Here is a 55,834-nt window from a genome sequence, read left to right as displayed (position 1 = left end):
GGCAAGCAGCAGCTCAACGTTTTTGTCGGATTTGTTTGCCTGAGCCATTATTGTCTGAAGCTTGAGAAGCTTTCCTACGTCAAATCCGCCCTGAGAAGAGCCTTGAGGCTGGCTTTGTCCCGCGGCTCCGCTCAGTCCGGCAAGCAGCGATGACAGGTCAGGGGAGCCTGACGTATTCTGTGCCGGAGCTCTCTGATCAGGAGAAACAGAGGGCACATTGTTTTTTACAGCTTCTTCTCCGCCGGAAAACAATCCTCCCAGCTTTGACAGAAGATTTGAAAAATCAGGAGCGCCCTGAGTCTGCTGACCGGCTGCCGGGAGAGCCGCTTCGGGAGCGGGCGAGGCGGGCGGAGGATCGCGGTTTTCCTGCGCTTCATTAGAAAGCATACCTGCAAGCTCCTGAATCTGTTTCATGCTTTCCTCATCGTTAAGTACGTTCTGGAGCTTGCTTATCAAATCGTCCACATCGACACCTCCTCTGCTCCCGGGATCAGCCCTGATTCAGTTTTTTGTAAATTGCCTGAGCCTGCGGCGTTGACAGAATTTTTTCCGCCGTTTTCGGATTTGAAAGCGCCTGTCTTAATTTTGCGGCTTCGCTTCCCGGCATTGTACTGAGCGCTTTTTCAAAGGTTCCGTCCTGAAGCTGGCGCTGAAGCACCTCCGGAGAGGTTCCAAGCTTCTGGGAGGCTATGTTAAGTAACGCCTGAAGTCCTTTTGGATTAGGCTGATTTAAATTGCTCATAAAAAATTCTCCTTTTTTCTATTGTATTTATAAATAATTATGATAAAATATAAAATAATATTCTATAGCCATACGCGCATAATTGATATATTTTCCCAATTGACTGATATGGCAGATATTATTCAGGGGAGGGTCACGCTATGAGAGTAATAGCTTTTTCGGATACTCACGGAAACTTCCGCAGTATGCGCGAGATTTTCAGACGATGCGAAAACAGCGCCGACGCCTTTATTTTTCTGGGCGACGGGGAGCGCGACCTTGAAAGGATAAAAGCCTGCTGCCCCGATAAAACCATATTAAGCGTTGCCGGCAACTGCGATTATGCCTCGATGACCCCCGACAACGAAATTTTTAACGCGGGACCGGCTAAAATATTCTTTACCCACGGTCATAACTGGGGCGTAAAAAGCTCGGCTGACAGGCTGTTTTACAAGGCAAAGGAAATCGGAGCGGACGTCGTTCTTTTCGGTCATACCCATTGCCGCTATTATGAATACCGGGAGGGAATCCATATACTCAATCCGGGAAGCGCCGGCTGCCCCCGTGACGGAAAACCGCCCTCCTATGCGTTTATAGATATAACCAATTCCGGAATTTTCTGCAGTCATGTGGATCTGTAAACCGCTTTCTGTAATTATTCTATGCCGGCATACGCCGCAGTGTGAAAGCTGTTTTATCTGAACGGAGGCGATTTTTGTGACTAAAAAGGAAAAAGCTTACGTAGTTTGCAGCCGTCTTGAGGAAAAATATCCTGACGCGATATGCTCGCTCACTTATGAAAAGCCTCATGAGCTTATGATAGCCGGAAGGCTTTCCGCTCAGTGCACCGACGCCAGAGTAAATATCGTTACCAGAGAGCTGTTTGAAAAATACCGTTCCATAGACGATTTTGCCCGGGCGGATATAGGCGATATAGAGGAAATTATAAAGCCCTGCGGACTTTACAAAACAAAGGCTAAGTCTATAGTTGAAATGTGCCGCAGAATACGGGACGTATACGGAGGAGAAATTCCTTCTACTATAGAAGAGCTTACGACGCTTCCCGGGATAGGCAGAAAAACCGCTAACCTCATTATGGGCGACGTTTTTCATAAGCCGGCGGTCGTGACCGATACCCACTGCATTAGAATATGCGGCAGACTCGGTCTTGTCAGGAGCAGCGAGCCTGCGAAGGTCGAGGAAGAGCTGAGAAAGATTCTCCCTCCGGAAAAATCCTCTGATTTCTGTCACCGCCTTGTGCTTTTCGGCAGAGATGTGTGCAGGGCAAGGGGAGCAAAATGTACGGACTGTCCTTTGACAGACGTATGCTCAGATTACATAAAAGCCGGCAAATAACGATATGCCGGTATAGGAACAGGACCTGACCGCGGCGTGTCCGGGTCTTAAACATAAGCTGCTGAGGAGGCGGATTGATATGCGGATTTTCAATACATACGACAGTCCTGTCGGAAGAATGGTAATGTGCTGCGAAGACGGCGGAATAACTGATTTATGCTTTGAAAAGGATTTTCATGTTATAGGTCTAAAAAAAGGCGAAGCTGACGTCTTTGAGCTGTGCAGACGGGAGCTGGACGGCTATTTTGCAGGAAGTCTGAAAGAATTTACCGTGCCTTTGAATCTGAAAGGAACGGATTTTCAGCGTCGCGTGTGGGATCAGCTTATGAAAATTCCTTACGGGGAAACCGCTACATATCAGGATATTGCGGTACAAATAGGAAATCCCAAAGCCTTCAGAGCTGTGGGAAGCGCAAACAACGCAAACCGCGTGCTGATAATCGTACCATGTCACAGGGTCGTCGGCTTAAACGGCAGTCTGAAAGGCTACTCGGCAGGATTTGAATTAAAGCAGTATTTTATTGACCTGGAGCGCGGCGCTGAATCAAAAACGACCGTTTGACCGCTGCGAAGTATAAAAAATCAAGGCTTGTTTACCTGACAGATAAACAAGCCCTTTTTTATTGTCTGCTGACAAAAAAGCTTTATTCATTTTCAAACAGCGGAGTGGAAAAATACCGTTCCGCAGTATCCGGCAGAACCGTTACCACTGTTTTTCCCTTTCCCAGCTTTTCCGCGAGCTTTAAAGCGGCGGCTACGTTGGTCCCGCTGGATATGCCGCACATTATTCCCTCTTTTTTTGCAAGATCCTTCGCTGTAGATATCGCCTCTTCATCAGTTACCACATAAATACGGTCGTAGATATCAAGATTAAGATTTTTGGGAATAAGTCCGTCGCCTATGCCCATCTGCAAATGTGTTCCGATAGTTCCGCCCGCCAGAATAGCGGCGTTTTCCGGCTCCACCGCCCAGATTTCAATATTTGGATTCTGAGCCTTCAGCACCTCTCCTATCCCGCTTATGGTACCACCCGTTCCTATTCCCGAACAGAAGCCGTGAACAGGACCGCCTATCTGCTCCATTATCTCAAGCCCCGTATGGTGCTTATGGGCAAGCGGATTCGCGGGATTTTCAAACTGCTGGGGAACGTAAACGTTCGGGTCCTCCTCAGCCATTTTCAGCGCCGTTTTAAGACATTCGTCAATGCAGTCGCCGATATTTCCCGAATCGTGAATAAGCCTTACCTCAGCTCCGTAATGAGCCACCAGCTTTCTGCGCTCCTCGCTTACGGAATCAGGCATTATAATAACCGTTCTGTAGCCCTTTACGGCTCCTATCAGAGCAAGTCCGATCCCCTGATTTCCGCTGGTGGGTTCTACTATTACGGTATCCTTATGTATAAGTCCTTTTTCCTCAGCGTCCGAAATCATCTTATACGCGGTTCTGGTCTTTATCGAGCCGCCGACGTTAAGCCCCTCGAATTTAACCAGAACCTGCGCCGAGTTTTCACTGGTCATTCTGTTAAGCCTGATTATAGGCGTATGTCCGATTACCTCAAGAATGTTGTCATGTATCATAAAATTTCCTGCGCCTGAAAAGTACGCGCAGCTATGCCTCCGTTCCGCCGATCAATTTGTTACTAACATAATATTATAGCATATCAGCCCGTTTTATGCAACAGCTTTGCAGAGTTTTTCTCCGGATTTTAAGAGGCTTCTTAAACGGAGCAAAAAACGCGCTTCGCCGTCCGAAGCATATTTGAAAAAAGAAATCATATCTATAATTATTCGGCGGCCTATCTTCTTAAATATTTCTTACAATATACCGTACTTTCTTGACTTTTAATGTTATATAAGATATAATGTATTCATTATATGTCGAAAAAAGACTTTACGGCGCTGAACAGGCGTCATTTGAAAGGATATTTCCGATATGAAGAAAAACGGAGGCAACAACGCGGAGGTCTGGACCCGCAAGGGTATCAAGCGCGACGCTAAAGCCAATCTGAAAAAGAATTATATCGCCTGCTTTGCGGTTTGCTTCATCATGGTGTTTATCGCAGGTCAGTACGGCGGAACAACGCAGTTTATTTCCAGCTATGACAACGAAAACGTGGCAGATATACGCTACAGCGGGGATTTTAAAAGAGATATAGTCCAGGAGCTGAAAAAAACAGGGCTGAGCGCGGTTGAAATTTCCGAAAAATATCATATAAGCGATTCCGAAGCAGTCGGGCGCTGGGAAAAGATATATGACGAGCTCGGGCCCGAGGCTCTCAATTCAAAAGAAATTTCACTGTTTAATATGGGAGCGGAAAATTCCAACTGGAACATAGTGCATAAAGCGACCGGCTGGATCATTAAAACGGAAAACAATATCGACAAGGCGTTCGACGACGGAGTTGACAGGCTGATCCAAACCGCCGCCGATTCCTTCGACAGCGTAACAAAACAGCATTCGTCTAAATTTCAGGTCGTAAACGCTGTTATCGAGCTGTTTTCCAGAAGGTACACCTGGGAGATCGTAGTTACCTGCATCAGCGCATTTTTCAGTATGCTGTTCTCTATATTCGTAGCGAATGTTCTTATTGTAGGTGAAAAAAGATTTTTCCTTGAAAGCCGCACCTATCACGGAACAAAAATAGGCAGAATGGGCTTTTTGTATAAGGACAGAATATACAAGCCCGTCAAGACAATGCTTGTAAAGGACGTTTTTACCGTTCTCTGGACGCTTACTATTATCGGAGCGTTTATCAAACCCTTTGAATATATGATGATACCGTATATATTGGCGGAAAATCCCTCAATCGACACAAAGCACGCCTTCAGGCTTTCCCGTCAGATGATGAAAGGGAACAAGTGGAAGGCGGCTAAGCTCTGGCTGTCATATGTTCCGTGGTATATTGCCGCCTCTGTTCCCGCTTCGCTTATCGGACTTGTTTTTCTCGGCAATACCTCAGGTATTCACGCGAATGTTGTTATAAACGTATTTGTGGGAATCCTTTGTCTTATGTTTCTCAACCCGTATAAGACCGCTTCCGAGACCGAGCTTTACATTATACTGCGAAGAAAGGCTATTCGTGAAAGCTATCCTTACAGCGAGGAGCTTAACGACAGGTATCTTGACCTCGACCTGCTGGAGGAACAGCTTGGTGAGCAGGGAGGCGAAGGTCCGAACGCGCCGCAGGTCATAGAGATTCCATAGATAACCCCGCCTGCCGGAAAATGCAGAAACCGCTCCGCGCGCAGCAAAGCGGTCCTGGAAATTCAGCCGTTGAATTCTATATGAACGTCGCATATTTCGGCGTCTGTTCCGATACGCATAAACGGACCGTAAACTCCTACTCCGGAGGTCACTATGGAATACATATTATCCTTTTTTATCATTCCGCACGGGTTTTCCCACATAAGACCTGCGGTTAGGTTCAGGGGAAAAAGCTGGCCGTCGTGAGTATGACCGGAAAAATCTATGTCCGCTCCGGCGTCGGCGGTTTCCTGAAGCTCCGACGGTTCGTGATCTATAACGAATATAGGCTTGGTTTTATCAAGTCCCTCGGTAAGCTCTCCGATGGATTTCCGGCTTCCGTCCTCAGTTCCCGGCTTCTGGGCGTCGCGGCGTCCTACAAGATAAAAGCTGTTATCAATGAGAACTGATTCGTCCTGAAGCAGATTTATATTTGCCTTTTCAAGAAATTCAGTCATAGACGCGTCGTTTGACGGGCTTTCACCCCAACTGAAGGTAAAACCCATCAGGATACTTTCATTTATGTCGTGGTTGCCGTAACAAGCCCATACTCCGTATTTCGATTTGATAGACGACAGAATCTCAGCGAGCCTGTCAGGGTAGTCCAGACCGTCTATGCTGTTGTCGAAAATGTCGCCTGCGAATATAACTATATCAGGATCGCAGGAATTTATTTTTTCAACCATCTGTTCAATGTGATCGTATCCTACGGCGTAGCCCATATGAGTGTCCGCTATCAGCACCGCGTTAAGCTGAGACAGGCTGCCGCAGGATTTATCTACCGTAACCTTATATGAAACGGTTTTGATATCTCTGGCATGGAGAGAGCCGTAAAGACAGACGACCGCCGTACATACGGCAATTCCCGAGCCTACGGTGACGGTCCCTATACGCGAAAAAAGCCTTCTTTTCCTAAGGGGAGTCCGTCTGATAATCAGTCTTATCAGATCGCCGATAACAATAAACATAAGCGAATACAGCATAACGCCTGTCCAGTAGGTGGAAAAGCGCCGTATCATTATGGATAATCCGAATTTGGGCAGCAGAAAAGCAAGAATAGGAGAGAGCGCGCACAGAAAAAACACGATCCCTACCGGAATCATAAATCGCCGTTTATCCAGAATCGCCGTACAGTTTTTCGTCCAGTGGAAAATTCTCAGCAGCATATAAAAATTCGCTGCAAAATACAAGGGAACAAGAAACAGAAATATCATCCGACAGCCGTACCTTCCGTATATAAATAAAGTTTGCGGATTATTCTCTAATCGCCGTAATTATGAATTTATTATACAACAAAACGGTCGGCTTTGCAATATATTATATATAATAAAATATCAGCGTTTCCGAACGCATCGGCGATATGCAGCCGAACAAAACAGCAAAACGGCTTATTTCAGGCGGCTGAATAACGGACGGTCGTTTAAATAAAACGTAACGATAAAACCGCCGGACAAAAAGAGCGGCGGTTATCGGAAAGAACAATGAAAGGAATATGAGAAAATGGAGCTTAACTTAACATTGGAGGATCTGAGAGGTCTTGACCAGTACCCCGGAATCGCGCCGCAGCAGGCGCACATAGCCCTCGGCGGACAGCGTAAGATACTGCACCGGGATTATCACAGAAAATACGCTTTGACTTCTGTCATACTGATGTTTTTCATTTTTGCCCTCATAGGCTGGCTGTGGGAGGTAGCGATACACGTCGTAGAGGACGGAAAGCTTGTAAACCGCGGAGCCCTTCACGGTCCATGGCTTCCGATCTACGGAGCCGGCGGAGTTTTAGGCGTTATTCTTTTAAGAAAATTCGTAGACCGACCTGTTCTAACATTTTTTCTGGTTGTCACTGTCTGCTCGGTGGTAGAATATGTCACAAGCTGGTACCTTGAAACCTACAAGCATATTCGGTACTGGAATTACGACGGATATTTTATGAATCTCAACGGAAGGATCTGTCTTGAGGGAGCGCTTATATTCGGCTTTGCCGGATGCGCCGGAATATACATACTGGCTCCGTTTTTTGACGACCAGATAAAAAAGCTTCCTCCAAGAATAAGAATGTTTCTCTGTATTGTTCTTGTTACAGCTGTGGCTGCCGATTTTGCGTATTCAACAAAATACCCAAATAAGGGAGAGGGAATAACCGATTATGTATATGCTCCGTATTCCTCGGTATGCGGCGAGCTTTCTCCCCTGACTGATATAAACCTAAATTATATACAATATGCGTCCCGCCTCACAGGCGGCTGACCGTAAAGTCTGCCGAGCCGTACAGATATGTGCGGCTTTTTTACGTCAATATGCCCAAAAACAAAAGATAGAAACTGTTTCTTTTTCCGAAAATATTTTCGGCGGATTGACTTAGGGGAAAAATCTGATATAATTATTGTATACGATTTCATTGTCAATACAGTGCGTATTTTTACGCCATAAGACAACAGCGATGTTTCCGCTCAGGAGGATGATTATGATTATAAAAAAAGCTAAAAAAACTGCCTGCACCGTACTTTGCGCAGGTATTGCCCTTTCGGCGGCAGCCGGATCGTTCGCGGCGTCTGCCGAAACAGAGGAGAAGGCTCTGTCCGATATGACGACTATGGAAATTGTCAAGGATATGGGGCTGGGTATCAATCTCGGAAACACCTTTGAATCCTGCGGAAGCTGGATCAACGGTTCAAGCGTAACGAATTATGAAACGGCATGGGGAAGTCCGGTCATAACTAAGGAAATGATTCAGGGCTACGCTGACTCCGGCTTCGGCGTTATGAGACTCCCGGTGGCATGGTCCAATCTCATGGGCGACGATTATACTATCGACCCCGGATACATAAGCAGGGTCAAGGAGATCGTAGACTGGGCGTGTGACGCAGATCTGTACGTTATAATGAACATTCACTGGGACGGCGGCTGGTGGGAAAACTTCCCGACAGACAAGGAAACCTGTATGTATAAATACGAGCGTATCTGGACTCAGCTTTGCGAAGCCTTTAAGGATTATGACGAACAGCTTATGTTTGAATCCTTGAACGAGGAAGGCGGCTGGGACAGCTTGTGGAACCGTTACGGCGGTTCGACCTCCGGCAAAGCAGAATCCTTCGGTCTGCTCAACGAAATCAATCAGAAATTTGTTGATATAGTAAGAAACAGCGGAGGAAACAACTCATCGCGTCATCTTCTTATAGCCGGCTACAATACAGACGTTCAGCTTACCTGTGACGACCTGTATGAAATGCCGGACGATCCCGCAAACCGCTGCGCTGTATCCATTCACTATTATACCCCGTCTACCTTCTGTATTCTGGAGGAAGACGCGAGCTGGGGCAAGGCTGAAACCGAATGGGGCGACGCTGACGATCTTGCGGAGCTTGACCGCAATCTTAATATGCTGAAGGAAACCTTTATTGACAAAGGGGTTCCGGTCATTATGGGAGAATACGGCGTAGCCGCCGGAAACAAGACGCGTGAGCAGGTAAACAATTACCTTATTACCGTAGCGTCCGAAGCATACGCCAGAGATATCTGTCCGGTTCTGTGGGATACGACTAACGACCACAGCGTGTACAACAGATACACCTGTCAGATGAACGACAGCGAGCTTGAAGCCGCCTATAGAAACATCACAGGCAGCGCTGACGTTCCCGGAACGGACAGCAGCGAGGCAGAAAGCTCTCAGCCGGTATCCGATACCGAATCGGAAAGCTCATCAGAAAGCATAACCGACGTATCGTCCGCTGACGTATCCGAGCCGGAGGAAGCTTCATCGGAAGCGACGGCTTCAATTTCCGATGACGAAAGCTTACCGGCAGCTTCAGCAGTGACCTCGTCCTCTGTTTCATCGGCTGCTTCAGCGGCAACTGACACAAACCCGTCCACCGGCGGCGGAATCGCTCTTACCGGACTTGCTCTGCTGGGAGCGGCGGTTCTGACGGTCAAAAAGAAAAAATAAATAAGCTGAATTTATAATAACAAAAGACTGCTGCACCGTTTAAATTAAGTGCAGCAGCCTTTTTTGCTTATTTATACGAAAAGTCCGTTAAGACCAGCCCATCTCATTCTTTATAGCTTCCGCCAGCAGGTCGGAGGCTTTTTCATGAGTTGCCTCGGTCGGGTGGTAATCCGCCGCAAGACCGTCGGCCTGCTGCTGGTTTTCAAACTGTACGCAAACGATATTCTCATCGCCTGTTTCCTTCGTGTAATAATAAACAGCCTCTTCAATGCTTGGATACATGGTCTGACCCATTATTCCCAGAGTGCAGAATATTTTTGCGTCAGGATTATTTTTACGGACGGTTTTCAGAAACTCCTTGTATGAATCTCTGAAAGTATCCTTTTTCTCCGTCGTATTGCAATAGCTCGCGTCGTTTGTACCCAGATTTATAACTATGCAGTCGGGGGTAAACTTACCAAAGTCCCAGGCTATATCAGAGGGCTTTTCACCGTTGGCGTATGCGCTGTAGCAAAAGCCCAGCTTTTCATAATACGGCGGTATAGTCTGATTACCGCTGATCTTCTCAGGATCAGAGGTGTAGCCGGAAATAATTCCGTAGCCGCTTATTGATACAAGGCTGTAATCAGCGTCAAGCTTCTGCGCGGTTTTGTAAGCGTAAGCCTTTGTGCAGTCCTCAGTAGCTGTGCTGAAGCTGTGAGAGGGATCCTCGTCGTCAACTCCGTAGCCGCAGGTTATGGAATCGCCGATAAATTCAATTTTTCTCTCCTTTTCCTCAGCCGGCTTTATGCTTCCTCCGTTAAGGTCAATGTTTTTAATTCCCACATTGGACATGGCGCACTCGGAGAGCTTGACGATTTTTATATCGGCGCTTTCCTCCTTATCCGATTCAAAAAGCACTACGCTCTTTTCCTTTTCATCCATCATAAAGTCCAGAGTTCTTTCGCCGTTTACATATACCGCCATTCTTGCCTCGCCGTCGGAAGAACCGGCATTGGCGTCGCCAACAAACTGTGCCTCAAGCTTGCTTCCTGTATATGTAAACTCCGCCCCCGTACCGGAAAAGGCAAGATATAAGGTGTCGTCCGCAAGATGGGTCCTCCCCAGCAGCTTTACGTTTGAACTGTCCAAAACAGGATAACTCATTTGTTCATTCTCCTCTTCTTTCTGCCCTCCGCTTCCGCAGGCAGTAAAAACCAGTACGCCTGCAATTAAGGTCAGCAGCAGCGCCGATCTTTTCATAATAATCAGCTCCTTTCAGCTAATATTATATCAAATATTGGCGAAAAAAGCAACAGCCGCGATTAAAAAACACGTTTTTAAACGCAGCGTTTAAAACGTATAGACGAACGGCAAATCGTTATTTTATCCTTTAAGCATAAAACGGCGCGATCCGCAGACCGCGCCGTTTTAATTTGATATTATTATACCAACTGAATGATAGCCATTTCAGCAGCGTCGCCGCGGCGGGGACCGATCTTAACGATCTTTGTATAACCGCCGTTTCTTCCCTCATAGGAAGGAGCGATGTCGTCAAAAAGCTTCTTGGCAACGCTTTCCTTTGTTATATATGAAAGCGCCTGACGCTTTGAGTGAAGGTCGCCCGCTTTGCCCAAAGTAATCATCTTCTCGGTCATAGCGCTAACCTCTTTAGCTCTAGTTACAGTTGTTTCAATCTTACCGTTTTCAAGAAGGTATGTGACCATTGCTCTGAGCATTGCTTTTCTGTGGTCAGTAGCCCTTCCCAGCTTTCTTGTGCCTGGCATAGATATTCACTCCTTACATTATTTATCTTCTTCAGAACTGAGGTCGTAGCCCAAAGAATGGAGCTTTTCCTTAACCTCATCAAATGATTTCTTACCAAGGTTTCTAACCTTCATCATTTCTTCTGCCGACTTTTCAATCAAGTCGTTAACGGTGTTGATTCCCGCGCGCTTAAGACAGTTAAACGAACGCACGGATAAGTCAAGTTCCTCAATGGTCATCTCAAGGATTTTTTCCTTACCCTTGTCATCTTTTTCTACCATCATCTCAACAACATTTGTCTCCTCAGACAAATCTATAAAGAGATTCAGATGCTCGTTGAGGAGTTTGGCTGCCAATGACACAGCTTCCTTGGCGGAGATAGTACCGTCGGTCCATACCTCCAGAGTAAGCTTGTCATAATCGGTAATCTGACCTACACGGGTATTGTCAACCGTAAAGTTTACCTTCAATACCGGCGTATAAATACTGTCAACAGCAATCACACCGATCGGCGCGTTGTTCATAAGCGCCTTGTTCTTTTCTGCGGAAACGTAACCGCGGCCTCTGTCGATCACGATCTCCATATAAAGCTTAGCGCCTGCACCCAGCGTAGCAATATGCATATCAGGAACCAGAATATCAACCTCAGAGTCGGTTTTAATATCGCCTGCAGTAACGACGCACTCGCCCTCCGCCTCGATATAAATAGTCTTGGGACCCTCGCCGTACAGCTTCGCAGTCAGTCCCTTAAGGTTAAGGATTATTTCGGTAACGTCTTCCTTAACTCCGGGTATTGTAGATAGTTCGTGGTGTACGCCGTCTATCTTTACAGATGTGACAGCAACACCGGGCAAAGAGGAGAGCAGTACCCTTCTGAGAGAATTTCCCAGAGTAATACCGTAGCCGCGCTCTAATGGCTCGAGAATAAACTTACCGTAAGTTCCGTCGCTTTTAAGCTCGGCTGTTTCAATCTCAGGCTTTTCTATTTTTTCAAGCATTTAAAACCCTCCTGTTTTCAAACTCAAATAGTTTTGCACGAATAAATGGTTTTATAATTCCAGATAACCCGAATGCAGAAAACACTCTGCAATTTAGATTACTTAGAATACAACTCAACGATGAGATGCTCCTCGATTTCGTAATCCAAATCTTCCTTAACAGGCATACGAACAACCTTAGCGCTCTGCTGGTCCTTGTTTACGTCAAGCCATGTAGGAGTGAGCCTGCCGGCTGTTGTCTCGATGATCTGCTTGAATTTCTCGCTCTTCTTGCTGTTGTCCCTGAGAGAAATAACGTCGCCGGTCTTGATTCTGTAGGAAGGAATGTCTACTCTTCTGCCGTTTACATTGTAATGTCCGTGAACTACAAGCTGACGAGCCTCGCGTCTTGTAGTAGCAAGACCCATTCTGAACACAACGTTGTCAAGTCTTGACTCGCAAAGCGTGATCAGATTTGCACCGGCCTGACCTTCCATTTTCTGAGCGATTTCAAAATAGTGATAGAACTGCTTCTCAAGCATTCCGTATATGAATTTCAGCTTCTGCTTTTCCTTGAGCTGAAGTCCGTATTCGGATACCTTTTTTCTCTTGTTAGCGTTAGGATCGCGTTTTGTTTCCTTTGCAACGCCCATAACCATAGGGCTGATTCCGAGATATTTGCATCTCTTAAGAATCGGTTCTCTGCTTACTGCCATAGTAATAAACCTCCGTTTTCAATGTTGTATCGGGTCTTAAGGCAAATTCCTTTACCCGACTTTGAGTAAACTTAAAACTCAAATCGTTTCAATTATACGCGTCTTCTCTTAGGAGGACGGCATCCGTTGTGAGGGATAGGAGTAACGTCCTTGATCAGTCTTACTTCCAGATCCTCTGACTGCAAAGCTCTGATAGCGGCTTCTCTTCCCGCGCCCGGACCCTTTACGAAAACCTCAACGGTCTTGAGTCCGTGCTCCTTGGCTGCTCTTGCAGCTGTTTCAGCAGCAGTCTGCGCTGCGAACGGAGTAGATTTCTTGGAACCCCTGAAGCCGAGTCCGCCTGCGGAAGCCCATGAAATAGCGTTGCCCTGCATATCAGTAATAGTAACGATCGTGTTGTTGAAAGTTGACTGGATATGAACCTGTCCCTGTTCAATGTTCTTTCTCTCGCGGCGGCGGCGAATAGTAGTCTTCTTCTTAGGCTGAGCCATTGTTCACACCCTCCTTACTTCTTCTTGTTGGCGATTGTCTTAGCAGGTCCCTTGCGGGTTCTTGCGTTTGTCTTGGTTCTCTGTCCTCTTACAGGCAGACCTCTTCTGTGACGAACGCCTCTGTAGCAACCGATTTCAACAAGTCTTTTGATGTTAAGGGCAACATTTCTTCTGAGATCGCCCTCAACGATTAAATTCTTATCAATATATTCACGCAATTTAGCTACGTCTTCCTCGGACAGATCCTTTACTCTTGTATCAGGATTTACGTCTGTTTCCTTAAGAATCTTAGTAGCAGTTTTCTGACCGATGCCGTAGATATAAGTCAAACCGATCTCGACTCTTTTATCCTTAGGCAGGTCGATTCCAGCAATACGAGCCATTATTTAGCTGCACCTCCATTATTGGTTTGTTAGCCCTGACGTTGTTTATGCTTAGGATTCTGGCAGATAACCATGATCTTGCCTTTTCTTTTGATTACCTTGCATTTTTCGCAGATCGGCTTAACTGAAGGTCTTACTTTCATTGAAATACCTCCTTTAAACATTACACAAGAATCAGCGCTTTGCGGATTCTTTCATACGATGAAAAGCTAATTACTTAGCTCTCCAGGTGATTCTTCCCTTTGTCAAGTCATAAGGCGACATCTCGACCGTTACCTTATCTCCGGGTACGATACGAATGTAATTCATACGAAGCTTACCCGAAACATGGGCAAGAATTTTATGACCGTTTGAAAGTTCAACCTGAAATGTCGCGTTAGGCAGCGCCTCCACAACCGTTCCTTCAAGTTCAATAACATCTTCTTTTGACATTAAAATACCTCCCCGTCCAAAGGCTGACGGTCTTCGTGATATAGGTTTCGGGTTTCAAAATCATATATCAGCTTTCTCAACTTTTTGTCTGTCAGTCCTCCGGTATCTATCAGCGTGTCCGTGGGTGAAATGTGCTTTATATTCTTTCGCTTTGGCTTAGCGAGCCTGCGCTCTTTTCCGTCTGCGATTTCAACAAAGCCGCCGCCGACCGCCACAGCAACGAACCAGCGGTCCTTATCGCGGCCCGCGCACGCTTTTACTACCGAACCGACTTTTATATTACTCACAACGCTTCACCTACGGCTGCGTCAGAATAAACGCGCCGTCTGAGGTTACAGCGATTGTATGCTCAAAATGAGCGGACAGCTTTCCGTCTACCGTCTTAACGGTCCATTTGTCCGGCATCACCTTTATAGCGGCGGTACCCTCGTTGATCATAGGCTCAATGGCAATAACCATGCCTGCCGTAAGCCTGATCCCGTGACCCTCCCTGCCGAAATTAGGCACCTCGGGCTCCTCATGAAGGTTTTTTCCTACGCCGTGACCGACAAATTCCCTTACAACGGAAAAACCGTTCTCCTCGTTATACCTCTGAATCGCCGCTCCGATATCGCCGAGCCTTACGCCCGGCTTCACCATCTTTATCGCAAGATAAAGGCTTTCCTCGGTGGACTTCATCAGAGCCTTTGCGTTTTCGGATATTTCACCTACGGCAAAGGTTTTACAGGAATCTCCGTGATATCCGTCGATATAAGCGCCGACGTCTACCGAAACAATATCCCCCTCGCAAAGCCTGCGGGGACCCGGAATCCCGTGAATTACCTCGTCGTTGACGGAAATGCAGGCCGAGCCCGGAAAACCGCCGTAGCCCAGAAAGCTGGGCTTTGCTCCGTGAGAGGTAATATATTTGCGAACGACCGTATCAAGCTCCTTGGTAGTCATTCCCGGCCTGATAGCCTCGCCCGCCGCAATCAATGCTCCGGCGGTTATTTTACCCGCCTTCTGCATTTTTTCCAGCTCTTTATTTGATTTAACGCATATCATAAAAACGCCTTCTTCTTACGCGTTCAACGCCTCAAGCGTCAGCCTTGAAGTATCCGCGACCTCTTCCTGTCCCTCAACGGTAACAAGCTTGCCCTGAGCTTCATAATAGCCCTTGAGCGGAGCGGTCTGCTCATGATATGTTTTAAGTCTGCTTTTAACGGTTTCAGGCTCGTCGTCCTTGCGGATCACAAGCTGCTTGCCGCAGACGTCGCAGACGCCTTCGGTCTTGCTTGGCTTGAAATCAACATGATAAGTCGCGCCGCAGTCAAGACATACTCTTCTGCCGCTCAATCTCTGCTGGATCTTCTCGTCGGGAACATGGATCTCAATTACCTTGTCGATCTTTACCCCCATTGCGTCCAGCGCCTCAGCCTGAGGAACCGTTCTCGGAAAGCCGTCAAGGATAAAGCCGTTCTGCGCGTCCGGCTCCTTGATCCTGTCCTTGAGAATTCCGATCACTATATCGTCGGAAACAAGATCGCCGGCGTCCATAGCCGCCTTTGCCTTAAGACCGTATTCCGTACCTGCCTTGACAGCTGCTCTGAGCATATTTCCCGTCGAAATGGTGGGAATATTCAGCTCCCTGCAGATAACCTCTGCCTGCGTGCCTTTTCCCGCGCCGGGCGCGCCTAATAAAATAAGATTCATAACCTAACTCCTCTTGACTTATTCAAGGAATCCCTTATGATGACGCATCATCATCTGCGATTCCATAGTTCTTACCGTTTCAAGAGCAACGCTTACTACGATGAGAATCGAAGTACCGCCCATCGCGATGTTGACGCCGGTAGCCGCGCCGAAGATAATCGGGAAGATAGCGATGATTCCGAGGAACACTGCTCCTACCAAAGTTATCTTTGACAAAATTCTCTTGATGTAGTCGCTTGTGGGCTTTCCTGGTCTGATTCCGGGAACGCCGCCGTTGTTCTGTCTGAGATTGTTGGCAATCTCCACAGGGTTGTACTGCATTGAAACATAGAAGTAGTTAAATCCGATAATCAATACAAAATACAGACAGGCATAGAAAGGATGAGTATAGCTGAACCATCTCAGCAGGCCGTTGTAGAAGCCTGTTCCGTCGGCTCTCGGCTTGATAAACATTTCAAGAGTCGAGGGGAGCGACATAAACGCCATTGCGAAGATGATAGGAAGAACTCCGCTCATTGCTATCTTGACAGGAATAAACGTGTTCTGTCCGCCGTACTGCTTTCTGCCAACCACACGCTTTGCATACTGGATCGGAATACGTCTTTCGGCGTTGTTCATGAAGATAATGAACGCGATCATCAGTACGAATATAACAATAATGATCGGAACAAGGATCATATACTTAGCTTCGCCTGTCCTCATAAGCTCGATCAGCGACCAAACCGCAGCCGGACCTCTTGCTATGATACCTGCAAACAGCAGCATTGAAATACCGTTTCCGATTCCCTTCTCGTTGATCTGGTCGCCCAGCCAGATGGTAAGCGACGCACCCGCGGTAAAGCAGGCGATTATAACGATCTCGGAATAGATCTTTTCCCATCCGCTTGTATACATAAGAGCGTTCGCTGAATTTTTAAGCGTAAGGTAATATGCCCACGCCTGAAACAGCGAAATCGCCAAAGCGGTGTACTTAGTGATCTTATTCAGCTTCTTTCTGCCCTCAGGACCCTCCTTCGCCATTCTCTCCAGCGGCGGAAGAGCATAGGTAAGCAGCTGAATAATGATCTGTGCGTTGATATAAGGTCCTACGGACAGCGCCAGAAGGGTTGCCTTTGAAAAGTTTCCTCCCGACAGAACGTTCAGATAGCTGAAAAAGTTACCTGAAGCATTGCTTTCCTCAAACCATGTGGCAAGCGCGGACGAGTCCAGATAGGGAACGGGAACTGCGCCGCCTATACGGTATATAATTATGATGAAAAATGTAAACAGAAGCTTCCTTCTAAGCTCCGGAACCTTCCATGCATTACGGAACGTTTCTATCACAATTACATCACCTCTGCCTTCCCGCCTGCCTTTTCAATCTTTTCCTTAGCAGAAGCTGAGAAAGCCGCAGCCTTTACTGTGAGATTCTTAGTAAGTTCGCCGTTTCCGAGAACCTTAACTCCGTCAAGCTCCTTCTTAACAAGACCTGAAGCCTTGAGAAGCTCAGTATCAACAACCGTGCCGTCAACGAATTTCTCCAGATCGGAAACATTGATTACAGCATATTCAGTTGCAAAAATATTATTGAATCCGCGCTTAGGGATTCTTCTTGCCAGCGTTGTCTGACCGCCCTCAAAGCCCGGTCTTACTCCGCCGCCGGAACGAGCGTTCTGACCCTTATGACCCTTGCCGGCAGTCTTGCCGTTTCCTGAGCCATGTCCGCGGCCCTTGCGCTTTACGTCCTTTTTTGAACCCTCGGCAGGTGATAATTCGTGCAATTTCATATGTTTCGCACCTCCTTGCTTTACGCTTCGGTTACTTTGATAAGGTGTGATATAACCTTTATCTTTCCCTGAGTCTGAGCGTTGTCAGGCTGGGTGGTTACATCGCCTATTTTTCTAAGACCAAGAGAATTAGCAGTCAGCGCTTGCTTCTTAATCTTAGAGTTAAGGCTTCTAACCAACTCGATTTTCAAGTTTGCCATTGCTGTTTCCTCCTTAGCCTAAAATTTCTTTTACAGACTTGCCTCTCTTTTCGGCTACCTGTTCAGCCGACTTGATAACAGAAAGACCGTTGATTGTAGCTCTTACAACGTTGCAGGGATTATTTGAACGAAGCGACTTCGCTCTGATATCCTTGATGCCCGCTGCTTCTACTACCGCTCTTACCGTGCCTCCCGCGATAACTCCGGTACCGGCCGCGGCAGGCTTAAGCAGAACCTCTCCTGCTCCGAACTTACCGACGATCTCGTGAGGAATAGTCGTGCCCTTAAGCGAGATTTTTATAAGATTCTTCTTAGCGTCCTCGATACCCTTGCGGATAGCGTCCGGAACCTCGCTTGATTTGCCGATTCCGAAGCCTACGGTTCCGTTTCCGTCGCCGACAACGATAAGCGCAGAGAACTTCATGATACGTCCGCCCTTAACAGTTTTTGATACTCTGTTAATAGCGACTACCTTTTCGCTAAGTTCCAATGTTGAAGCGTCTATTATAGCCAAAAGTATACCCTCCTTTTAGAACTTGAGTCCGCCTTCGCGAGCTCCGTCTGCTAACTCTTGTACGCGTCCGTGATAAAGATATCCGCCTCTGTCAAATACAACATTTTCGATACCCTTTTCAGCGGCCGCTTCAGCGATCATTACGCCTACCTTGCGGGCGCCTTCCTTGTTTCCGCCGTTTCCTTCAAAATCCTTGGACATTGAAGAAGCAGCACAAAGAGTTACGCCGTTGATATCATCAATGATCTGCGCATATATATGCTTTGAGGAGCGGAATACGTTCAGGCGCGGACACTCAGGAGTACCGGATACTTTGTTGCGGACTCTCGCGTGTCTTCTTGCTCTTGCCTTCGCTCTGTCAAGCTTTTTCACCATAGTAATTCTCTCCTTTTAATTACTTCTTGCTGCCCTTGCCGGCCTTGCCTTCCTTGCGGATAATATACTCGCCGGTGTAGCGAATACCCTTACCCTTATAAGGCTCCGGCGGACGCTTTTCACGGATTTCACAAGCGAACTGACCTACTGCCTGCTTATCGATACCCGAAACAACGATCTGGTTCGGCTGCGGAACGTCGATCTTGATATCGTCCGTTTCAGGAACGATAACCTGATGAGAGAAACCAAGGTTCATAACAAGGTTCTTTCCCTGCTTCTGCGCTCTGTAACCTACGCCGACAATTTCAAGCGTCTTTGAAAAACCGTTTGTAACGCCTTCAACCATGTTGAAAATAAGCGTTCTTGTCAGACCGTGGAGCGACTTGTGGAACTTATCCTCTGTAGGACGAGCTACCGTTACCGTTCCGTTCTCCGACTTGATTATCATATCCTTGTTAAAGGATTTTGTCAGTGTTCCCTTAGGGCCCTTGACCGTTACAACGTTGCCGTCCGCAACCGTAACCTCTACGCCGGCAGGAACACTAATAGGTTTAACTCCGATTCTAGACATAATATTAGTCCTCCTTACCAGATAAATGCGAGAACTTCTCCGCCGACATTAAGCTCTCTTGCCTTTTTGTCGGTTACAATGCCCTTGGAAGTGGAAACGATAGCTACGCCCAGTCCCTTCATTACCTTAGGCATATCCTCGCAGCTTGAATAAATTCTCAAGCCGGGCTTTGAAACTCTTCTGAGTCCCGAAATTACCGGATTTCTGTTCTCGTCGTATTTTAGAGTAATTCTGATTATACCCTGTTTTCCGTCCTCAATAATCTTAAAGTCCTTGACATAGCCCTCGTCAACAAGGATCTGTGTGATAGACTTTTTCATATTAGATGCAGGAACGTCAACCGTTGCGTGCTTAGCAGTACTTGCATTCCGAATTCTGGTCAATAAATCTGCTATTGTATCAGTAATCTGCATGCCTGTCAACCTCCTTTTACCAACTAGCCTTCTTAACTCCGGGGATCTGGCCGTCGTGCGCCAGCTCTCTGAAGCAGATACGGCAGATACCGAATTTTCTCAAATAAGCATGAGGTCTTCCACAGATTTTACATCTGTTGTAAGCACGAGTGGAATACTTAGGCTTTGCCTGCTGTTTGTTTATCATAGCCTTTTTAGCCATTGAATTTTCCTCCTCTTAACCTTACTTAGCGAACGGAGCGCCCATAAGGGACAAAAGCTCCTTTGCCTCTTCGTCTGTTTTCGCGGTAGTGATAAAGTTTATATCCATACCGCGGACCTTATCGATCTTGTCATACTCGATTTCAGGGAAGATCAGCTGCTCCTTGATACCGGTCGAGTAATTTCCTCTGCCGTCAAACGAGTTTGCGTTGATGCCTCTGAAGTCTCTTACACGAGGAAATGCAACGTTGAAAAGTCTGTCAACGAATTCATACATTTTCTCAGCTCTGAGCGTAACCTTTACGCCGATGATCTGTCCGTCGCGGAGCTTGAAGTTAGCAACCGACTTCTTAGCCTTGCAGACAATAGGCTTCTGACCTGTAATAGCGGCCAGATCGGACATGATAGCGTCGATAACCTTCTTGTTATCCTTATCAGCTCCGCAGCCGACATTGATAACAACCTTATCAAGCTTAGGAATCTGCATAACGTTAGCATACTGGAATTTCTTCATCATAGCAGGAGCTACGGTGCTAACATAATATTCTTTTAATCTTGCAGCCATCGTAAAATCTCCTCCTTATTAAAATTCTTCGCCGCAGTCAGCATTCTTGCATACTCTGACCTTCGTGCCGTCCTCAAGAATCTTATGACCGATTCTTGTAGGCTTTCCGCACTTAGGGCAAACTGCCTGAACCTTTGACGAATACATAGCGGCCTCTGCGTTTACTATTCCGCCCTGCTCGCCCTGTCTTCTGGGTTTAACGTGCTTTGTGGCAATATTAAGACCCTCAACGATTACCTTGCCTTCCTTAGGCGAAACCTCGAGAACCTTGCCCTTTTTTCCCTTATCCTTACCGGAAAGGATAACAACTGTGTCGCCTGTTTTAACGTGTACCTTATTCATTAACGACACCTCCTATTAAAGCACTTCCGGAGCAAGCGAAAGGATCTTCAGATAATCCTTCTCGCGGAGCTCTTTGGCAACCGGTCCAAAAATACGCGTACCTCTTGGATTTTTATCTTCCTTAATTATAACAGCAGCGTTTTCGTCGAAACGGATATATGTTCCGTCTGCGCGGCGAAGACCCTTAGCTGAACGAACGATTACTGCTTTAACAACATCGCCTTTTTTAACAACGCCGCCTGGTGTTGCCTTCTTAACCGAAGCAACTACAACGTCGCCGATGTTTGCATACCTTCTGCGTGTTCCGCCTAAAACTCTGATGCACATAAGCTCCTTGGCTCCGGAGTTATCTGCAACCTTAAGGCTAGTCTGCATCTGTATCACAGTGCGTTCCTCCTTTCACAACGTTAAAAGGTCACGGCAGAGCGTTGCTGCCGTCTACCTTATATTAATTATTACTTAGCCTTCTCGAGAACGTTAACCAAACGCCATCTCTTATCCTTGGACAAAGGACGGGTTTCCATTACTTCAACCTTGTCGCCGATTCCGCACTCGTTGTTCTCATCGTGCGCCTTAAGCTTAACTGTTCTCTTGATGATTTTCTTATAAAGAGGGTGCTGTACGTTGTCCTCGATGGCAACTACGATAGTCTTATCCATTTTGTTGGATACAACCTTGCCCACTCTGGTTTTTCTAAGATTTCTTTCGCTCACAGTTAAATCCTCCCTTCGTAATTACTGAACGCCGGACTCTTGCTTACGAATGAATGTCTTTACACGAGCAATATCCTTCTTGACAGCCTTCATTCTCATCGGATTCTCCAACTGATTTACGGCGTGCTGAAAACGAAGGTTAAAAAGCTCCTGCTTAAGCTCTGCCAGCTTCTCATTCAGCTCGGCAGCAGACAAATCCTTGATTTCATTTGCTTTCATTATTGCTCACCACCCGTTTCCTGAGTTTCTTTTTTAACAAACTTACATTTTACCGGGAGCTTGTGCATTGCAAGTCTCATAGCCTCTCTTGCAACTTCCTCGCTTACTCCCGCGATCTCGAACATTACTCTGCCCGGCTTTACGACTGCAACCCAGTATTCGGGAGAACCCTTTCCTGAACCCATTCGTGTTTCAGCCGGCTTTTCAGTAACCGGTTTATCCGGAAAGATCTTGATCCAAACCTGACCGCCGCGCTTGATATATCTTGTCATAGCGATACGGGCAGCCTCGATCTGGTTTGAGGTGATCCATGCGGGCTGAGTAGCCTGAAGACCGAAATCTCCGTAGGTTACCTTGTTTCCTCTTGTGGCCTTGCCCTTTAAACGGCCTCTCTGAACTCTTCTGTATTTAACTCTCTTTGGAAGCAGCATTAGTTGTTACCTCCTTCTCTTTTAGCCTTGTTGAAGTCGCGGCGTCCTCTGTTAGGTCTGTCGCCGTCTCTTCTGTTGCGTCTTCTGTCGGAAGGCTCTCTTCTGTCGGAAGCGGCAACCTCGCCCTTGAGAACCTCTCCGCGGTAGATCCATACCTTTACGCCCAGACGGCCGTAGGTTGTATGAGCTTCCGCGGTACCGTAGTCGATATCCGCTCTGATGGTCTGAAGCGGAATAGTTCCCTCGTGATAGGTTTCGCTTCTCGCGATTTCAGCTCCCGCAAGACGGCCCGAGGTTTTTACCTTGATACCCTTTGCGCCGAGCTTCATAGCTCTGCCCATAGCCTGCTTCATAGCGCGTCTGAAAGAAATTCTGTCCTCAAGATCGTGAGCGATCTTTTCAGCAACCAGCTGAGCGTTGATATCGGGCTGCTTTACCTCAACAATGTTGACGGCAACCTTTTTGCCGATTTTCTTTTCAAGGTCCGCGCGAAGCTTTTCAATCTCCGCTCCGCCTCTTCCGATAACAAGACCGGGCTTTGCACAGTGAATGTGAATCTTAACCTTCTGTCCTCCGTCGTTATCGGCGAATCTTTCGATCTCAATTTTAGGAACACCTGCATAAACGCACTTATCAGCCGGATTCTTTGAACGTCTGTTCAACTCTTTAAGAATATAATTACGAACGTTGTAATCCTCAACCAGTGTGTCGCCGAAAGTGTTCTTATCTGCAAACCAGCGGGAATCCCAATCCTTGATCACACCGACTCTAAGTCCGTGTGGATTAACTTTCTGGCCCATAGTCTACCTCCTCTTTCAGCTTATTCCTTTTCCTTGAGAACCACCGTAACGTGCGATGTTCTCTTCAGAATTCTATAGGCTCTGCCCTGAGCTCTTGGCATAATTCTCTTCATAATCGGTCCCGGGCAAACGTAACACTCTGCAACATAAAGATTGTTCTTATCCATGTTGTGATTGTTTTCTGCGTTTGCAGCGGCGGATTTCAGAAGCTTTTCCAAATATTCACAAGCAGCCTTTGGTGTGTGCTTTACAGTCGCCATAGCAACTTCATAATCTTTTCCCCTTATAAGATCAAGAACGATCTGAACCTTACGGGGAGCAATACGAGCATTTCTCAGAATTGCCTTTGCTTCCATCTGAACTCCTCCTTTCCGCTACTTCTTACCATTGTTAGAGGTCTTGGAACCCGCATGACCTTTAAATGTTCTTGTCGGCGCAAATTCTCCGAGCTTATGACCAACCATATCCTCGGTTACATAAACAGGAGCGTGCTTGCGGCCGTCATGAACAGCGAATGTATGACCAACGAATTCAGGGAAAATAGTTGAGGCTCTGCTCCAGGTCTTTACAACCTTCTTTTCGCCTGCTTCGTTCATTGCAATTACTTTTTTCATCAGGGATTCTTCAACGTAAGGTCCCTTCTTGACACTTCTGCCCATTATTCATCTGCCTCCTTTCAGCATTACTTACCGTTTCTGCGTTTTACGATAAACTTATCGGAGCGATGATGCTTAGCGCGCGTCTTGTAACCCATTGTTGGCTTGCCCCAAGGAGTAACAGGACTCGGACGTCCGACAGGAGATTTACCTTCACCGCCTCCGTGGGGGTGGTCGCAGGGGTTCATTACGGAACCTCTTACGGTAGGTCTCCAGCCCATGTGACGCTTTCTTCCGGCCTTACCGATATTTACGTTTTCATGGTCGATATTTCCGACCTGACCGATGGTAGCCATACAGCCTATCGGGATTTTTCTCATTTCGCCGGAGGGAAGTCTTACGAGAGCGTAATTTTCCTCCTTACCCATAAGCTGAGCCATATTTCCCGCCGAACGCACCAGCTGAGCGCCCTTGCCGGGATAAAGCTCAAGATTGTGGATAAACGTACCTACGGGAATGTTCGCCAGAGCAAGCGCGTTTCCGGGCTTGATGTCGGCGTCTGCGCCTGATCTTACAACATCGCCGACCTTAAGGCCGTTGGGAGCGATGATGTATCTCTTTTCGCCGTCCTCGTACTGAACGAGAGCAATGAAAGCCGATCTGTTGGGATCGTACTCGATAGTAAGAACCGTCGCGTTCATATCGAGCTTGTTCCTCTTAAAATCAATTACACGGTATTTTCTTCTTACTCCGCCGCCTCTGTGACGAACGGTTATCCTGCCGTAGCTGTTTCTGCCGGACTTCTTGTCCATCGGCTCCAGCAGCGACTTGCAGGGAGCAGCCTTTGAAAGCTCTGAGTAATCGGTAACTGTCATACCGCGTCTACCCGGAGTCGTAGGCTTATAGCTCTTTATTGCCATTGAAATTCACTCCTTAATCTGAGTTTTGCGAAGAAGCCAAAGAACGCAAGCGCTCCAAAAGCTTCTCCATACCTACATTCTGCGGTGAATGGAACCTTGGGCTCAGCGGCCCTCGCCGCCTCGCAGAATCCTTCCCCACCGGACTTGGTCTGCCGTCCTTGGGGGAGCAAGCGCCACAACCGCGGCGCCCTCTTATAGAAGGTCAGTTCCTCCGCGGATTAATACATTCCGTCGAAGAATTCGATAGTCTTATCGCCTTCAAGAGTAACGATCGCCTTTTTCCAGTCAGGTCTGAAGCCTACGCTTCTGCCCATTCTTTTTTCCTTGCCCTTTACGCTGATGGTATTGACCTTAGCGACCTTAACGCCGAAAAGCTCCTCAACCGCCTTTGCGATCTCGATCTTGTTGGCGTCCTTGGCAACCTCGAAAGTATATTTCTTGTTCTGAAGTCTTTCCATTGAATCTTCAGTAATAATCGGTCTGATTACAATATCTTGAGCAGTCTTAGTCATTATGCATAAACCTCCTCAATCTTTGTTACAGCGTCCGAAGCAACAATAAACTTATCGTAGTTGAGTATATCGTATACGTTAAGTGTGTTTACTGTAGCCGTCTTAACGCCCGGGATGTTTCCTGCACTCTTGACGATCTTTCTGTCTGCCTCCGCCGTAACGATAAGAGCCTTGCCCTCAACGTTGAGCGCCTTGAGCATATCTATGATCGTCTTGGTTTTGAACTCCTCAACCTTGATAGCGTCAACCACTACAAGATTCTCGTCCATTACCTTTGTCGAAAGTGCTGATTTCATGCCAAGTCTTTTTTCTTTCTTATTCAGAGAATAGCTGTAATCTCTGGGCTTAGGGCCGAGAGCAACTCCGCCGTGAGTCCACTGAGGAGCTCTGATAGAGCCCTGTCTTGCATGACCGGTTCCCTTCTGTCTCCAAGGCTTTCTTCCGCCGCCTCTAACCTCTGTTCTGGTGAGAGTTGACTGTGTGCCCTGTCTTTGGTTAGCCAGATAATTAACAACCATTGCGTGCATTATCGCTTTATTCGGCTCGATTCCGAATATCGCGTCGCTAAGCTCAGTGTCGGCTACTTTTTTGCCTGTCATATCAAATACTGAAATCTTTGACATAATAACTCCTCCTTCCACTAAGCCTTCTTAACGCAGTCAACGATCGTAACAGTTCCGTTCTTCGGTCCCGGGATCGCGCCCTTGATTGCGATAAGATTATTTTCCGCGTCAATCTTAACAATTTCAAGATTCTGAACGGTTACCTTTTCGGCGCCCATGTGACCCGGCATTCCCTTGCCCTTGTAGATTCTCGAAGGAGAAGAACAAGCGCCCATAGAGCCTGCGTGTCTGTGAACAGGACCTGTACCGTGAGTTTCCTTAAGTCTTGCATTGTTGTGACGTTTGATCGTTCCAGCAAAGCCCTTACCCTTGCTTGTGCCGCTTACATCAACGATGTCGCCCTCGGCAAAGGTGTCAGCCTTTACGATATCGCCGACGTTCAAGCCTGAAATATCCTCAAGTCTGAATTCCTTGAGAGTTCTCTTCAAGGCAACGTCAGCCTTTTTGAAATGCCCCGCGAGAGGCTTGTTTACTCTTTTCGCCCTGATGTCGCCGAAGCCGAGCTGTACAGCCTCATAGCCGTCGTTTTCAACGGTCTTCTTCTGAACGACAACGCAGGGGCCCGCTTCTACAACAGTTACAGGAATTACCTTTCCTGTCTCATCGAAGATCTGCGTCATGCCGATCTTCCTGCCGATGATACCCTTCTGCATTTTTATTTCCTCCTATTTGGTTATTGGTTGAGCCGAAGCCCAACATGACCTGCATTACACCGATGAGAGATTACCTGTAATCTCTTTTTGGAAATTACTTGATTTCCATTACGATGTTTACGCCTGCAGGAAGTTCAAGATTCTCAAGAGCCGCCGTCGTTTCCTTCGTAGGACGGATTACGTCGATAAGTCTTTTGTGAGTTCTCATTTCAAACTGCTCTCTGCTGTCCTTGTACTTATGAACCGCTCTGAGTATCGTTACGATCTCCTTATCGGTAGGAAGGGGGATAGGTCCTGAAACCTGTGCGCCCGAACGCTTAACAGCCTCTACAATCTTAGCTGCGGCCGCGTCTACTACCGCGTGTTCATAGCCCTTGATCTTGATTCTGATCTTTTCATTGACTGCCACTTAAATCGCCTCCTCGTTGCAATATCTAAATGTGGGGGCAAGGCATAAGCCTTATCCGCAATACCTTGTGTCTGAATACGGTTTTGTGAATCGATCCGTCAAACGCCGGTTTTTCAAATTACACTCTGCCGTGTGTTTCCTCTTATTCCGATAAAAAATTCCGAATCACCCTCGCGGTATTCGGACTTGAAAAACAGAAAACAGCACACTCCGCAGCGCCCATGCCAAAAGCGGAAAACCGCCTCTCGCAAGAAGCATAAGCACGTACTGTGTTTCAGTATTGCAGTCGCCCGGTTTAAAATCGGACATACTCCATGAAAATTACCCGGCACACCGCCGGCAACCTTTCACTTCATCGCATATCTAGGTGTCTTGCACTCAGCTAAAAGACACCTTGTGCAGTCACGCAAGTATTATTATACACCATAAAACCGAGCTTTTCAAGCATTATGTCAAATTTGCCATGTAGAAATTTCAGCTGATTTCAGACCGATATTTGTGCATTATCACCAAATATCCTGCCGCTTCAATAAAGTTTATCTGCAACGCTTTTATAAGCGTAAAAATTACGCTCAGCCTAAGACTCCTGCTTTATCAGCATATCATAGATCACTGTACTTTTCAAGCCTGACATGACATAAAAAATCAGTCTGAGAAAAAGCTTTCTCAGACTGAAATCCGTATATTATTATTCTGTCTGACCTGCAATGCTGCCCATAATAATTCCGCGTCCGTTAGTAGAAATGTAGCACCTTCCGAAGGTTTTGGGATCGCCCGAAATATTTGAGTTTACATTTCCCCACTTCTGGGTATCGTCGTTGATCCTTGTCCAGGTAACGCCCTTATCCTGCGACATATAAACTCCGTGGCCTTCGTTGTTGGCCTCGCCGATCATATATATCGTCATATAATCGCCGTCCTTTTCGGCTTTTCCCAGGCCGAGAGCGTCGCAGTCCTGAATGTCCTTTGAGGTTGCGGCAAGCTCTCCGGTAGAGGTATCGAGCAAATAAACTCCGCCGGCTCCGGTAGCTATCCACAGATCTCCCTCTGTGTCGGCGCACGCCTCATAGGTAACATTTGATACCAAAAAGTTGGCGATCTGCTCAAAGGTCTTACCGCCGTCCTCGCTCATGTAGAAAAATCCGTCGTATGCCGCATATAGCTTATTCGGATTTACCCTGTCGGCTTCAATGTTGGAGCCTGCGGGAAGATCGCTGCATTCAGTCCATGTTTTTCCGTAATCGTAAGTAACGTACGGTCTTACTCCCGCCGCGCCCGACTGCCAGAAGATCGTCTTTCCGTCGGCTGAAAGCTTGACCTTTCCTCCCGACTTTTTCAATGACTCGTCCGGAAGGCTTTCAACCTCCTGCCAGGTCTGTCCGGCGTCGGAGGAATAATAAACCGTTCCGCTGTCCTCGTCGGTGGCTCTTACGACGTAATGATAATCCTGTCCGGCGCAGTCAAGAGAGGTGGATTTGAAATCTCCGAAATGCTCCTTCGGCGCGGCCGATACGTCGTCATGCCTGAAGCCGTAGATGTCGCCCATAATAGAGTAAAGCTCCGGCGTATCCTCGTCAAGGTAGTTAGGCGAAACAAAATCAAAAATAGCAGTTTCTTCAATTCCCATGGCCCGTACCGAAAGATTGACCGGCTCGCTTGCTATTTTCGTCAGGTTATCCGTTCCGAAGATAGTCGCTCCCGTGCCGTACATTATTTCATCAGGATCAAAGGGATTTATAGCGACTCCCGTCATCCACCAGCCGAGCTTCAGCTGACCCTGCCAGTCAAGCCATTCGGAATCAGATATGTCAATTGTGTAATTAGCCTCCTCGGTATCGGGATCCCAGAATGAATCCCATGTCTTTCCGCCATCGTAGGTTACAAACACATTGTCCACAATTGCCCACAGGCAAAGCGTGGTGACTACAATATTCTGAGGGTCTGAGGGATTGACCGAAAGCCCCGAATAGCCGCAGGTATAACTCAGATTTGGAGTTATCTCCTCCCATGTTCCCTCTTTTATATCGTACTTCTGAACGGCGCCCTTCATTGCTTCATTGGGGCCTACCTTATACGACCAGGTGGTATACAGATACCCGTCGCCCGAAACCTCGCCCTTTACAGGCTTCAGCGTCGAATTATCCTCCGTCTTTGCCGACATGGGATTTTCAACCTCAGTCCAGGTTTCTCCCGCGTCGTCCGAACGGTAGATACAGTTGCCGGTATTTTTTGCCGCGCCGACAAAAACCGTCTTTGTAGCTTCTCCGCTCTCAGAGGAGGATTTATCAAACGCTACAAAGGTCAGACCGATGGAAAAACCTTCCTCAACGTATCCTCCGTCGGTAGGGAAGCTTTCAACAGGATTCCATGTCCTGCCGTAATCGGTTGATCTGTAAAGTCCCGAATTTCTGGTTCCGAAGTAGATAATGCTGTTGTCGTTTGGGTCTACCTGAAGCCGCTCTCCCGCTCCTCTTCCGACTTCGTTTCCTCCGTTGCCGAAGGGCAGATCGACCTTCATAAAATTCTCTCCGTAGTCGTCCGATACCAGCATAGCTCCGCTTCCTGTCGTATAGGTTCCTGCGGCAATATACAGCCTGTTAGGCTCTACGGGGTCGGTGGCAATACTTTCGATACCCATAAGGTTCCATTCTTCCCCGCCTATAAAATCGGTTATGCACTCCCACCTATTGGTTTCCTTATTCAGCTTATAAGCTCCGCCTATATCGGTTCTGGCATACGCAAGCCCTTCCTCAGTTGGGTTATAGATAACGTTGGGCACGAAGCCTCCGCCGACAATTTCAACATTACCCCATTCCCAGCCCGTTTCCTCAGGCTGAGCGTTGTAATAATCCTCCTTTTCAATTTTTCCGTCCGCTTTTGACGAACTGTCCTTTTTACCGCAGCCGGCAAAGCCCGCGGCCGTTATTGCCGCAGCGCAGGCGAAAGCAATAATTTTTTTAATGTTCACGCCAAGATCCTCCTTAAAATAAACTCTTATTATAATATAACTGCGTCGTCTGATGTATTCGATTACATTATATCATATCCGGCAGGAACTGTAAAGTCTCTGCCCGATATATTCCGTATTTCACTGAAATTTTAATTATAAGTTATTCAGCGGCAATAAAATGCATTATCTTAGACTGATAATCTCCCCACATACCGCCTATATTGATTCCGCAGTTCATCAGCGCCGCGCCCGAAAGCTTTATTTCCGGCTGGCTCTCCTCAAAATAATATCTATCCGGGTCAAGACCCTTAAGCTTTATCCTCCTTGACCTTTCGTTAGGTCTGCCGAGAACCTGAATAAACTCAAACAGCGCCTCGCTTTTATCCTTAGCGACAAACATCCACGAATCCCAGGTATTGTCCTCAAACATATTGCCTATTCTGTACTGGTCGCCGGTTCTTACAAGCTTGTTGTACTTGTTGAATTCCTCGATCTGTCCCGGAATAGCGTCTCTGTCCTGCTGCGGAATCTTTGTTACGTCAAGCTCATAGCCGAAGGTTCCCACCATTGCCACATGACCTCTTGTTGCAAACGGAGTCGTTCTTCCTACGGTATGGTTAGGGCAGTCGGAAACGTGCGCTCCCATAGCGGAGCAGGGATAGCACATTGAAGTACCGTACTGTATCTTCAGCCTTTCAACGGCGTCGGTATCGTCGGAGCACCATATCTGCGGACTATAGTAAAGCATACCCGGATCAAATCTGGCTCCGCCGCCCGAGCAGTTTTCCAGCAGGATATGCGGATAGGCGGAGGTCACCCTGTCCATAAGCTCGTAAACGCCCAGAACATATCTGTGCCACAGCTCCCTCTGGCGGTTTGCAGGCAGCGCGTTTGAGCCGACCTCTGTAAGCTGCCTGTTCATATCCCATTTGATATATTCGATATTCGCCGAATCAAGAATATTCTTCATCATCGAGAAAACATAGTCCCTTACGTCCTGCCTCGAGTAATCCAGCACATACTGCTCTCTGCAAAGGGTAAGCTCTCTGCCCGCGACCTGGATCGCCCATTCGGGATGAGCCTTATAAAGCTCTGAATCGGGCGAGATCATCTCCGGCTCGAACCATATGCCGAATTTCATTCCCAGCTTGTTGACCTCGTCCACAAGGCTCTTCAGGCCTCCGCTGATCTTCTTTTCATACACGAACCAATCTCCGAGGGAAGAATTATCCGAATCCCTGTGACCGAACCAGCCGTCGTCCATAACGAGCATTTCAATGCCTAGCTTGGACGCTTCCTTCGCTATGTCGATAAGCTTTTCTGTATTGAAATTGAAGTACGTAGCCTCCCAGTTGTTGATAAGTATCGGGCGGCGCTTGTCCTTATACTCGCCTCTTATAAGGTTGTTTCTGTAAAGATCGTGGAAGGTCCTTGACATCTTTCCCAGTCCCGCGTCGGAATGAACCATAACCGCTTCCGGAGCCGTAAACTCCTCTCCGCTCTCCAGCCGCCAAGAAAAATCCATATCGTTTATGCCCATAAGAAAACGGGTTTTCTTATGCTGAGTAACCTCCGCCTGAGCAATGAAATTTCCGGAATACACAAAGTTAAAGCCGTAAACCTCGCCGCTTTCCTCATCCGCCTTATGCTCGCAGAGAGCGACAAACGGATTGTTCTGGTGAGATGATTCCCCGCGCATTGAATCGACGGACTGCTTTCCGTGGTGAAGCCTGCATCTTTCTACGGCTCTCTCCCTCGCCCACGAGCCGTTAAGAGTTATCATATCAAACTCATTGGTATCAAAATCAACGCAGGCGGAGTAAACTCTTGTAAGCGTACAGGGCTTTTCACCAATATTCCTTACAATCACCGAACGGGTAATAACGTCAAGCCTGTCAAAAGCGGTATATATCAGCGCCGCTTCAAGCCCCGCGTGCTTATCCTCCATAGTTATCTCAAGAGTTTCGCAGCCGCTTTCCTCGGTTTCAAACGTGGCGGGAAGTCCTTTGAGCTTTGGCTTGCCCTTGTATATTCTGTAGGATTTATACCGCAGATCGCAGGCAGACATACCCTCTTCGTCCAGGATCTTAAAGGCGGGCTCCCGGTAATCTCCCAGTCCGAAACAGGGATACTCAAAGGGAAGCGTGTCCATGTAACAGGCTTTGTCACGGTTGTTTGTCTCAGGCGTAAAGGGGTTCTCATCTAGCCTCAGCAGATAGGTAAGATCCTCGTCCGGAACTTTTTTTCCAAAATAAACGTGAGCAAGATATTCCCCCGGGGCAACCTTTAAAATATAATCGGTATCCTTCGCGCGCAGCTTGAAGATCCGCGCGCTTTCATTGTAGCTTATCGGCATTGCTTTATACTCCTTATATATAAAATAGTCAGCAGGCTCCGTACAGCCTCGGCAGCCATGCATTTAAAGTAATTATATCATATATTAAAAATTATGCAAGGTCAGAAATCGTTTTCTGATCAGATTTTTTTATGAACATCCGCTGAATAATACATACAGAAAAAACGCAGAAAGCTCCTTTTGGAACCTTCTGCGTTTGAACGTGTTTGATTTGATTCTGAATGATCAGATACCCGTGATACCTGAACGCTCGATACCTTCGATAAAGTACCTCTGGAGGAATATGTACATAACCAGCAAAGGCGTGATCGAAAGCACGCAGCCCGCTTCAAGCCAAACGATGATCTGTCTTACTGAAACCGACTGACCGTCGAACAGCTGCTGCTGCAGGTTGGAGTCGAGGTTTTTAAGCATAAGAGCTACCGTATCGTTCTTTGTAAAGAATGAGGACGATACATAGAAGTCGTTCCAGTACCAAACGATAGAGAACAGGAAAACTGTCAGGAATGAAGTTTTCGCGTTAGGAACCATTACCTTCAGATAGGTCTTGAGAGGTCCGCAGCCGTCAAGATAAGCGGCGTCCTCCAGCTCTTTAGGCAGTCCTCTGAAGAACTGACGGAAGATGAAGATAAACAGTCCGGCTCTCAGTCCGTTTGCAAACAAAGCGGGAAGATACATCGTCCATCCGGTATTGATAAGCGAAATGGTATTTCCGCCGTTTAAGAGCGGTATAAGTCCGAACAGATCAAAGTAAGCATACTGCAGATACAGCGGAATCGTTGTGATCTGAGGCGGAACTATGATCATAAGAACCACTATACCGAAAAGCAGTCCCTTTCCTTTAAACTTGAATCTTGCAAAGCCGTAGCCGGTGATCGAGCAGGTCAAAACCTGAAGCACCGAAGCAACAAGGTTCAGGAAAATCGTGTTCAAAAGCGTCGCGTCAAAATTCATAACGCCCCATACCTCTTCAACGTTGCTGAGCGTAAGGCTTTTGGGCAGCCATACAACCGACGGGTCGTTCATCTGCTCCGCAGGTCTGAACGCGGTTGAAAGCATGAATATCAAAGGATAAAGGATTACAAAGCATAAACCGAATAATATCAGAAATCTGAAGAACGGCCAAACCATTCCGACTATTCTTTTGTTTCGGTTATAACGAATCTGTTCGGGAGTAAAGTACTTGTCAAGTCCTTCCTCCTTCATTCTCTTGTGACGGGCCTTAGCCGCCGCTTTTCGTTCCTTTTCAAACTCTTTTTCTTCTTTTTTAGTTGCCACTGTAATCCCCCCTTTACTCTACTTCATAGTAAACGAACTTATTGATGATCGCAACAACGATTGCAAGCACAATACCTACGATAAGGAAGTATGCCCACGCCATAGCCGCCGAATAGCCGTGCTCCCAGCTGCTTGACTTGTTAAGTACGATAGTCATAACTTCGTTTGACGGATCAACGAACGAATCTACGATCGTGTATACCAGGCTGGCAAGGATCATAGGGCTGATATACGGAATCGTGATCTTCCAGAAATACTCCCAGGCGGTAGCTCCCTCCATCTGAGCCGCCTCCTTGGCGGAGAACGGAATTCCCTGAAGAGCCGACAGGAACAGCAGTATCTGAATACCCGAATTCCATACCAGATTGAAGATATCCGACGTCAGCGAATTTATCGTTTCCGTCAGCGTATCGCTTATATTATACACTCCCAGGAAGTTGAGCAGCTGGTCTACAAGATCGGCCTCGAACATTGTGCTGAACTGCTCTGAACCGCCGGCATAGCCGCCTGTGCTCATGTTACCGTTGATTATATCGATAACAGGACCGGTAGCAATGATAACCGGCAGGAAGAATACCGCTCTGGCAAAGGTTCTTCCTCTGAACTTCTGATTCAGAATTACTGCAATGAATATGGAGAATATCAGGATCAGAGGGGTTTTCAGCGCTGTATTCTGAAGCATCTCAACCAGAGCCTTTGAATAGTCCTGGTCCTTTCGGAACGCGTTCACATAGTTCTGAAAGCCTACGAACTTCATTTCCATTCCGCCCGAGCTTACCTTAGTCTCGTTGAACGAGTATATAAGCGACTCGATGAGCGGCAGAATGAAAAAGTAAATTGTTCCTAAGATCCAAATCGCAATGAAGCCGTAGCCGTAAAGCGCTTTTCTTCTTTCATAAGGAATTTTGCTTCCTTTGTGCTTAACAGGAGGAGCGGCCTCGGCAACAGCTTGCTCAGCCGAGCCTTCTTCTACGACGGTTTCAATTTCGGAAGCTTCCTCGGTTTCGCTGACTACAGCCTTGGTTTCGTCAGCTTCCTGAGTTTCCTGGATCTGAGCGCCGTTTTCCAGCTCGTCATTCGGCAAATTGTTTTCCAAATTACTCATTAGCCTTCTATACCTCCTTCTATAGCGTCTCCGAGGTCGTAAACCTGACCGTCCACCGAAGCGGTTCCGGCGGACATATCGACCTCAATAACAACGTTTGAACCGTCCTTGCTGTAGGTCGTGGTAATTACGTTTCCGTCGTCGCTTATTTCATAATTTGAAATGGTCATATCACTTACGCCCGAAAGGATCTGGCTTGCAAGATTGGACTGCTTAGCCGCCATATCAAGCCATCCCTCGTAATTGGAGTAATAAAGATCGTCATACTCGGTATCCTTAAGCTCCGCCGCGTCCTCATAAACCATATCGTAATGCATTCCCGAGCCTGCCGCAAGCGCCAGCATAAAGGTTTCTCCGGTATTGGAGCTTGCGTTTATAGGCTTGGTCGAATAAGGAACATAGCCGTGAATAACCATCTGATAGAACGGAATATCATAATCGGTAAGATTGAATCCGCTTGAGTAAACAGGAACGTTTGTTATCTGCGAAGCATAGGGAAGAACGTAAGCGTTAGCGCCGTCGCAGAGTATAGCGCCAACCGATTCAGACGCGCTCTTGTATCCGTTTACTATAGTGTTCATCGTATCGTTTCTGCTGGAGCTGTTCTTGCTGGAGAAGTCGCTTACCAGCTTGGTAGAATAATCGCCGAAGCCGATTTTGTCAAGTTCCTTGTCCTGATAGCTTTCCACCATCTGCTCAAATACCTTAACATAGGAATTCGGAGCAAGCAGCGCGGGAGCGACTCCGCTTTCGGGAACTCCGAACGCGGGACTGTAGGTGCTCTGTCTGGAATAAGCGTTTGAAACTCTGATAGCAGTGTTTGTAAACGTCATATATCCCCAACTTCCCGAATCCATCTGGATATTGTTCATCGACGGGAATACGTCAACGTTTTCGCTTGCTATGAAGCTGTTGAAATCACTTGTTCCTCCCAGTGTGCCTGAGGGCTTAACCTTAGTTGAAATATTATTCTTGATGGAAGCGTTTGTCCAGTCGTTATAGTTTACGACAATATCTGAAACACCGTTTTCCTTGAACTTATCAACGATCTGCTGCGCCTGGCTGAAGCCTGTTATCTCGGTCTTGAGCATAAACGGGATACCTACGATAGAGGTCTGCTTCAGAACTCCTCCGAAGAAATCTATGTAAAGGTCGCTGGAATCAGCTTCCGTTCTCTGTGCAAGACCTTTATTGTTGATAAGATAATTTCTGTAAACCTCAGCGCAGTCAGCGTAGTTTACTCCCTCGTCATTGTCGATCGGGTAATACCTGATACCGAAGCGTTCGGTTTTTATACCGCCCTTTTCAAACACTGTAATTTTGTTTGAGCTGTCTCCGCTCATGAAGAAAGCGTCCTGGCTTCTGGTTTCAAATTCAAAATAGCAGTTGTTGTAAGACTGCTTATTCTGTCCGCTTACCTGCGCCTTAGCGTAAACGTTGGCGTCTCCGTCAGATACTACGGCTACAAGTCCGCTGGTTCCGGAAACGGTCGCGATAACCGGCATATACGCCTGTTCTGTAACTCTCGGCGCGTTGAGAGGAACCGTCGTATAATCTCTTCCGTAAATCTGCTGGGAATAATCCGCGTAGTTTACCTTGCCGTTATTGTATTCAATAACCGCTCCGCTTCCGTCGGGTACGATCATGTAGCCCTCGGTAGCCTCGCCGGTTTCATCTTTAGCTGAAACCGCTCCGAAATACGGACAAAGCTGAAGCTTTGTAAGCACCTTTCCGTCGAGCGAGCTTGTATTTTCCTCCTCGATCTCGCTTGTGTCCGCGTATACATAAAGGTTATCTTCGCACAGCTCGTAATGCACCGTGAACTTAACGCCTTCCGAACCGTACTTATATGTTACGGCGACGCCGTTGGTTTCAGTCCTCCAGGTCTTCGTAGCTCTTGTGGAATATACCGGAGCCGGAGACTCGGTTCTCTTTTCCTGTCTGAGATCGCCCACCTTGATAGCAACGCTTGAAGCGATGGAATTTCTCTGAGCGTTCTTCATCGTTGAGCCCTTAGTTTCGTCTATGATCGTATCGTCAGACATTACGTTGATCGGAGACGTCCACCAGTATTTGCCCGAAGCCTTGACGTAAAGGCCGATCCTCTCGTTTTCCTCGTCGGCGTACATTACAAAGCTGTCGTTTGAAGCTACCTCCTGACAGGTTTCAAGAGCTGCCGCTTCCTCGTCGGTGATAGGGTCTGGAAGCTCGTCTTCGTCCTCCTCGCTGTCCGACTCTTCATCATCTGAAGCGTCCTCTGCGTCTGTCTCCTGATCTGTTTGAGCGGTATCCGCCGTTATTGCTGAGCCGTCGGCATTGTCCTCGGCAGAAGAAGCGGCCATGGATCCCAGAGGCATCAGCATTGTAAGAACTAACGCAAACACAATCGCTTTTTTATAATTTTTGTTATGCATTTAATTTACACCACCGTTTCTTATTTAGCCTCTGATTCTGTATGCAATTTCGGTATAAACTGAATATCCGAATACATATACCTGCTGGAACAACGAAAGCAGAAGGATTGCAAGGAACAATATCAGCAGCATTGCCACAACAGTGAAGAACATAGACAACAACGTTTTTCCGAACGTATACTGATGAACGGCTCTCATCGCCTGTATCATAAGCACGACGGACCAGCCTATGCCGAGCCAATTGATGGCGGTCAGCCAGATCGACTCTTCCTGTACGAGAACGTTTGACATAATAACGCCGATAAAACCGCACACTATAAAAGGAACCAGCGCATATGCCGAGTAAATGCAGATTTTCTTAAGCGTTCCTTCTCCGTCAAACAGCGTACACAGCGCCCAGTTACCGATGACCCATGTAAAGAAGTAGACTACCGACTGAACGATAAGAGGCACTACGTTAAATACCTTGACGTATGCGTTGTTGAACTGGAAGCCCGTGAGCTGTCTGTCGACAACCATATACACGAACAGCAGAAGCACTATAATCATAGCTACCTTCAATGAGCCCTGCTTTTTCCAGCGGAGATCCTCAAATCCCTCTACAGGATGGAAAATAACGTGCTTCAGCCAGCCCAATGTTGAAAATTCATACATACTTATTTTCCCTCCTTTGACTTTTTCTTAATAATGTAAATACCCTTTTTATGAATGATCTTCAGTACGATAAGCCAGATTATAACCGCAAGGATAATCACTATAATAAGCGTAAAATTATTTCTGAGGAAATCCTCTCTGGTATACTTGAACGCCTTGTCATAATCATCCTGGTCGTAGGCAGTCTTGAAATATTCCAGCGCCTTTGAATATTCTCCGTCGTTAAGAGCGGCTTTTCCAAGACCTATATAAGCCATAGTATAGTTGCCGTCTCTCTTTCTGACCTCTTCCCAGTCGGCCTTCGCCTCTGAATAACGTCCCTCGTCATAGTATTCAAACGCTGAATGAACATATTTTCCGAACATTGTCTCGGTAAATACCGTAATGTCGTTCTTGGCTCCGTCCAGCACATAAATATTGTTGCCCAACGCTTCAACCGCGTTCGGGTTGCTGAAGCTTCCCCTCTGATCCGAGGTGGAGTTTTTCGTACCGAAAATGCATATGAGATTGCAGTTGCGGTCGTACTGGAACACACGTCCGGTCTCATAGTCAAGCACATTGATAAGACCGTTGTTTCCTATAACGATATCGGTAAGCCTTGTTGAGTGGGTGGTATTTGTAGTCGCGTCCCACATAGCCTCGGTTATATCTCCGAAGTTATATTCGTTTCCGACCTCGTTGTCCCAGATGTTATAGCCTGCGGGATTGAGCTTTTTAACCGCGTCAGTATTGGTTGAGACCTCCGTTACGGTGTAAATGAATCCGTCGGCGTCAATATCAAAGTTAGCGTACTCTACCGGAACGTTTCTGGTCATTCCGGCGATCTGCTCGTTTGAAGCTATCGTTCTCCAGAGCTTCTGAGCGATAACCGCGGCGGTTACCTCTACTCTGTTAGCTCCGTAGAAGCCGGTAAAGCTTCCGTCTCTTGCGAACTGAACCGAACCGGTGTTTACCGATTTTACAACAACGTAGACATTTTCCGCGTTGTCTACCAGAACCTTAGTGGGATTGAATGTCTTTGACGTATACAAAGCCTCCTCCGGCTTGGTATATTCATAAATAAGCTCACACTCGGTCTCCGAAACGACCTTGGCTTTGACAACTCTCGAATTGTCGTAATCCGCGACGTACATTGTAAGATCTCCGGTAAACGGACTGGTCGTTACGTAAATTCCGTACGGATTCATAAAATTTGAAAGCCCGGTGTTTTCGTCAATGTTTATTTCAGTGTCGCCCGTAACGCCGTAATAGCGTCCGATAATCTCAAGGTCCTCGTTAAGTCTGAGAATTCTGTTGTTCTTGGAATCCGCGATCCAGAATTCCTTTCTCTCCTCGTCCATGAAAAGATCCTTGGCGTCGCTGATCGAGGTCGGTTCTGTTTCGCTTACGAACAGCGGATCCTCAGGGTCGTTAAGTCTTGAAAGCCCCATCTCCGCTCCCGTAACCGTTCTTTCTACTCTATAACCGCTCTGAGAGGGTATCGGATCCTCCCAGGTATCGTAGCTATAGGAATCATAAGGCTCATCTGCGAAGGCTGTGACCGACATGGTCAGCGCGGAAGCGGCAGCCATCGACAGCGTGAGTAATCTTTTCAAAGAATTTTTCATTCTTGACACTACCTATCACCTGTTTCCTTTCCGAATTTCAGTTGTTGAACCGATTAATCCTTAATACCCGAATGCGCCATGGTTTCCATAACGTTGCTCTGAGCAATAAGGAATACAACCAGCGGCGGAATAAGAAGCAGTACAGCGGACGCAAAGGTTACGCCCTGTCTTGCAGGTCCTGCCATGGTTATCTGCTGAACAATCGTCGGCAGCGTCTTAAGCTCCTCTGAATAAATCATTGAGCCGCCCTGAAGATTCCATGCGCCCTGGAAGGCAAATATGATAAGCGTCATAATTGCCGGCTTTGAGTTGGGAACAACTATCTGCCAGCAGATTCTGAATAATCCCGCGCCGTCCACCTTAGCGGCTTCAATCATGGAGTCGTGAATCGTAGACATACTTTGTCTCATTAAGAACAAACCTATAGGCGTTGAAATATATGGCAGTATCATGGCCCAGTATGTATCGATCATATGAAGTTTTGACATTACCAAAAATTGCATAATCCAAGTAGCATTAGAGGAGAACAGTAACGCTACTACTATAATCTGATTGATAGCCTTCGCACCGGGGAATCTGCACTTGGAAAGCACAAATCCAGCGCAGCAGCATACAAACAGGTTGCAGACGCATATAACCACCGTTATAAACACACTGTTGAAGATATACCTTGAAAGCGGAACCCACATACTTGCCGCGACCTTGAACATATCGGAAAAGTTTCTGGTAGTAGGATTCAGAACATAAAGCTTAGGTGGGAATACGAACAGCTCTTCTACAGGCTTGAGAGACTGTACCAGTGAATAATAGAGTGGGAAAATCATAAACAGGCCCAACAAGGTCAGGAATATGAAAATCGCAATATCTCCTCCGAGGGAGCCGTTTACCCGCTTCTTTTTGTCCTTTACCTTAAGCTTATCAATAGGTACCTGCTTTTTCTTTCTTCTTGCCATTTCGTAAACTCACCTCCTTAATCAAGATACTTGCCCAGCAGCCAGTTTACGCCCTTGTTTGCCAGCAGCATCGCGGCGAACAGAACAAAACATATAGCCGAGGCGTAACCCATTTCGTAACGTATGGATCCGTAGTCTGTAGCGTGGTTCATTATCGTATGAGCGGCGTAGTCGGTTGAAGGCAGACCTACGAGGTTTTGTCCTACAACACCTACCGTAAACGAGGATGAAATCTGCATTACAGCTGCAAACAGCAGCTGAGGTCCCATTGACGGGATCGTAATCGTGAAAAGCTCCTGCCATCTGTTCTTGATACCCTCTATAGCTCCCGCTTCGTACATTGACTTGTCGATATTCTGGAAGCCGGCGCGGATAGCAAGGAAGCCCGCGCCCATCGATATCCACAGCTGAACGATGATAACTACAGCAAGAATGTAGTTTGTATCGGTCAGAAACTGCTTAGGCGAGTTAAACAGACCTATGTCCATCATAACCGCGTTGAGATAACCGTAGGAGTCGCCCGAAAGGATAAGCTGCCAGGTAACATAAACGGATGTAGTCATTGAAGGCGCGTAGAATACGAAAGTAAACAGCGTTTTCAGAAAAGGATGCATCTCATTGATCAGCCACGCGATAAAGAAGCTGAGTATGTATGAGAACGGTCCTGTGAATATCGCGAATATAAGAGTGTTTCTTACAGCGATCAGAAATACATCGTCGTTCAAAAACAGCGTATAGAAATTTGAAAGTCCTACAAACTTCGGCGTCTGGATCATGTTGAAGTTTGTGAAGCCCATAGGAAGCGACATCACAACGGGTATCACGGTAAATATCAAAAACAGGATCATGAAGGGCAGAAGCAGACCGTAGCAGCCCTTATTGACTTTCATCATATGCCAGGTATAGGCCCACTTTCCCTGCTTGTTTATAGGAGCGTCAGGATTGATATTTTTAGCCATTAATCACTCTCCCCTTTCTGCTAGTTATCAAGACCGAGGTCTTGACGCTTACGCGTGATTTCATCATTGATATCCTTATTATACCAGAACAGCGTATCGCGGGCGTTCTCATAGTCGTTTACAACCTCGCGGAACGCGTTCATAACGTTACGGGTTACTCCGTAGGAAGCGGGAATTACAGGGATCTCTACCTGAGCAAGCAGCTGATCCTTAAGCAGCTCTACCTCGGAGGAAGTCCATGAAAGCTCCTCAAGAGCCTCTACATTAGCGGTATCGAATCTACCCATCGTTCCGAGAACCGCCTCGATGTCGTTACCGTAGGAAACCTGAGTTTCCTTTGAAGTAAACCACTTGATGAATTCCCATGCCTCATCTCTCTTTTCCTGGTCAAGACGTGTAAAGATAACGGCTCCCGAGCCCTGAGAGTTAGCGGCGTGATTGATCGTTCCGTCCTCCTGAACCGTTCCGGGAACCGGCTGGAAGCCCCAGCAGCCCTTGATTTCAGGAGCAGCTACAGAAAGCTGATTATAGAAGGTATAATTCTGAATAACTACAGGCATATCGCCCTGTCTGAAGCGCGTAAATGCGTCGTACGTCTGCTGGAAGCTGTATGTAGTATAGAACTTAGTCCAGGCGTCAAACGCGTCAATAGCTTCCTGAGTGTCAAAATTGGTCTTTGTCTGCGCCTCGTCATAGAAGCTTACTCCCTGCTGAAGCAGCATCATCGCGAAAGTATTTCCCGCTTCAATAATAGGCGAAACGTAAGTGGTACCGCCTACGCTGGTGAGAACCGGAAGAATAAGTCCGATCTCCATATAGTTTCTCTGAAGCGTAGGAAGCGTTTCTATCAGACCGTCCCAGGTGTTGAGATCGGTCGCCGGATCGATTCCGTATTCAGAAAGAACGTCGGAACGGTAGAACAGCATCGGGAACGTCTGTGAAACAGGAAGTCCGTAGGTTCCTCCGTTGTACTCGTAAAGCACTGTCGCCTGAGGCGAGAATCTCTGCTTTACCTCTTCAAAATCGGAATACTGAGAAACGTCAACAAGCACTCCTCTTGCCGCAAGCTGAATAGGAAAGTCGCCTCCGAGGAAGAGAGCAAGATCCGGACCCTTGCCGGCGAAGGTGGCTTCTACTATACCGCCCTGAACCAGCTGCAGATTGATCTTTGTCTTGGCGGTTGGGTTGTATTCGTTGTTTACAAGATTCTGAACTACAAGCGCGTTATCACGTCCGAGTGTGATCCAGCAGGTCATCGATTCGCTGCCGTCCTCTACGGAAAGCGAGTTATAGTCCTCAAAGAAAGAGCCTATGAACGCTCTGAAGCCGAAGGACATTGCCGAGAAGAACGAAGAATCACAAGATGAAAATTCCTTGTCGGCAGTTGCGATCTCGATCATGTCAACCTCAAGCGGCTGCGCGCGGTACTGGCTTATCCACGACGAAACAGACGTTACGTTATCCTTTATCTGAGACATCATCTGAGGAATTCTGTCAGGCTTCTCAACGCACTTGTCAAGCACGATCGCAAGCTTATCAAGCGTAACCGCTTCAGTTCCGCCCTGACCGGAAAGAGCTTCGATTTTTTCCATCTGCTCCCTGAGCATACTGGAATAGGACTTAAAATCGTCAACGATTTCAGGGATCGAAGTGTCGATCATATAGTTGTTGTATTCATCTGGATCCGGACCGGTTATCTGACGGATCTGTCTGTAATAGCTGTTTACGTTATAAACGATTTCATCAAGATCGCCCATTATTTCGCCGATTTCGCCGGGGATCGCCTCAAGCGTAAGCTCATGAGTACCGGCTTCCAGATAGAAATACATTACCTCTCCGCCGTCTGTTGACGGAACGGTAAGCTGCCAGTCAGAGCTGTAATAGAACTTGATCTGCTCAGACTCGGCATTGGGAACCGCGCCGTCTATGTAAAGGCGCCGGTTGGAATACATTCCTCTCTGAGAATCCTGTCTTGCGCGGATACCTATTTTATAATATCCGTCCTTTTCAACATTGAATTTCCAGGTGATCGCCTGAGTGGACTGAGTCCAGCTTTCCTTGCCTATGGTATTGTATTTGGTCTTTGTAGGGCTGTTTCCCGTTGCCGACGAAGTAACGTATGAGTTTCTGTCGTTGGTTGGGAACAGGGTTCTGTCAGATTTATAATCCGCGTTTTCGCCTTCAAGCTTTATAACGTCTGCGCTTGTCGCGTTTATCTCCTCGCTGCTGGGAGCGGTATAAGGCTCCGCAGTCTTATGCTGATAAAGCTTAAGATATTTAAGCGCGAACTGAGCCTTTGTGGACTGAAGCGTCAGGGTATGCTTTCCGGCTTCAATGTAAAATTCAAGCGGATCGTTGAAAAGTCCGTCAATATCCTTGAGAGGAGAAGTCTGCCAGCATACTTCCTCGATCTGTCCGGGACGGATATCGTTGCCCTTCGCGTCCTGAAGTATTTCGGTTTCGTTTACCCATCTCTTTGAAAGCGTAATTCTCGACGCGGTCGTATACGGACAAACATCGTCGATGAGAAGCGCAAATTCAACCGAGGTCGTTCCTCCCGCAAGAGCCTCATAGCAGGCTTCGATATTGTATACTCCCGATTCCGAGACTTCAAATTCAAAAGTAACGCTGCCCTCCTGATTTGCCCACTGCATAACGTTGTCCTCGCCGTCTACAGAAGTGACGGAAATTTCAGCGTCGTCGCTTTTGCTTATAAAATCGGCTCCGTTGATAACGACCTCCTGATCGGGTCTGGCCGCGTCGGCATACTTCTTGACATAGTTGCTGTACGCGTTTTCACGGTTGCTGGCGTCAACCAGCTCGGCAGAAACCCCCTGAGTGCCTAGAGTGCCGTCGTCTGTAGCTTCTGCCGCCGGGCTGTCAGTCTGCTCAGCGTCTGCAAGCACGGTTATGCAGCTTGTCGCCGCAAGCGCTATTGCCAGTGCAGATGAAATAACACGCCTAAACATTGTGTTTTTCACTTATGAATCCACCTTTCCTAATTATTTGCAAATGTTTTTCTGAAGAAAACGTTCTATGATCCTACCATTATAATAGTATAGCCGCGTATCCCTCAAAAGTTTTATTAAAGTCCCGCCGGACCTGAAAGCAGCGTGCGCTGCCGTGAAAATAAATAATTCAAAAGATCTATCCGGACTTGAAAAGATAAATTCTCTTATCCTCCTCGTCAAGCTCGACCTTTACCTTATCTCCTCCCCTGATCTCAAGGGTTTCCATATAATCCTTGGGAAGCTGAAGCCTTCCCGATCTGTCGAGGACCACCAGCTCTTCATGAATATCGCCACCCTCGTCCTCAACTCTTACTATATCGCCAAGCTCGTTAAGCTCCTCCACATAGGAGCGCTTCCTTACAATTTCCGAGCTGGTTCTTCCGTCTCTTATCGCCACGACCCTGTCTATATGGCGCGCCAGCTTGACGTCGTGAGTTACGATCACCACCGTTATTTTCTCGGTTCTGTTAAGCTCCTTGAATATGTCAAGAATAACGTTAGAGGTCTTGGTATCCACCGAACCGGTAGGCTCGTCAGCCAGCAGAAGCCTCGGATTGTTGGCAAGAGCTATAGCTATAGCGACCCTCTGCTGCTCTCCGCCGGACATCTGATCCAGCCTTGAATTTTTTCTGTGGGAAAGCCCTACCTTTTCCAGCAGCTCCAGCGCCCGTTCTCTCCTGCGCCTCTGGCTTTTGAGCAGCATCGGCAGCTCGACGTTCTGGACCGCCGTAAGATACGGCACAAGATTTCTGGCGTTGTTCTGCCATACGAAGCCTACGGTATTCCGCTTATACTCCATATAGTCCTTATCGGTGAATTTCAGCAGATTCCTGCCGTCTACAAACAGACTTCCCGCGGAAGGCTTGTCAAGCCCCCCCAGCATATTCAGCAGCGTTGATTTGCCGCTTCCGGAGTTTCCGACGATAGCCATAAGCTCTCCGCATTCCACGTCGAGATCAAGGCCCTGCAAAGCGACAACCTCGATCTCGTCCGTCTTGTAAATTTTCACCAAGTTTTCACACCTGATCATTTTTTTCTCATAATCCGGTGCTACAATATTCTCATCGGTATAAACTTCACTCAATAATCTCACCGTCCTCCAGCGTATAAACGCGGTCGGCAATATCTATCATACTCGGATCGTGAGTAGTCATGATTATTGTCATCTGATGATTGGCTACAAGCTCTTTGAAAAGCTTTACAACATGAAGCGCGGTAGCCGTGTCAAGCTCGGCGGTCGGCTCATCTGCAAAAACAATATCCGGATTGTGCGCTATCGCTCTGGCAATAGCCACCCTCTGCTGCTCCCCGCCGGACATTTCTCCGGGACGGTGAAACATTCTCTTGTCAAGACCGACGTTTTTCATAACCTCACGCACCCGCTTATCCCGCTGGTCGTAAGGGTATTTCGCCAGCCTGAGTCCGAATTCGACATTCTCATAGGCCGTCATTCCCGACATGAGCGCCACCGACTGAAATACAAACGACATTTTATACCGCCTTATTTCGTCCCTCTTCTTTTCAGAAAGCCTTGTTATATCGCTGCCGCCGAACATAACCTTTCCCTTTGTAGGCTTGTCAAGCGCGCCGAGAATATTGATAAGCGTAGTTTTTCCGCTTCCGGAGCGTCCCCTGAGGATAGTAAGCCTGCCTTTTTCTATTTCAATGTTTATGTTTTTCAGCGCCGAAACAATACTGCCGTCGCCGATTTTAAAATCGCGGCAGAGCCCCTCTGTCGAAAGAATAACCTCCATAAGCGCAAACCTTTCCGAATGAAGAAATATTTTCATGCAAAATGACTATAAGTTTTTTGCCTTGATTTAACGTTTTGCCTAAAAACCCGACAAATCTTTGTGCAATATAAACATATAGTGGTTTGCACAAAAATCGACACTATATATAGTGAAATTGTTCAAAAACCTAACAATTTTGCACAGTTTTAAGGCTGTTTTTTTATCAGATATGTCAAAAAGAGCTCATTTAGCTAATCTTAATTATATCAATTTTAAGGTAGTTTGTCAAGTTCACTTAAACGTTTAAGAGTCATGTTTTTTGTGCAACTTTTACATTTGTTTATTATGTCTAATATCATCTCTTGTTTTTTGTGCATATTGTGTTTCAGAACGCAAAATCGCCTGCGCTTTAATCCGGTTTTAAGCATGAGTACATATAATTTATAAAAACTTTAAAAAAGCGGACGGCGCAGCTGCGCAAAAATCTGCTTTTCAGCCTAATTAATTTCTGCTTTTACAAATTTATGCCAAGCGAAGTTTGCTTTATTTATCCGCTCATCGGTATTTCAATCAGATTTATATATTCCGGTTTTTACATAGGTCATGTAAAATAAAAAATATGTATATACAAACGGCTTGCAGCTAACAGCTTTTGACAGAATTCTCTGTCGGGAGCTGTTATTATTTTATTCAGAAGACAAGCTATGCGAAAGGAATGACTTTATGGACGTTAAAATTTTTTCCGAAAGAGAGAAAAGAAAGCTTACCGCAGTCATATACGGCGACATCGACCATCATACCGCCAAATTCATAAGAGGTGAAATAGACGCCGCTATCAGGGAGCAGAATCCTCGGACTCTTATACTGGATTTCAGATACGTCACCTTTATGGACAGCTCGGGAATAGGTCTTGTCATGGGACGGTATAAAATAATGAACGAGCTGGGCGGAGAGGTGCTTACCGCGAACCCCGCGCCCTATATCAGAAAGGTAATGCTGCTTGCCGGTCTGCACAGACTGAGCAGGATAATATCGTCCGATACGCCGGAGGAAAAAACCAGCGGCGGCGCTGAAACGGAGCCTTCGGCTTCAGGCGGACAGGAAAAGCAGCTGACGGCTGAAAACAAATAAACTGAGAGAGGAATGTTAAATTTGAATCAAAAAGCAGTAAACGAAATGAAGCTCAGCTTTCCGAGCTATTCAGAAAACGAGCGTTTTTCAAGAATAGCGGTCTCCGGCTTTCTTACGCAGCTTGACCCGCAGATAGACGAGCTGTCGGAAATAAAGACCGCCGTTTCCGAAGGGGTCACAAACTGTATTGTCCATGCCTACCGGGACGCCGTCGGAGAGATTTTCCTTCAGGTGAGAATCTTCGATAAGGGCAGAGTTTACATAAAAATACGTGACAAGGGCTGCGGTATCGACGATATACAAAAAGCAATGGAACCGCTGTTCACCACCGCCCCCGAGGAGGAGCGCGCCGGTCTGGGCTTTGCCGTAATGGAAAGCTTTATGGACAAAATCAAGGTGCGGAGCCAGAAGGGTAAGGGGACTACCGTTGTCATGGAAAAAACTCTAAAAACCCGAAAGGCGTTCCGATGATAACAAAAACCCAACAGTCCGGCAGGCTTGCAGAGGAAAATCTGGGGCTTGTCCACCTGTGCGCGAACCGTTTCCGAGGAAAGGGCATAGAATACGACGATCTTTACGGAGCCGGCTGCATAGGACTTATCAAAGCGTCAAAGGCGTTTGACCCGCAGCGGGGAGTAAAATTCTCCACCTATGCCGTTCCAGTTATCCTCGGCGAGATCAAACGGCTTTTCCGCGACGGAGGAACAATAAAGGTAAGCCGAAGCGTAAAAGAGCTTTCGCTGAAGATCTCCCGCCTGCGCGAAAAATTTCTTGCCGGCGAGGGCAGAGAGCCTACGGTAGACGAGCTTTGCTCACTTTCCGGAGAGTCCTGCGACGCCGTTATCGAAGCGCTCAACGTGGCTCTCCCTCCCGTAAGTCTTACGGAGTCCGGAGAGGATTCGGAGCACGGGCAGATAGACATACCTACCCCTCCTCCCGATACGGCTATAACCGACGCTATTTCCCTGCGTCAGGTAATTGGAGGTCTTGAACCCAAGGACAGGCAGCTTATCTTTCTCAGATACTTCAGAAATAAGACCCAGACCGAAACGGCAAAGCTGCTTAACATGACTCAGGTACAGGTTTCGCGGCGGGAAAAAAAGCTGCTTGCCTCAATGCGCAGCCAGCTAGAATAGCCGCCGTAAGCGAAGCAGGAGCGGTCAGTATGCCGTTTCACTTTATTTTCAGTTTATAAGCTCCCTTTAATATGTTCATGCTCCGCCGCGGTAAAATGAAAAAAGCCGCCCAAAAAGACAGCTTTTTTCAGAAAGTAAGGAAAGTAAAATGAATTGAAAAGAAAAATTCTATAGATAAACTCTTTTCTCATAAAAAATATTTAAAGCAAGCGCCGGCGGTTTTCCTTGCTCCGACAGACGCTCTTACTCCGTCATACCCTCTTTGATTCTGATATATTCTTTCATTAGCAGCACCGCGCCTTCCGTTCCGGTTTTGGAGGAGTTTATGCACAAATCGTAATTCTTTGCTTCTCCCCATTTCATGTCGGAGTAGTAGTTGTAGTAATTGGCGCGCCTTTTGTCCGTTTTGCGGATAAAGTCCTCGACCTTGTTTTTCTCGATATCATACCGTTCAAGAATACGCTTTTTCTTCTGCGCCATATTTCCGGTAATAAAAAAATTTATTACGTTGGAGGTTCCCTTCAGGACGTAGTCGGCGCATCTTCCGACTATAACGCAGGGTCCCTGATCGGCAAGCTTTTTGATGGTTTCAAACTGCGCCAGAAATATTTTGTGATTCAGCGGCATTTCCGGATTAAGTCTGCCGTCCGCCGTAACCGGATAATTCCCCATTACAAGCGAATAGAGAAAGCTGTTGGTGTAGCTCTCATCGTGCTTTACAAACAGTTCCTTGCAGATCCCGCTTTCCTTCGACGCCATCTCCAGAAGCTCCTTGTCATAAAATCCTATTCCCAAGTCGTCCGCAAGCTTCTGACCTATTTCCCGTCCGCCGCTGCCGAATTCGCGGCTGATCGTAATAATTGATTTCATAACAAAGTCTCCTTTCAGAATAAAATACCGCGGCTTTTGCCGTATGCTTATTATAACACACTTTTTGTTCTTTGTATACAAAAAACTTGAAAAAAACTGCACAAATTTGTGATTGATTACTTGTACATATTTCATATATTTATATTTTATAATAATTTTGCTGAAACAAGCTTTCCATGCAAAAGGAAAAACGGCGGAGCATAAGTCTCCGCCGTTTCCTTTAAAAAAATATATACGCTGTGCATTTATTCGCTTTCAGTCTCTTCCGCCTGCTCGTCGAGGTCAAGATTTACCAGCGGGTTGGCTGATGAAGCCACCTTGGGCAGAACGCCGTCCCATTTATCTATAGTTTCATATCTTATAAGCATATCGCTGACCGATTCCGCGAGCACCTTGTTTGCCTCTGCCTGTGCGTCCGCTCTGGTCTTTATCGCCTCCGCGTCGGCGTCCGCTGCAATTGTTTTCTGCTTAGCCTCCGCCTCGGCAATTACAATCTGCTGCTCCTGCTCGGTTTTGGTTTTGATAAGGTTCTGCTCGGCTACCTGCTTGGCTTCAATAGCGTTGTTGAATTCCTCGGAAAAATCAAAATTCACAATGTTGAATTTCTCTATCTGGATTCCGTAATCCGAAACCTTTGATTCGAGCTGCTCCTTTATTTCGTCGCCTACTTGATTTCTCTCAGTAATCAGCTGTTCGGCGGTATATTTAGCGCTTACGGATTTCATAGACTCCTGAACCGCCGGCATAAGGATAACAGACTGATAGTCCGCTCCGATGTTCTTATAAATGGAAGCCGACGAATCGTTTCTGACTCTGAAGTTGACGGCAATTCTTGAATTTACCGTCTGAAGGTCCTTTGAAACGGCGCTGGCGTCCGTTTCGTATACCTGTATCTTATTGGAAACCACCACCAGCTCCTGAGCAAACGGTACCTTTACATGAAAGCCCTCCGAATATGTATTCTCAGATACCTTTCCGAAGGTTACTATTACTCCCGTCGAACCTGCCGGTACTATAGCGACCGCCGAGATCAAAAGAATGATCAATATAACCGCGCACACTATTATTCCGATTATCTTTCCTGTTTTCTTTCCGTGACCTATATCCACTATCTTTGAATTGTTCATACCGATTCCTCCTGAATCTCTTAAAAAATAAATTTACCTTCCGCTTAAGTTACGGCGCCGTCCGACTTATTTTTTCCGCCGCCGCTCTGAATGTCAAGCCCTTCAAACTCCCGTTCCGCCTGACGTCTGTAATACGAAGCCCTGTAGCCGAGAATAAGTATAAGCAGCGCTTCGTTCAGTCTTTTTCTCTGTTCTCCCGAATACTCCGCGGAAAGATTTCTGTCTATCTCCTCCGCTATTTCATTCCGGCTGTGAAGATTCTTTCTCGACATAACGGACAGCAGCCTGCACATAAGGTTATAAAGCTCCGTATCGTAAAGAATGTCGTCGGACATATCGTCGACCTTGCCGTTTATATATGTCATAAGACCGGCGATGTCCTCCAGCTTCATCGTCCCCCGGAGAATATTGATAAGCAGTATCCTTACTATCTGTCTTTCCGCGTACTTTTTCTCCACAGCCGGCATTACCCAGCCCCGCTTTATCCAGTTCTGGATAGTCGAGCCTTCCAGACCCGTCAGAGCGGAAAGCTGAGAAAGGGTCAGTCCTCCGGTTGCGGAAAGTATCGGCTCGATAAGCGAAAACGCGTTTTCCTCCGCCTTCAGGTCAAATTCCATCTCTGTTCCCGGCAATTTGTCCAGCATATTTTTCACCATCCCTTTCTTTAGCTGTCTGATCTCTCCGTTTTGCTGTTCCCTTCAGTTCGACTGCCGTACAAGGCTGTACAGCCGCTTTTTCTATGTCAGCTTGTATCTTCCGCCGGCCTGCACAGCCGCCGGCAGTTCTCCCCGCGGATCCCTACGGCGCCGTTAATTTCCGTCTCACCCCGCGCCGTTCGGATCTTTTATTTTTTCGTAATTCACATTCTTTTAGTTCCTGTCCTCGTGTCTTACGATACTATGATTGTATCATAAGTTCATATGAACCGCAAACTTAATCCTGAGACCATTTAAATTAAAACAACAGAAAAAATCAATATATCTCACTGATACTCGTTTAATCGCATATTATCTCTGGTTTTCTTTGTTTTTTACAGCTCAGATATTTTGGCTGATCAAAACAGTCTGCCGCGTTTTTAAAAATTTCATGTTTAAAATTTCGCATGACGCGAATAATAAAAAGGCATAGCATAATCAAGAAAGGAGGAATGCTCTCGTACGGGAGCATTGCAATCTATATGCCAGAAAACATTTCGTCGCTCAGCGACCTTATCAGAAAGGACTCCTCCAGCCGTGAATTTTTCAATTCTCTTTCTCCCGAGCTGCAAAGCAGCCTGCTGGAGCGCGATATTGAAACCTTTGAAGAGCTTGCCCTCTGCGCCGGACGCTATAGAAAAAATTCTCCCGACAGCAGGACCGTTCCGTTTGAAGCCTATAATCCCTCCTGTTCGGCAAACGACTGCACAGGTCTTATTCCCTCCGGCTCAGATCAGTCGACAGAAAGCTTCGATTCCTACAAAGAGCTTTATCCCTTTTCAAATCCTTCCTACCCCGTTCAAAACGAGATACGGACGGACAAAAATACTCCGGACTAAAAAAAGGACAGATCACTGCGATCTGTCCTTTTAATATTATATAGAGCCTTTGCGCCGTCAGCCCGCTTTCATAAAAATTATAAAGCGTATCAATCGTCGTTTATTGAAAGCAGCTTTTCCGCCTGCACGGAATCAAGCTGTTCGATCTCCCTCAGCTTTCGGTTGATTCCTCTGGTCCTTACGCCCACAAGCTTGTCAAGATCGTCGTCCAGCTGACGTATACGGTTTCTGGCGGAGGAAAGAACCTCCTCGAACTTGCCGAATTCCGTCTTGACCGCGCCCAGAACCTGCCATACCTCGCTGCTGCGCTTTTGTATCTGCAAGGTCTTAAATCCCATCTGCAAAGAATTAAGCATCGCCGCCATCGTCGAGGGCCCTGCTATATTAATGCTGTAATCCCTTTGCAGCGCCTCTACAAGCCCGTGGTTCACCACCTCTGCATACAGCCCCTCAAAGGGCAGGAACATAATAGCAAAATTGGTCGTATACGGCGGACAGATATATTTATCGTGAATATCCTTGGCGCATTTTTTAATGATACCCTCAAGATTTTTATACGCCGCCTTGACCGCGTCCGCGCTGCCGCTTTCATAGGCTTCCTGAAGCGCGGCGTAGGTGTCCCCCGGAAATTTGCTGTCTATAGGAAGATAAATATGCTCTCCTCCGTCCGAGGCGGGAAGTCTGACCGCGAACTCGACGCGCTCCCTGCTGCCGGGAACTGTCGCGACCTCTGTTTCATACTGCTCGGGAGTAAGTATCTCCTGCAATATCGCCCCCAGCTGGATCTCTCCCAAAATACCCCTTGTCTTTACGTTTGAAAGCACCTTTTTCAGATCTCCCACTCCGGAAGCAAGGCTCTGCATCTCGCCCAGTCCCTTGTATACCTGCTCCAGCCTTTCGCTTACAAGCTTAAAGGATTCGTTCATTTTCTTTTCCAGGGATTCCTGAAGCTTTTCGTCCACCGTACCTCTTATTTTATCCAGCTGCTTGGCGTTGTCCTCCTGGATAGAAGCAAGCTGTCTTGACATCGTGGCTCTCATATCCTCAAGCTTCTGCTGATTGGTAGTTTCGAGGGTCTTGAGCCTTTCCTCAAACTGTTTGAGCTGTGCCTGAACGGAATTATTCATTTCCTGCTGCTTTTCAACTATATGCCTGTCCATTTCCGCCAGACGTCTGTCCTGACCCTCGGCAAAGCTTTTCTGATTCTCAGAAAGCATTCCGCTCATGGTTCCTATGGAATTTGAAACGCCCGCCGAAAGCTCCTGCCTGAGGCGGCTCTGCTGCTGAGTCAGCTCCGACTGCATCTTTTCAAGCCTTGAAGCCGTTTCCTCCTCGGTCTTACCGCCGTTCTGCTTTAAAATAAGAATAACCAGCATAACGGCGCACAAAATAAGTATTATCAAAATCGCAGTATCCATTTTACGTCCCCCTTTTATAAGGGCTGTTCCTCCGTTTCATAGCGTATTTCTTACATACAGACACCTTGCGGCGTCCTTTTCAAGTATATCACAAAACCGCTTTTTTGACAACACAAAATATCCGCGTCAGCCTTTTCTGCCGCTTTTGTCCTCGTCAATTCCGATCAGACCCAGAAATTCGCATATGCTCTTTACAGCTATTACCGCCAGCGAAACCAGAGCTATGACCTCCAGCATATCTATCACCCTCCTGTATAATTTCCTCTATAATGAATTATACAGCAAGAGGTGTACGTTTGTCCGTACAGTTTAAAAAATTTCCGGATTTATAGTACAAAATTATGTACTCTTGTTTGACTCGGAGCAAAGCCCGACGTAAGCTTGCTTAACATCTGACGCGACGAGGCAGCCTCACCGCGGAAGCTTTAGTACCTCGGGGATTCAGCGGGAGATATAATATTCCGCTTCAACACCCTACAGAAAATCCTGCTTTTTCTCTTGCTCTCTGGGATAAGGTTCCTTGACGTTAGTAAGACCCAACAGATAGTCTACGCTGGTTCCGTAAAAGCGGGCAAGCTTTATAAGCAGCTCGGCTGTAAGCGATATGATGCCGTTTTCATACTGCGAGTATGTGTTCTGAGAAACGTTAAGATATTCTGCCAGCTCCCTCTGCTTCAGATCTCTATCCTGCCGCAGATCCTTAATATGCTCATACATTTACATCACCCACAAATATTATGGCATATCCGTGGTAAAGATATTGACTTTTATCTGTAATTCAGATAAAATAAAAACTAGGACAATACCGTACAGCTGTAACGAGGTATTGTCCCAGGTATGTTTTATAACCGGCGCCGCCGGAAGCTTTCTCCGTTATTCTATCTCCTGCTGAAGCTTGTCAAAGCCCTCAGTGCTGAAAAATTCGCCCAGCGTTATATCAAAGCCGTCGCAGATAGTTTTTATTGTAACTATTGAAATGTTTCGTCTGTCGTTATCCATGATAGAATAAACCGTAGACGGAGTAAGCCCCGACCGGTTTGCAAGCTCGTTAAGGGTTATACCTCTTTCGCCGCATAAATCCAATATCCTCTTTACTACCATGTTTTTCACCTTCATTATCAACACCTCTATGGATATTGTAACAAAGTTTTCCACTTTTATTATACGCAGTTGCGTATATTGAATATTTATGATATAATAAAAATTATCCCTGAAATCCTGACAGGTAACTGCAAAAACTGCATTTAGCCTGAGTCCCGTAGATTTTCAGAGAATTACCGACGCATATTCTATAAATACCGGCAGTCCTTTTTTAACGGACCTGCCGCTGAAAGGAGCTAATTGCAAGTTCAATGTATTCACAGATAAACAAAGCCTGCACCATAGCCGGAGGTTTGCACAGCGCAATTACAAAAGAGGATGAAAACAATTACAAGCTGATCCTGTTTGATAAAATTCTCGCCTGCTATAAAAGAGGTATCAAAACCTTTTATACCAACTGCGAAATGGGGATACCTATATTTTCCGCCGAAGTCCTCACCTCGCTGAAGGAAAACTTTCTCATAGCCCTTAAAATCGTCATACCCTATGAGGAGCAGGCGGTCAACTGGCCTGAAAAATGGCGTGAGCGTTACTTCAATATTCAGGAAAAGGCGGACTCCGTCTATCAGATCGACTTTCATTTCAGCGAAGACTCCTATGAAAAGGCGGACAGATACATGATCGACAGAAGCACCGATCTGATCTGCGCGGAAAACAGCCGCGATTCGTTTATTTCAGCCTACGCCAAGAAAAACGGCTGCCAGGTAGAATTTTTCTGACAGCCTTTTTATCCGATCTTTTTTATGCTTCCTCAAGAAGCGTTATTCTTTTATTATAAATTCCCTTAAAACCTGTTCAAGCGTATTCATCTGACGGTCGGTGCCTATAGTTATCCGCAGATAATTGTCGATTCTCGGCTTATCAAAGTAGCGTATGTATATATTCCTTGATCTTGCATATTCAAAAATATCTCTGGCGCTGAATTCAGGATGAGTGCAGAACACAAAATTCGTACTGCTTGGAAGAACCTTAAAGCCCATGCCGCGCAGCGATTCGGCGAAGCTGTCCCTTGTCCGTATTATCTGCCGCCTTGTCTTTTCAAAATACTCACGGTCTTTAAGAGCGGCGGCGGCGGCGGCGGAAGCTATGCTGTCTACAGGATATGAGTTGTAGGAATCCTTGACCGCGTCTAAATAAGCAATTAGCTCCGGAGCCGCAAACGCCGCGGCAATTCTCATTCCTGCCAGCGATCTTGATTTTGAAAAGGTCTGGGTAACCACCAGATTATCGTACTTCTTTATAAGCTCAACCGACGACTGTCCGCCGAAATCAATATAAGCCTCGTCTATAATAACTATACAGTCCCTGTTATGCTCCAGAATATCCGTTATTCTGTCCCTGCCCAGCTCCACCGACGTGGGAGCGTTGGGGTTGGGAATAACCACGCCTCCGTTAGGAGCATAATAATCCTCCGTATTTATTTCAAAAGCCTCGTTTACCGCAAAGGTTCTGTAGGGTATGTTCAGCAAACTGCACCATACGGGATAAAACGAATAGGTTATATCAGGAAATACGATAGGCTTGTCCGAATTGAAAAAAGCCCTGAACGCCGCGGCAAGAACGTCGTCCGAGCCGTTTCCGGCAAAAACATTTTCCTTTTTCAGACCGTAATATTCCGCCGCCGCCTCTCTCAGTACAGCCGCGTCCATGCTGGGATATTTTTTTAAGCCCTCCGCGTCAAACTCTCTTATTACCCTTTGGACCATAGGAGAGGGAGGATAGGGATTTTCATTCGCATTGAGCTTTAGTATGTCCTCTGAAGCCGGCTGCTCTCCGGCAACGTAAGGCTCTATATTTATAAGATTTTTTCTCCAAAGCCCTTCGCTCATTTATATCGTTCCTTCCGAATTTAATGTATTAAAGTGATAATAACAAAAATATTGTATCACACAAAACGGTGATTGTCAATAACAAAACGCGTCTAAAACACAATTTTTTACAGATTTTCTAATCGTACAGCGAATTAATTGCGCT

67 protein-coding genes (1 of these 67 only partly in view) are annotated in these 55,834 nt (G+C 46.8%); 11 read left to right on the top strand and 56 right to left on the bottom strand.

What is annotated here, in order from left to right:
* Together EIH25_RS08250 and EIH25_RS08245 are read right to left on the bottom strand one after the other, a co-directional pair.
* Positions 1–465, bottom strand: the 5' portion of a protein-coding gene (locus tag EIH25_RS08250) for a hypothetical protein (protein WP_124100527.1). Its footprint begins 132 nt before the window's first position; only the first 465 of its 597 coding nucleotides appear in the window; its start codon is at positions 463–465; its stop codon lies beyond the left edge, outside the window.
* Positions 466–490: 25 nt separating this feature from the next.
* Positions 491–742: a hypothetical protein gene (locus tag EIH25_RS08245; protein WP_124100526.1), complete on the bottom strand. Its 252-nt coding sequence runs from the start codon at positions 740–742 to the stop codon at positions 491–493.
* A gap of 140 nt (positions 743–882) precedes the next feature.
* Between EIH25_RS08245 and EIH25_RS08240 the strand changes: the two genes are divergently transcribed.
* The 3 genes from EIH25_RS08240 to EIH25_RS08230 all read left to right on the top strand — a co-directional run bounded on the left by EIH25_RS08240 (position 883) and on the right by EIH25_RS08230 (position 2,639).
* Positions 883–1,362 (top strand): metallophosphoesterase, encoded by a 480-nt coding sequence (locus EIH25_RS08240; protein WP_124100525.1) that lies wholly within the window; start codon positions 883–885, stop codon positions 1,360–1,362.
* 76 nt (positions 1,363–1,438) lie between these two features.
* Positions 1,439–2,077 (top strand): endonuclease III, encoded by a 639-nt coding sequence (gene nth / locus EIH25_RS08235; RefSeq protein ID WP_124100523.1) that lies wholly within the window; start codon positions 1,439–1,441, stop codon positions 2,075–2,077.
* Positions 2,078–2,156: 79 nt separating this feature from the next.
* Positions 2,157–2,639 carry a methylated-DNA--[protein]-cysteine S-methyltransferase gene (locus EIH25_RS08230; RefSeq protein ID WP_124100520.1) on the top strand — a complete coding sequence of 161 codons (483 nt, stop codon included), beginning with the start codon at positions 2,157–2,159 and terminating at the stop codon, positions 2,637–2,639.
* Between the two features lie 82 nt (positions 2,640–2,721).
* Here EIH25_RS08230 and cysK read toward each other — a convergent pair whose 3' ends face one another.
* On the bottom strand, positions 2,722–3,654 hold the full coding sequence (gene cysK / locus EIH25_RS08225; RefSeq protein ID WP_124100518.1) for a cysteine synthase A: 933 nt from the start codon (positions 3,652–3,654) through the stop codon (positions 2,722–2,724).
* Positions 3,655–4,009: 355 nt separating this feature from the next.
* Between cysK and EIH25_RS08220 the strand changes: the two genes are divergently transcribed.
* Positions 4,010–5,281, top strand: a complete 1,272-nt coding sequence (locus EIH25_RS08220; RefSeq protein WP_124100516.1) for a DUF975 family protein — start codon at positions 4,010–4,012, stop codon at positions 5,279–5,281.
* A gap of 62 nt (positions 5,282–5,343) precedes the next feature.
* Here the strand turns inward: EIH25_RS08220 and EIH25_RS08215 are convergent, their stop codons facing one another.
* On the bottom strand, positions 5,344–6,486 hold the full coding sequence (locus EIH25_RS08215; RefSeq protein WP_164489195.1) for a metallophosphoesterase: 1,143 nt from the start codon (positions 6,484–6,486) through the stop codon (positions 5,344–5,346).
* A gap of 334 nt (positions 6,487–6,820) precedes the next feature.
* Here EIH25_RS08215 and EIH25_RS08210 point away from each other — a divergent pair, with 334 nt between their 5' ends.
* Both EIH25_RS08210 and EIH25_RS08205 read left to right on the top strand, forming a co-directional pair.
* A complete protein-coding gene (locus EIH25_RS08210; RefSeq protein WP_124100511.1) occupies positions 6,821–7,567 on the top strand; it encodes a putative ABC transporter permease in 747 nt (248 codons plus the stop codon).
* 217 nt (positions 7,568–7,784) lie between these two features.
* A complete protein-coding gene (locus EIH25_RS08205; RefSeq protein WP_124100509.1) occupies positions 7,785–9,263 on the top strand; it encodes a cellulase family glycosylhydrolase in 1,479 nt (492 codons plus the stop codon).
* Between the two features lie 87 nt (positions 9,264–9,350).
* On the opposite strand, the gene EIH25_RS08200 is transcribed toward EIH25_RS08205, so the two are convergent.
* From EIH25_RS08200 to EIH25_RS07980, 45 genes are all read right to left on the bottom strand, one after another.
* On the bottom strand, positions 9,351–10,505 hold the full coding sequence (locus EIH25_RS08200) for an SGNH/GDSL hydrolase family protein (protein WP_243113123.1): 1,155 nt from the start codon (positions 10,503–10,505) through the stop codon (positions 9,351–9,353).
* Between the two features lie 182 nt (positions 10,506–10,687).
* Positions 10,688–11,029, bottom strand: coding sequence for a 50S ribosomal protein L17 (gene rplQ / locus EIH25_RS08195; protein WP_124100507.1), 342 nt, complete (start codon positions 11,027–11,029; stop codon positions 10,688–10,690).
* 18 nt (positions 11,030–11,047) lie between these two features.
* The gene (locus EIH25_RS08190; RefSeq protein WP_124100505.1) at positions 11,048–12,007 is read right to left on the bottom strand and encodes a DNA-directed RNA polymerase subunit alpha; all 960 of its coding nucleotides are present in this window, start codon (positions 12,005–12,007) and stop codon (positions 11,048–11,050) included.
* A 98-nt stretch (positions 12,008–12,105) separates the two neighbouring features.
* Entirely contained in the window at positions 12,106–12,702 is a 597-nt protein-coding gene (gene rpsD, locus EIH25_RS08185; protein WP_124100503.1) for a 30S ribosomal protein S4, read from the bottom strand.
* 92 nt (positions 12,703–12,794) lie between these two features.
* Entirely contained in the window at positions 12,795–13,193 is a 399-nt protein-coding gene (gene rpsK, locus EIH25_RS08180; protein ID WP_124100501.1) for a 30S ribosomal protein S11, read from the bottom strand.
* A gap of 14 nt (positions 13,194–13,207) precedes the next feature.
* Positions 13,208–13,576 (bottom strand): 30S ribosomal protein S13, encoded by a 369-nt coding sequence (gene rpsM / locus EIH25_RS08175; protein WP_124100499.1) that lies wholly within the window; start codon positions 13,574–13,576, stop codon positions 13,208–13,210.
* A 29-nt stretch (positions 13,577–13,605) separates the two neighbouring features.
* Positions 13,606–13,719, bottom strand: coding sequence for a 50S ribosomal protein L36 (gene rpmJ / locus EIH25_RS08170; protein WP_028505010.1), 114 nt, complete (start codon positions 13,717–13,719; stop codon positions 13,606–13,608).
* 70 nt (positions 13,720–13,789) lie between these two features.
* On the bottom strand, positions 13,790–14,008 hold the full coding sequence (gene infA / locus EIH25_RS08165) for a translation initiation factor IF-1 (RefSeq protein WP_124100497.1): 219 nt from the start codon (positions 14,006–14,008) through the stop codon (positions 13,790–13,792).
* Entirely contained in the window at positions 14,008–14,295 is a 288-nt protein-coding gene (locus EIH25_RS08160) for a KOW domain-containing RNA-binding protein (RefSeq protein WP_124100495.1), read from the bottom strand. The genes infA and EIH25_RS08160 overlap by 1 nt, the downstream gene beginning before the upstream one ends.
* A gap of 10 nt (positions 14,296–14,305) precedes the next feature.
* Complete coding sequence (map, locus tag EIH25_RS08155) at positions 14,306–15,052, bottom strand: type I methionyl aminopeptidase (protein WP_124100493.1); 747 nt, start codon at positions 15,050–15,052, stop codon at positions 14,306–14,308.
* A gap of 15 nt (positions 15,053–15,067) precedes the next feature.
* Positions 15,068–15,700, bottom strand: coding sequence for an adenylate kinase (locus EIH25_RS08150; protein WP_124100491.1), 633 nt, complete (start codon positions 15,698–15,700; stop codon positions 15,068–15,070).
* An 18-nt stretch (positions 15,701–15,718) separates the two neighbouring features.
* On the bottom strand, positions 15,719–17,023 hold the full coding sequence (secY, locus tag EIH25_RS08145) for a preprotein translocase subunit SecY (RefSeq protein WP_124100489.1): 1,305 nt from the start codon (positions 17,021–17,023) through the stop codon (positions 15,719–15,721).
* A gap of 2 nt (positions 17,024–17,025) precedes the next feature.
* Entirely contained in the window at positions 17,026–17,466 is a 441-nt protein-coding gene (gene rplO / locus EIH25_RS08140; RefSeq protein ID WP_124100487.1) for a 50S ribosomal protein L15, read from the bottom strand.
* 20 nt (positions 17,467–17,486) lie between these two features.
* On the bottom strand, positions 17,487–17,666 hold the full coding sequence (rpmD, locus tag EIH25_RS08135; RefSeq protein ID WP_124100485.1) for a 50S ribosomal protein L30: 180 nt from the start codon (positions 17,664–17,666) through the stop codon (positions 17,487–17,489).
* Between the two features lie 13 nt (positions 17,667–17,679).
* Positions 17,680–18,180, bottom strand: a complete 501-nt coding sequence (gene rpsE, locus EIH25_RS08130; RefSeq protein ID WP_124100483.1) for a 30S ribosomal protein S5 — start codon at positions 18,178–18,180, stop codon at positions 17,680–17,682.
* A 15-nt stretch (positions 18,181–18,195) separates the two neighbouring features.
* Positions 18,196–18,555 carry a 50S ribosomal protein L18 gene (rplR, locus tag EIH25_RS08125; protein ID WP_124100481.1) on the bottom strand — a complete coding sequence of 120 codons (360 nt, stop codon included), beginning with the start codon at positions 18,553–18,555 and terminating at the stop codon, positions 18,196–18,198.
* A gap of 19 nt (positions 18,556–18,574) precedes the next feature.
* Positions 18,575–19,126 carry a 50S ribosomal protein L6 gene (gene rplF, locus EIH25_RS08120; RefSeq protein ID WP_124100479.1) on the bottom strand — a complete coding sequence of 184 codons (552 nt, stop codon included), beginning with the start codon at positions 19,124–19,126 and terminating at the stop codon, positions 18,575–18,577.
* Positions 19,127–19,140: 14 nt separating this feature from the next.
* Positions 19,141–19,539, bottom strand: a complete 399-nt coding sequence (rpsH, locus tag EIH25_RS08115) for a 30S ribosomal protein S8 (RefSeq protein WP_124100477.1) — start codon at positions 19,537–19,539, stop codon at positions 19,141–19,143.
* Between the two features lie 16 nt (positions 19,540–19,555).
* Positions 19,556–19,741 carry a type Z 30S ribosomal protein S14 gene (locus EIH25_RS08110; protein WP_124100475.1) on the bottom strand — a complete coding sequence of 62 codons (186 nt, stop codon included), beginning with the start codon at positions 19,739–19,741 and terminating at the stop codon, positions 19,556–19,558.
* Between the two features lie 21 nt (positions 19,742–19,762).
* Complete coding sequence (gene rplE / locus EIH25_RS08105; protein ID WP_124100473.1) at positions 19,763–20,305, bottom strand: 50S ribosomal protein L5; 543 nt, start codon at positions 20,303–20,305, stop codon at positions 19,763–19,765.
* Positions 20,306–20,323: 18 nt separating this feature from the next.
* On the bottom strand, positions 20,324–20,647 hold the full coding sequence (rplX, locus tag EIH25_RS08100) for a 50S ribosomal protein L24 (RefSeq protein WP_124100471.1): 324 nt from the start codon (positions 20,645–20,647) through the stop codon (positions 20,324–20,326).
* A 15-nt stretch (positions 20,648–20,662) separates the two neighbouring features.
* Positions 20,663–21,031 (bottom strand): 50S ribosomal protein L14, encoded by a 369-nt coding sequence (gene rplN, locus EIH25_RS08095; protein ID WP_124100469.1) that lies wholly within the window; start codon positions 21,029–21,031, stop codon positions 20,663–20,665.
* A 71-nt stretch (positions 21,032–21,102) separates the two neighbouring features.
* Positions 21,103–21,360: a 30S ribosomal protein S17 gene (gene rpsQ / locus EIH25_RS08090; RefSeq protein WP_124100467.1), complete on the bottom strand. Its 258-nt coding sequence runs from the start codon at positions 21,358–21,360 to the stop codon at positions 21,103–21,105.
* Positions 21,361–21,381: 21 nt separating this feature from the next.
* On the bottom strand, positions 21,382–21,579 hold the full coding sequence (gene rpmC / locus EIH25_RS08085) for a 50S ribosomal protein L29 (RefSeq protein ID WP_124100465.1): 198 nt from the start codon (positions 21,577–21,579) through the stop codon (positions 21,382–21,384).
* Complete coding sequence (gene rplP, locus EIH25_RS08080) at positions 21,579–22,010, bottom strand: 50S ribosomal protein L16 (protein WP_124100463.1); 432 nt, start codon at positions 22,008–22,010, stop codon at positions 21,579–21,581. Before rplP ends, rpmC begins: the two co-directional genes overlap by 1 nt.
* A complete protein-coding gene (gene rpsC, locus EIH25_RS08075; RefSeq protein ID WP_124100461.1) occupies positions 22,010–22,810 on the bottom strand; it encodes a 30S ribosomal protein S3 in 801 nt (266 codons plus the stop codon). The genes rplP and rpsC overlap by 1 nt, the downstream gene beginning before the upstream one ends.
* A gap of 20 nt (positions 22,811–22,830) precedes the next feature.
* Positions 22,831–23,166 (bottom strand): 50S ribosomal protein L22, encoded by a 336-nt coding sequence (gene rplV, locus EIH25_RS08070; RefSeq protein ID WP_124100459.1) that lies wholly within the window; start codon positions 23,164–23,166, stop codon positions 22,831–22,833.
* A gap of 18 nt (positions 23,167–23,184) precedes the next feature.
* Complete coding sequence (rpsS, locus tag EIH25_RS08065; protein WP_124100457.1) at positions 23,185–23,469, bottom strand: 30S ribosomal protein S19; 285 nt, start codon at positions 23,467–23,469, stop codon at positions 23,185–23,187.
* A gap of 23 nt (positions 23,470–23,492) precedes the next feature.
* A complete protein-coding gene (rplB, locus tag EIH25_RS08060; RefSeq protein WP_124100455.1) occupies positions 23,493–24,326 on the bottom strand; it encodes a 50S ribosomal protein L2 in 834 nt (277 codons plus the stop codon).
* 218 nt (positions 24,327–24,544) lie between these two features.
* Positions 24,545–24,838, bottom strand: a complete 294-nt coding sequence (gene rplW, locus EIH25_RS08055; RefSeq protein ID WP_124100453.1) for a 50S ribosomal protein L23 — start codon at positions 24,836–24,838, stop codon at positions 24,545–24,547.
* Positions 24,838–25,461 carry a 50S ribosomal protein L4 gene (gene rplD, locus EIH25_RS08050; protein WP_124100451.1) on the bottom strand — a complete coding sequence of 208 codons (624 nt, stop codon included), beginning with the start codon at positions 25,459–25,461 and terminating at the stop codon, positions 24,838–24,840. Before rplD ends, rplW begins: the two co-directional genes overlap by 1 nt.
* 17 nt (positions 25,462–25,478) lie before the next feature.
* A complete protein-coding gene (gene rplC / locus EIH25_RS08045; RefSeq protein WP_124100449.1) occupies positions 25,479–26,114 on the bottom strand; it encodes a 50S ribosomal protein L3 in 636 nt (211 codons plus the stop codon).
* Between the two features lie 94 nt (positions 26,115–26,208).
* Positions 26,209–26,523 carry a 30S ribosomal protein S10 gene (gene rpsJ, locus EIH25_RS08040; protein ID WP_124100447.1) on the bottom strand — a complete coding sequence of 105 codons (315 nt, stop codon included), beginning with the start codon at positions 26,521–26,523 and terminating at the stop codon, positions 26,209–26,211.
* 688 nt (positions 26,524–27,211) lie between these two features.
* Complete coding sequence (locus tag EIH25_RS08035) at positions 27,212–29,491, bottom strand: cellulose-binding protein (protein ID WP_124100445.1); 2,280 nt, start codon at positions 29,489–29,491, stop codon at positions 27,212–27,214.
* Positions 29,492–29,633: 142 nt separating this feature from the next.
* Positions 29,634–31,829, bottom strand: coding sequence for an alpha-galactosidase (locus tag EIH25_RS08030; protein ID WP_124100443.1), 2,196 nt, complete (start codon positions 31,827–31,829; stop codon positions 29,634–29,636).
* Positions 31,830–32,054: 225 nt separating this feature from the next.
* Positions 32,055–33,107: a carbohydrate ABC transporter permease gene (locus EIH25_RS08025; RefSeq protein ID WP_124100441.1), complete on the bottom strand. Its 1,053-nt coding sequence runs from the start codon at positions 33,105–33,107 to the stop codon at positions 32,055–32,057.
* Between the two features lie 13 nt (positions 33,108–33,120).
* Positions 33,121–34,212, bottom strand: coding sequence for a sugar ABC transporter permease (locus EIH25_RS08020; protein WP_243113122.1), 1,092 nt, complete (start codon positions 34,210–34,212; stop codon positions 33,121–33,123).
* A complete protein-coding gene (locus EIH25_RS08015) occupies positions 34,212–36,626 on the bottom strand; it encodes a DUF5696 domain-containing protein (protein WP_124100439.1) in 2,415 nt (804 codons plus the stop codon). Before EIH25_RS08015 ends, EIH25_RS08020 begins: the two co-directional genes overlap by 1 nt.
* Before the next feature lie 24 nt (positions 36,627–36,650).
* Positions 36,651–37,280, bottom strand: coding sequence for a Yip1 family protein (locus EIH25_RS08010; protein WP_124100437.1), 630 nt, complete (start codon positions 37,278–37,280; stop codon positions 36,651–36,653).
* Positions 37,281–37,282: 2 nt separating this feature from the next.
* A complete protein-coding gene (locus tag EIH25_RS08005) occupies positions 37,283–38,887 on the bottom strand; it encodes a hypothetical protein (RefSeq protein WP_124100435.1) in 1,605 nt (534 codons plus the stop codon).
* 53 nt (positions 38,888–38,940) lie between these two features.
* On the bottom strand, positions 38,941–39,840 hold the full coding sequence (locus tag EIH25_RS08000; RefSeq protein ID WP_124100433.1) for a carbohydrate ABC transporter permease: 900 nt from the start codon (positions 39,838–39,840) through the stop codon (positions 38,941–38,943).
* 17 nt (positions 39,841–39,857) lie between these two features.
* Positions 39,858–40,799 carry a sugar ABC transporter permease gene (locus tag EIH25_RS07995; protein WP_124100431.1) on the bottom strand — a complete coding sequence of 314 codons (942 nt, stop codon included), beginning with the start codon at positions 40,797–40,799 and terminating at the stop codon, positions 39,858–39,860.
* 20 nt (positions 40,800–40,819) lie between these two features.
* A complete protein-coding gene (locus EIH25_RS07990) occupies positions 40,820–43,780 on the bottom strand; it encodes an extracellular solute-binding protein (protein WP_243113121.1) in 2,961 nt (986 codons plus the stop codon).
* Between the two features lie 166 nt (positions 43,781–43,946).
* Positions 43,947–44,894: an ATP-binding cassette domain-containing protein gene (locus tag EIH25_RS07985; protein ID WP_243113120.1), complete on the bottom strand. Its 948-nt coding sequence runs from the start codon at positions 44,892–44,894 to the stop codon at positions 43,947–43,949.
* The gene (locus tag EIH25_RS07980; RefSeq protein WP_124100429.1) at positions 44,887–45,564 is read right to left on the bottom strand and encodes an ABC transporter ATP-binding protein; all 678 of its coding nucleotides are present in this window, start codon (positions 45,562–45,564) and stop codon (positions 44,887–44,889) included. The genes EIH25_RS07985 and EIH25_RS07980 overlap by 8 nt, the downstream gene beginning before the upstream one ends.
* A gap of 702 nt (positions 45,565–46,266) precedes the next feature.
* Here EIH25_RS07980 and EIH25_RS07975 point away from each other — a divergent pair.
* From EIH25_RS07975 to EIH25_RS07965, 3 genes are read left to right on the top strand one after another with little or no spacing between them, the layout of a single operon-like run.
* Positions 46,267–46,674, top strand: a complete 408-nt coding sequence (locus tag EIH25_RS07975) for an anti-sigma factor antagonist (RefSeq protein WP_124100427.1) — start codon at positions 46,267–46,269, stop codon at positions 46,672–46,674.
* 12 nt (positions 46,675–46,686) lie between these two features.
* Positions 46,687–47,145 carry an anti-sigma F factor gene (gene spoIIAB / locus EIH25_RS07970; protein ID WP_243113119.1) on the top strand — a complete coding sequence of 153 codons (459 nt, stop codon included), beginning with the start codon at positions 46,687–46,689 and terminating at the stop codon, positions 47,143–47,145.
* Positions 47,142–47,810: a sigma-70 family RNA polymerase sigma factor gene (locus EIH25_RS07965; protein ID WP_124100425.1), complete on the top strand. Its 669-nt coding sequence runs from the start codon at positions 47,142–47,144 to the stop codon at positions 47,808–47,810. Before spoIIAB ends, EIH25_RS07965 begins: the two co-directional genes overlap by 4 nt.
* A gap of 243 nt (positions 47,811–48,053) precedes the next feature.
* On the opposite strand, the gene EIH25_RS07960 is transcribed toward EIH25_RS07965, so the two are convergent.
* The 3 genes from EIH25_RS07960 to EIH25_RS07950 all read right to left on the bottom strand — a co-directional run bounded on the left by EIH25_RS07960 (position 48,054) and on the right by EIH25_RS07950 (position 50,451).
* Entirely contained in the window at positions 48,054–48,680 is a 627-nt protein-coding gene (locus EIH25_RS07960) for a cytidylate kinase-like family protein (protein WP_124100423.1), read from the bottom strand.
* Positions 48,681–48,925: 245 nt separating this feature from the next.
* A complete protein-coding gene (locus EIH25_RS07955; RefSeq protein WP_124100421.1) occupies positions 48,926–49,807 on the bottom strand; it encodes a prohibitin family protein in 882 nt (293 codons plus the stop codon).
* A 44-nt stretch (positions 49,808–49,851) separates the two neighbouring features.
* Positions 49,852–50,451: a DUF1836 domain-containing protein gene (locus EIH25_RS07950; RefSeq protein WP_124100419.1), complete on the bottom strand. Its 600-nt coding sequence runs from the start codon at positions 50,449–50,451 to the stop codon at positions 49,852–49,854.
* A 533-nt stretch (positions 50,452–50,984) separates the two neighbouring features.
* Here EIH25_RS07950 and EIH25_RS07945 point away from each other — a divergent pair.
* On the top strand, positions 50,985–51,341 hold the full coding sequence (locus tag EIH25_RS07945; RefSeq protein WP_124100417.1) for a hypothetical protein: 357 nt from the start codon (positions 50,985–50,987) through the stop codon (positions 51,339–51,341).
* Positions 51,342–51,430: 89 nt separating this feature from the next.
* Here EIH25_RS07945 and rmuC read toward each other — a convergent pair whose 3' ends face one another.
* The 3 genes from rmuC to EIH25_RS07930 all read right to left on the bottom strand — a co-directional run bounded on the left by rmuC (position 51,431) and on the right by EIH25_RS07930 (position 53,875).
* Positions 51,431–52,759: a DNA recombination protein RmuC gene (gene rmuC / locus EIH25_RS07940; protein WP_124100415.1), complete on the bottom strand. Its 1,329-nt coding sequence runs from the start codon at positions 52,757–52,759 to the stop codon at positions 51,431–51,433.
* 474 nt (positions 52,760–53,233) lie between these two features.
* Complete coding sequence (locus EIH25_RS07935; RefSeq protein ID WP_124100413.1) at positions 53,234–53,476, bottom strand: helix-turn-helix transcriptional regulator; 243 nt, start codon at positions 53,474–53,476, stop codon at positions 53,234–53,236.
* A 156-nt stretch (positions 53,477–53,632) separates the two neighbouring features.
* Positions 53,633–53,875 carry a helix-turn-helix transcriptional regulator gene (locus EIH25_RS07930; RefSeq protein WP_124100411.1) on the bottom strand — a complete coding sequence of 81 codons (243 nt, stop codon included), beginning with the start codon at positions 53,873–53,875 and terminating at the stop codon, positions 53,633–53,635.
* Between the two features lie 236 nt (positions 53,876–54,111).
* Between EIH25_RS07930 and EIH25_RS07925 the strand changes: the two genes are divergently transcribed.
* A complete protein-coding gene (locus EIH25_RS07925; protein WP_124100409.1) occupies positions 54,112–54,579 on the top strand; it encodes an SLOG family protein in 468 nt (155 codons plus the stop codon).
* A gap of 42 nt (positions 54,580–54,621) precedes the next feature.
* On the opposite strand, the gene hisC is transcribed toward EIH25_RS07925, so the two are convergent.
* Positions 54,622–55,689 carry a histidinol-phosphate transaminase gene (hisC, locus tag EIH25_RS07920; protein ID WP_124100407.1) on the bottom strand — a complete coding sequence of 356 codons (1,068 nt, stop codon included), beginning with the start codon at positions 55,687–55,689 and terminating at the stop codon, positions 54,622–54,624.
* Positions 55,690–55,834 lie beyond the last annotated feature (145 nt).

Source organism: Ruminococcus sp. Marseille-P6503 (assembly GCF_900604945.1).
Lineage (GTDB): Bacteria > Bacillota > Clostridia > Oscillospirales > Ruminococcaceae > FB2012.
Note: the sequence above shows the minus strand (reverse complement) of the source record. Positions and strands in the feature narration are given on the sequence as shown.

Coding starts and splice junctions, on each gene's coding strand:
- EIH25_RS08245 (WP_124100526.1), bottom strand. CDS start 742: ATGAGCAATTTAAATCAGCCTAATCCAAAAGGACTTCAGGCGTTACTT.
- EIH25_RS08240 (WP_124100525.1), top strand. CDS start 883: ATGAGAGTAATAGCTTTTTCGGATACTCACGGAAACTTCCGCAGTATG.
- EIH25_RS08230 (WP_124100520.1), top strand. CDS start 2,157: ATGCGGATTTTCAATACATACGACAGTCCTGTCGGAAGAATGGTAATG.
- cysK (WP_124100518.1), bottom strand. CDS start 3,654: ATGATACATGACAACATTCTTGAGGTAATCGGACATACGCCTATAATC.
- EIH25_RS08220 (WP_124100516.1), top strand. CDS start 4,010: ATGAAGAAAAACGGAGGCAACAACGCGGAGGTCTGGACCCGCAAGGGT.
- EIH25_RS08215 (WP_164489195.1), bottom strand. CDS start 6,486: ATGCTGCTGAGAATTTTCCACTGGACGAAAAACTGTACGGCGATTCTG.
- EIH25_RS08210 (WP_124100511.1), top strand. CDS start 6,821: ATGGAGCTTAACTTAACATTGGAGGATCTGAGAGGTCTTGACCAGTAC.
- EIH25_RS08205 (WP_124100509.1), top strand. CDS start 7,785: ATGATTATAAAAAAAGCTAAAAAAACTGCCTGCACCGTACTTTGCGCA.
- EIH25_RS08200 (WP_243113123.1), bottom strand. CDS start 10,505: ATGAAAAGATCGGCGCTGCTGCTGACCTTAATTGCAGGCGTACTGGTT.
- rplQ (WP_124100507.1), bottom strand. CDS start 11,029: ATGCCAGGCACAAGAAAGCTGGGAAGGGCTACTGACCACAGAAAAGCA.
- EIH25_RS08190 (WP_124100505.1), bottom strand. CDS start 12,007: ATGCTTGAAAAAATAGAAAAGCCTGAGATTGAAACAGCCGAGCTTAAA.
- rpsD (WP_124100503.1), bottom strand. CDS start 12,702: ATGGCAGTAAGCAGAGAACCGATTCTTAAGAGATGCAAATATCTCGGA.
- rpsK (WP_124100501.1), bottom strand. CDS start 13,193: ATGGCTCAGCCTAAGAAGAAGACTACTATTCGCCGCCGCCGCGAGAGA.
- rpsM (WP_124100499.1), bottom strand. CDS start 13,576: ATGGCTCGTATTGCTGGAATCGACCTGCCTAAGGATAAAAGAGTCGAG.
- rpmJ (WP_028505010.1), bottom strand. CDS start 13,719: ATGAAAGTAAGACCTTCAGTTAAGCCGATCTGCGAAAAATGCAAGGTA.
- infA (WP_124100497.1), bottom strand. CDS start 14,008: ATGTCAAAAGAAGATGTTATTGAACTTGAAGGAACGGTTGTGGAGGCG.
- map (WP_124100493.1), bottom strand. CDS start 15,052: ATGATATGCGTTAAATCAAATAAAGAGCTGGAAAAAATGCAGAAGGCG.
- EIH25_RS08150 (WP_124100491.1), bottom strand. CDS start 15,700: ATGAATCTTATTTTATTAGGCGCGCCCGGCGCGGGAAAAGGCACGCAG.
- rplO (WP_124100487.1), bottom strand. CDS start 17,466: ATGAAATTGCACGAATTATCACCTGCCGAGGGTTCAAAAAAGGACGTA.
- rpmD (WP_124100485.1), bottom strand. CDS start 17,666: ATGGCAAACTTGAAAATCGAGTTGGTTAGAAGCCTTAACTCTAAGATT.
- rplR (WP_124100481.1), bottom strand. CDS start 18,555: ATGGTGAAAAAGCTTGACAGAGCGAAGGCAAGAGCAAGAAGACACGCG.
- rplF (WP_124100479.1), bottom strand. CDS start 19,126: ATGTCTAGAATCGGAGTTAAACCTATTAGTGTTCCTGCCGGCGTAGAG.
- rpsH (WP_124100477.1), bottom strand. CDS start 19,539: ATGCAGATTACTGATACAATAGCAGATTTATTGACCAGAATTCGGAAT.
- EIH25_RS08110 (WP_124100475.1), bottom strand. CDS start 19,741: ATGGCTAAAAAGGCTATGATAAACAAACAGCAGGCAAAGCCTAAGTAT.
- rplE (WP_124100473.1), bottom strand. CDS start 20,305: ATGGCTGCAAGATTAAAAGAATATTATGTTAGCACCGTAGCTCCTGCT.
- rplX (WP_124100471.1), bottom strand. CDS start 20,647: ATGAATAAGGTACACGTTAAAACAGGCGACACAGTTGTTATCCTTTCC.
- rpmC (WP_124100465.1), bottom strand. CDS start 21,579: ATGAAAGCAAATGAAATCAAGGATTTGTCTGCTGCCGAGCTGAATGAG.
- rplP (WP_124100463.1), bottom strand. CDS start 22,010: ATGCTGCTTCCAAAGAGAGTTAAATACAGAAGAGTTCAGAGAGGCCGT.
- rpsC (WP_124100461.1), bottom strand. CDS start 22,810: ATGGGCCAGAAAGTTAATCCACACGGACTTAGAGTCGGTGTGATCAAG.
- rplV (WP_124100459.1), bottom strand. CDS start 23,166: ATGGAAGCAAAGGCAATTCTGAGAAATGCTCGTATTGCTCCCCGTAAG.
- rpsS (WP_124100457.1), bottom strand. CDS start 23,469: ATGGGCAGAAGTGTCAAGAAGGGACCTTACGTTGAAGAATCCCTGATG.
- rplB (WP_124100455.1), bottom strand. CDS start 24,326: ATGGCAATAAAGAGCTATAAGCCTACGACTCCGGGTAGACGCGGTATG.
- rplW (WP_124100453.1), bottom strand. CDS start 24,838: ATGACTAAGACTGCTCAAGATATTGTAATCAGACCGATTATTACTGAA.
- rplD (WP_124100451.1), bottom strand. CDS start 25,461: ATGTCAAAGATTTCAGTATTTGATATGACAGGCAAAAAAGTAGCCGAC.
- rplC (WP_124100449.1), bottom strand. CDS start 26,114: ATGCAGAAGGGTATCATCGGCAGGAAGATCGGCATGACGCAGATCTTC.
- EIH25_RS08030 (WP_124100443.1), bottom strand. CDS start 31,829: ATGCCGATAAGCTACAATGAAAGCGCGCGGATCTTCAAGCTGCGCGCG.
- EIH25_RS08020 (WP_243113122.1), bottom strand. CDS start 34,212: ATGAGTAATTTGGAAAACAATTTGCCGAATGACGAGCTGGAAAACGGC.
- EIH25_RS08015 (WP_124100439.1), bottom strand. CDS start 36,626: ATGCATAACAAAAATTATAAAAAAGCGATTGTGTTTGCGTTAGTTCTT.
- EIH25_RS08010 (WP_124100437.1), bottom strand. CDS start 37,280: ATGTATGAATTTTCAACATTGGGCTGGCTGAAGCACGTTATTTTCCAT.
- EIH25_RS08005 (WP_124100435.1), bottom strand. CDS start 38,887: ATGAAAAATTCTTTGAAAAGATTACTCACGCTGTCGATGGCTGCCGCT.
- EIH25_RS08000 (WP_124100433.1), bottom strand. CDS start 39,840: ATGGCAAGAAGAAAGAAAAAGCAGGTACCTATTGATAAGCTTAAGGTA.
- EIH25_RS07995 (WP_124100431.1), bottom strand. CDS start 40,799: ATGGCTAAAAATATCAATCCTGACGCTCCTATAAACAAGCAGGGAAAG.
- EIH25_RS07980 (WP_124100429.1), bottom strand. CDS start 45,564: ATGGAGGTTATTCTTTCGACAGAGGGGCTCTGCCGCGATTTTAAAATC.
- EIH25_RS07975 (WP_124100427.1), top strand. CDS start 46,267: ATGGACGTTAAAATTTTTTCCGAAAGAGAGAAAAGAAAGCTTACCGCA.
- spoIIAB (WP_243113119.1), top strand. CDS start 46,687: ATGTTAAATTTGAATCAAAAAGCAGTAAACGAAATGAAGCTCAGCTTT.
- EIH25_RS07965 (WP_124100425.1), top strand. CDS start 47,142: ATGATAACAAAAACCCAACAGTCCGGCAGGCTTGCAGAGGAAAATCTG.
- EIH25_RS07960 (WP_124100423.1), bottom strand. CDS start 48,680: ATGAAATCAATTATTACGATCAGCCGCGAATTCGGCAGCGGCGGACGG.
- EIH25_RS07955 (WP_124100421.1), bottom strand. CDS start 49,807: ATGAACAATTCAAAGATAGTGGATATAGGTCACGGAAAGAAAACAGGA.
- EIH25_RS07950 (WP_124100419.1), bottom strand. CDS start 50,451: ATGCTGGACAAATTGCCGGGAACAGAGATGGAATTTGACCTGAAGGCG.
- EIH25_RS07945 (WP_124100417.1), top strand. CDS start 50,985: ATGCCAGAAAACATTTCGTCGCTCAGCGACCTTATCAGAAAGGACTCC.
- rmuC (WP_124100415.1), bottom strand. CDS start 52,759: ATGGATACTGCGATTTTGATAATACTTATTTTGTGCGCCGTTATGCTG.
- EIH25_RS07935 (WP_124100413.1), bottom strand. CDS start 53,476: ATGTATGAGCATATTAAGGATCTGCGGCAGGATAGAGATCTGAAGCAG.
- EIH25_RS07930 (WP_124100411.1), bottom strand. CDS start 53,875: ATGAAGGTGAAAAACATGGTAGTAAAGAGGATATTGGATTTATGCGGC.
- EIH25_RS07925 (WP_124100409.1), top strand. CDS start 54,112: ATGTATTCACAGATAAACAAAGCCTGCACCATAGCCGGAGGTTTGCAC.
- hisC (WP_124100407.1), bottom strand. CDS start 55,689: ATGAGCGAAGGGCTTTGGAGAAAAAATCTTATAAATATAGAGCCTTAC.